Raw genomic sequence first — 51,107 nt, 5'->3', positions numbered from 1 at the left:
GCGTTAGGGAAACGCCCGGTTACATTCCGAACCCGGAAGCTAAGCCTTTCAGCGCCGATGGTACTGCAGGGGGGACCCTGTGGGAGAGTAGGACGCCGCCGAACAATCATTGTGGGAAAGCCCCGCACCAGCCCTTCAGGGTTCGGTGCGGGGCTTTTCTGCGTTCCGGATGCGTGTGTGGACTCCTGTAGGGTCAGGGAGCATCGTTCAACCTTTCTACCGTCACAGTGGAGGCCCCCGGGTGGAGGTCCAGGAGACTCGGGTTCAGACTGACCGAATTTTCACCATTCCGAACATCCTGAGCATGGCTCGCCTGGCCGGCGTGCCCGTGTTCCTGTGGCTGATCCTCGCGGAGTACGACGGGTGGGCCCTGGCCGTACTCATGCTCAGCGGGATCAGCGACTACCTCGACGGGAAGCTCGCGCGGCGCTGGAATCAGATCAGCAACCTCGGCAGGCTGCTGGATCCGGCCGCCGACCGGCTGTACATCCTCTCGACGCTCTTCGGTCTGACCTATCGCGAGATTCTTCCCCTGTGGCTGACCGTGGCGCTGCTGGCGCGCGATCTCATGCTGCTGGTCAACGTGTGGATCCTGCGCCGGCACGGCTATCCGCCGCCGCAGGTCAACTTCCTCGGGAAGGCCGCCACCTTCAACCTGATGTACGCGTTCCCCTTGTTGCTGCTCAGTGACGGGACGGGATGGTTGGCCTGGATGGGGTCAGTTTTCGGATGGGCGTTCGCGGGATGGGGTACAACCATCTATTGGTGGGCAGGAATCCTGTACGTGGTTCAAGTCCGCCGTCTCGTGAAGGCGGACGCCACCGCCGATTGAGCCCGCCCGACCGGAAGCCACGGTGGAGTCGGGGAGTCACCGTCCGAGACGGGTGAGGTCGGCACGACCGTCGTCTCCCAAGGAGGACTCTTCCGACATGAAGGCCGTCGTGATGGCCGGTGGTGAAGGCACTCGTCTTCGCCCCATGACCTCGAGCATGCCCAAGCCGCTCCTGCCGGTGGCGAACCGGCCGATCATGGAGCATGTGCTCAGGCTCCTCAAGCGGCATGGGCTCAGTGAAACCGTGGTCACCGTGCAGTTCCTGGCGTCGCTCGTCAAGAATTACTTCGGGGACGGCGAAGAGCTCGGCATGGAGCTCACCTATGCCCACGAGGAGAAGCCACTCGGCACCGCCGGCAGCGTCAAGAATGCCGAGGAGGCCTTGAAGGACGACGCGTTCCTCGTCATTTCCGGCGATGCGCTCACCGACTTCGACCTCACCGACCTGATCCGCTTCCACAAGGAGAAGGGCGCACTGGTCACGGTGTGCCTGACCCGGGTTCCGAATCCGCTGGAATTCGGCATCACGATCGTGGACGAAGAGGGCAAGGTCGAGCGGTTCCTGGAGAAGCCGACCTGGGGCCAGGTGTTCTCCGACACCGTGAACACCGGTATCTACGTGATGGAGCCGGAGGTCTTCAACTACGTCGACCCGGACGTCTCCGTCGACTGGTCCGGGGACGTCTTCCCGCAGCTGATGAAGGAAGGCCGGCCGATCTTCGGCTACGTGGCCGAGGGCTACTGGGAGGACGTGGGCACGCACGAGAGCTACGTCAAGGCGCAGGCCGACGTGCTCGAGGGCAAGGTCCAGGTCGAGATGGACGGCTTCGAGATCTCGCCCGGCGTGTGGATCGCCGAAGGGGCCGAGGTGAGCCCGGACGCGGTGCTGCGAGGGCCGCTGTACATCGGGGACTACGCGAAGGTCGAAGCCGGTGTGGAGATCCGCGAGCACACGGTCGTCGGGTCGAACGTCGTCGTGAAGAGCGGGGCCTTCCTGCACAAGGCCGTCGTCCACGACAACGTGTACATCGGGCCCCACAGCAACCTCCGCGGCTGCGTGATCGGCAAGAACACCGACATCATGCGTTCCGCGAGGATCGAGGACGGGGCGGTCATCGGCGACGAGTGCCTCGTCGGCGAGGAATCGATCGTCCAGGGGAACGTGCGCGTCTACCCCTTCAAGACGATCGAGGCCGGTGCCTTCGTCAACACCTCGGTGATCTGGGAGTCCCGCGGCCAGGCGCACCTGTTCGGTGCCCGGGGCGTCTCCGGGATCCTGAACGTGGAGATCACCCCCGAGGTGGTGGTCCGGCTCGCCGGCGCCTACGCGACCACCCTCAAGAAGGGGGCGATCGTCACCACGGCCCGAGACCACTCCCGAGGCGCCAGAGCGCTCAAGCGTGCGGTGATCTCGGCACTCCAGGCCAGCGCCATCGAGGTCCGCGACCTGGAGAACGTCCCCCTGCCGGTCGCCCGGCAGCAGACCGCCCGGGGCAGCGCCGGCGGGATTATGCTGAGGACCTCACCCGGTGTGCCGGATTCCGTGGACATCATGTTCCTGGACGAGCGCGGGGCGGACCTCTCGCAGGCGCAGCAGCGCAAGCTCGACCGGGTCTACGCGCGCCAGGAGTACCGGCGTGCGTTCCCGGGGGAGATCGGCGACCTGCACTTCCCGTCGAGCGTCTTCGACTCGTACACGGGTTCGCTGCTGAGGCAGGTGGACACCACCGGGATCGGCGACGCCGGGCTCAAGGTGGTCGTGGACGCATCGAACGGCAGCGCCGGCCTCGTCCTGCCCAGCCTGCTGGGACGGCTCGGGGTGGACGCCCTCACGATCAATCCGGGGCTCGACGAGTCCCGGCCGACCGAGACCGCCGAGTCCCGGCGGGCCGGGCTCGTGCGGCTGGGGGAGATCGTGGCCTCGGCACGGGCGGCCTTCGGGGTGCGGTTCGACCCGGTCGGCGAGCGGATCTCGCTGGTGGACGAGCGTGGGCGGATCATCGAGGACGACCGGGCGCTGCTGGTCCTGCTCGACCTGGTCGCCGCCGAGAAGCGGAGCGGCAAGGTCGCGCTGCCGGTGACCACGACGCGCGTCGCCGAGCAGGTGGCGGCGTACCACGGCACTCAGGTGGAGTGGACGACGACCTCGCCCGACGACCTGACCCGGGTGGGGCGGGCCGAGAACACCATCTTCGGCGGAGACGGCCGCGGCGGGTTCATCGTTCCCGAATTCAGCAGTGTCTTCGACGGGTCGGCCGCCTTCGTCCAGCTGCTGGGCCTGGTGGCGCGGACGCAGCTCACGCTGAGCCAGATCGACGCCCGGATCCCGCGTGCCCACGTCCTCAAGCGGGACGTGCCCACTCCGTGGGCGGTGAAGGGGCTCGTCATGCGGCGGGTCGTCGAGGCGGCCGGGGACCGGCAGGTGGACACCACCGACGGGGTGCGTGTGGTCGAGGCCGACGGCCGGTGGGTGCTGGTCCTGCCGGACCCGGCGGAGGCGGTCACGCACCTGTGGGCCGAGGGGCCCGACGACGCCTCGGCGCAGGCGCTGCTCGACGAGTGGGCGGCAGTGGTGGACGGGGCCGGGCACTGAGCGCCCGGCGCTGATCCGCGCAGGAGCTGAGTCCGCAGGCCCGGGCCGGGAGATCCCCCGGCCCGGGCCTGCGACGGGCGCATTGGGTGTGTACGGCGCCGACGTGCGACGATGTGCGGCATGTCGCAGCCGCCCCATAATCGGAGTTCGGCGTTCCCGGTGCCCCCGCGCCCGGACGCTTCCATGTCGCTGCTGACGCATGTGATGGACCACAGCCTCGACGAGGGCTACGCCGAGGCGTCCGCCCGTCGCGGGGCGGACGGTACGTCGGGCCTGCCCCGCACCCTCAAGGCCAAGCTGGGCCTCGCCGCGGGGCTGGTGCTCGCGGCGATGGTCGTCACGCTCGGGGCCGCCGAGGCACAGGTGGCCGCGCCGGTGCTGGCCAAGGAGCGTCAGGAGCTCATCGACCGGGTGGAGCGCGCGGACAACCGCGCGGACGGCCTGGAGCGGGACATCGAGCGGCTCCGGACCGACGTCGCCGACCGCCAGCGTGCGGCGCTCAAGCAGCCCGGTGGGGGACAGGGCGATCTCGTGGCGCTGCTGTCCGGTGCCACGGAGGTCCGGGGCCCCGGGATCAAGCTGGTCGTCGACGACGCGAAGGGCGCCTCCGACGGGGGCGGCGGCGGACCCCGCGAGAGCGCAGGCTTCTCGGACACCGGCCGGGTACGCGACCGCGACATGCAGAAGATCGTCAACGGGCTGTGGCAGTCCGGGGCGGAGGCCGTGTCCATCAACGGGCAGCGGCTGACGGCACTGTCGGCGATCAGGGCCGCGGGTGACGCGATACTGGTCGACAACAGGCCGCTGGTGCCGCCGTACGAGGTGCTGGCGGTGGGGGACAAGAAGCGGCTCGGCACGGCCTTCCAGGATTCGGCGGACGGCCAGTACCTGCACGTGCTGCAGGAGAGCTACGGGATCCGCTACACCCTGTCCGCGGCGGACGAGGTGCGGCTGCCGGCCGCGCCGAGCGTGACCGTACGTACAGCTACAGCAGCAGAGCAGCAGAAGGGTGCATCGTGATCGCGGTACTGGGCCTCTTGGTCGGAGTGGTGGCCGGACTTCTGGTCCGGCCCGAAGTGCCGGCCGTGGTGGAGCCTTATCTGCCGATCGCCGTGGTGGCGGCGCTGGACGCCGTGTTCGGGGGCCTGCGCGCGATGCTGGACGGCATCTTCGTGGACAAGGTCTTCGTGGTGTCGTTCCTGTCGAACGTGGTCGTTGCCGCCCTGATCGTCTTCCTCGGCGACAAGCTCGGAGTGGGGTCGCAGCTTTCCACGGGTGTGGTGGTCGTCCTCGGCATCCGCATCTTCTCCAACGCCGCGGCCATCCGCCGGCACGTGTTCCGGGCGTGAGGCCGATGAGTACGGACGACACCCCCGAGCAGCCGGGCGGCGCGGAACAGCCGCCGCAGAAGGCACCGCAGCCACCGCAGAACGGACCCGAGCCCGCCCGGACCGGACCGGAGCCGGCGAAGGAAGCACCGGAGCCGGCGAAGGACGCACCGGAGCCGGCGGCACAGACGGGCCGGCAGCGGCTCGCGGCCGGGCTGTGGCCGCCGCGGGTGAGCCGTGCCCAACTGATCGTCGCCCTGCTGCTGTTCGTCCTGGGCCTGGGCCTGGCCATCCAGGTGCGGTCGAACAGCGAGTCCAGCGCGCTGCGCGGGGCCCGCCAGGAGGACCTCGTACGGATCCTCGACGAGCTCGACGGGCGGACCAAGCGCCTGGAGGACGAGAAGCAGCGCCTGGAGGAGCAGCGCAAGGAGTTGGAGAGCAGCTCCAACCAGGCCGAGGAGGCGCGCAAGCAGACCGTGGAGAAGGAGCGGCAACTCGGCATCCTGGCCGGTACGGTGGCAGCTCAGGGGCCGGGCATCACGCTGAAGATCACCGATCCCACGGGCAAGGTGCGGTCCGACCAGCTGCTGGACGCGCTTCAGGAGCTGCGGGCGGCCGGGGCCGAGGCGATCCAGATCAACGGCGTGCGCGTCGTGGCAGGCTCGTACTTCTCCGATGAGAACGGTGGGGTCGCGATCGACGGTAAGAAGATCACACAGCCTTACGAGTTCAGGGTGATCGGCAAGGCCCAGGATCTGGAGCCCGCGCTCAACATCCCCGGCGGTGTCGTCCAGACGCTGGAGAAGGAGCAGGCCTCCGTCGCCGTCACACGGTCGGCGAAGATCGTCGTGGATGCCTTGCGGGCTGCGAAGCAGCCTGACTACGCTCGGTCGTCATCGTGATGATGCGGAGCGGAGAGTGGACCGGCTCACACGGGCTGATGCCTGCGGGGGGTCGGCGCACCGAAGTCGCGGTGTGTGGTGGAAACTGTCTGGTGGTTACGGACGTTGTGAGAATGTCCGGGTCGGCAGGTGTCTGCATTCGGAGTTCGTCCTGCCCCACGGGCGGGTCTGTTTCGGTCAAGGGGAATCGCCCGTGAAGTTGTTTGAGAAGTTGTTCGGCAAGAAGAACCGCGAGGAGAGCGGCTCGGCACGTCACCGTGCCGGGCAGGGCGACGGGGAAGGGCAGGGCGACCGGCCGCTCTTCCGTGACGAGGTCCCCGGCGCGGGTGACAATTCGGGCGCTTCCGGCGCGTCGACTGTTGACCCCGCTGGTACCGGACGCATAGGTTTCGGTGAACCATCAACCTCAACTGCGGGTGGAGGGTTCGCCCCCGACCCGTACGCCACCAACGCCTCCGCGGGGCAGCCGCGGCGCGAGGAGCCGTCCATGTCGGCCGAGCAGATTTGCAGCAGGTGCGGTCACCGCAGCGATGCGGCCAGCCGGTTCTGCTCCAACTGCGGGGCGCCGCTGCGGGCGGGTCTGACGCCGGAGCGGGCCTCGGAGACCACGTCCACCATCTCGATCTCGGGCCTGGAGGCCTACGAGGCCGAGGTGTCGGGACAGACGCACGTGTCGTCCTCGCTGTCCCCCGAGGCCCAGGCCGCGGTGGAGGCGCTGCCGCCCGGTTCCGCCCTGCTCATCGTGCGGCGCGGCCCCAACTCCGGTAGCCGCTTCCTGCTGGACGGCGAGCTGACCACGGCGGGCCGGCACCCGCAGAGCGACATCTTCCTGGACGACGTCACCGTCTCCCGGCGCCATGTCGACTTCCGCAGGGGCCAGGACGGCGGTTTCACCGTCTCCGACGTCGGCAGCCTCAACGGCACGTACGTCAACCGCGAACCGATCGACTCCGTCGCCCTGCACAACGGCGACGAGGTGCAGATCGGCAAGTACCGGCTGGTCTTCTACGCGAGCCTGCGGGGCGTCTGACCCCATCTGGGAAGGTCTCATGCTGCGTACCCCGACCGGCGGTGCCCCCGACAACGGCACCGCCGGAGCCGCCGGGCGGCTGGTGAGCATCGGCACCGTGCTCACCACGCTGCGTGACGAGTTCCCCGAAGTCACGATCTCGAAGATCCGCTTCCTGGAGGCGGAGGGGCTCGTCGAGCCACGGCGCACGCCTTCGGGGTACCGCAAGTTCAGCACCGACGACGTGGAGCGCCTCGCACGCATCCTGCGGCTGCAGCGCGATCACTACCTCCCGCTGAAGGTCATCCGGGAGCAGCTCGACGCGCTCGCCCGCGGCGAGCAGATCCGCATCCCGGCGCCCACCGACTCCGACGGTACGGCCGAGCCCGGCAGTCCCATGGCCGTCTACGGCGAGGTGGGCCGGGAACGGCCCACGGCGGCCCGCGTCGGCCGTGCGGAGCTGCTGGCGGCCGCCGAGGTGGACGAGGTGCAGCTGGTCGAATGGGAGTCGTACGGGCTGCTGGCGGAAGCTCCGGGCGGCGGATTCGACGCCGAGGCCGTCACGGTGGCCCGGCTCGTGGCCGATCTGGGGCGCTTCGGACTGGAGCCGCGGCACCTGCGCGCCATGAAGGCGGCCGCGGACCGTGAGGCGGGTCTGGTCGAGCAGGTCGTGGCACCGCTGCGCCGCCACCGCAACCCGCAGACCAGGGCGCACGCGGAGGCGACGATGAAAGAACTCGCGGGGCTGTCCGTGCGGCTCCACGAGGCCCTCGTGCAGACGGCTCTGGGGGTCCGGCTGAGGTGAGCCGGACGCCCGGAGTGGGGCCCCGACTACCCAAACCTGCCGAGCAGGTCCTAGGGTTGCTGTGTGAACGAGCTCGACGTTGTGGGTGTCCGAGTGGAAATGCCCTCCAACCAACCGATCGTGCTCCTGCGTGAAGTGGGAGGCGACCGGTACCTCCCCATCTGGATCGGACCGGGGGAGGCGACCGCGATCGCCTTCGCGCAGCAGGGCATGGCCCCTGCCCGGCCGCTGACGCACGACCTGTTCAAGGACGTGCTGGAAGCGATCGGCGAGGAGCTCTCCGAGGTCCGGATCACGGATCTGCGGGAGGGCGTGTTCTACGCGGAGCTCGTCTTCGCCAGTGGGGTCGAGGTGAGCGCGCGGCCCTCCGACGCCATAGCTCTGGCCCTGCGGACGGGAACGCCGATCTACGGCAGTGACGGCGTCCTCGACGACGCCGGAATCGCCATTCCGGACGAGCAGGAGGACGAGGTGGAGAAGTTCCGCGAGTTCCTCGACCAGATCTCGCCCGAGGACTTCGGCACCGGCCCGCAGTGAGCGCCGGCGGGGCCGCCCGAGGGGCGGGCCGCCGGGGACTTTCAGCCCATTCGAGTAGCCTTTCCCCGCAAGGGGATACGGGAAACCACTCTCAGGGTGATTATCACTCGGCGTGCCGAGTGTGGCGATCGTTGACGCACCCCTGGTGACTGCCTACCTTCGAGGTGGGCAGGTCAAGGACGGAGGGTCGGCGTGAGGATCACGGGCGACGGTACGACCGGGGGCACCCCCGCGCGGAGTGACGGGGGACCGTACCCGCTGCACGGCAGTGCGGTCGGTACCGCGCGTCGTCAGCCGGAGTCGACGCCGGTCGGGCCGGTGGGCGGCGACCAGGCGCCCGCGCAGATCGGATACCGGGGGCCGACGGCGTGCGCGGCGGCCGGCATCACCTACCGGCAGCTCGACTACTGGGCGCGGACCGGGCTGGTGGAGCCGAGCGTGCGGCCCGCGTACGGGTCGGGCACGCAGCGCCTCTACAGCTTCCGGGACGTGGTGGTCCTCAAGATCGTCAAACGCTTCCTGGACACCGGCGTGGCGCTGCAGAACATCCGCACGGCCGTGCAGCACCTGCGGGACCGCGGGTTCCACGACCTCGAGCGGATGACGCTGATGAGCGACGGCGCCACCGTGTACGAGTGCACCTCCCCGGACCAGGTCGTGAGCCTGCTCCAGGGCGGGCAGGGCGTCTTCGGCATCGCCGTGGGCGTGGTGTGGCGCGACGTCGAGAGCGCGCTGTCCCAGCTGCACGGGGAGCGCGTGGACACCGGCGAGACCCTGGTCGGGCACAACCCGGCGGACGAGCTCGCGGCGCGCCGCAACCGCGCCGTCTGAGCGTGGGGGCGGCCCGCCCCGCAAATGTGGCATGGGAATGTCAGAGGCGTAGGGCAGCATCGGGGCTGTGAGAGCCGCGCCGACCATCCTTCATCTGGACATGGACGCCTTCTACGCCTCCGTGGAGCAGGCGTCGAAGCCGAGCCTGCGCGGCAAGGCCGTCATCGTCGGCGGCCTCGGTCCGCGCGGGGTCGTGGCGACCGCCTCGTACGAGGCCAGGCGGTTCGGGGTGCACTCCGCGATGCCGACGGCGCAGGCGAGGCGGCTCTGCCCGAACGGCGCCTACCTCATCCCGCGCTTCAGCCTCTACCGCGAGGTCAGCGACCAGGTGATGGCGCTGCTGCGGGCACTGTCGCCGCTGGTGGAGCCGCTGAGCCTCGACGAGGCCTTCGTGGACCTGGAGGCGGGCGGGGTCGCCTTCGACTCGGCGAGCGCGCTGGCGACCGGGGAGCGGCTGCGGGCGGACATCCGGGCCCTGACGGGGCTGAGCGGGTCGGTGGGGCTGGCCGGGTCGAAGATGCTGGCCAAGGTGGCCTCCGAGGAGGCCAAGCCGAACGGGCTGCTGCTGATCGAGCCGGGTACGGAGCGCGAGCTCCTCGCGCCGATGTCGGTGCGGACCCTGCCGGGCGTGGGGCCGGCCACCGGGGAGCATCTGCGGCGGGCCGGGATCACCACCGTGGGGGAGCTCGCGGAGGCCGGTGAGGACGAGCTGGTGCGGATGGTCGGGCGCGCGCACGGCGTCGGGCTGTACCGGATGGCGCTGGGGCTGGACGACCGGCCGGTGGTCGCCGAGCGGGACGCGAAGTCCGTCTCGGTCGAGGACACCTTCGACGTGGACCTGCACGACCGGGTCCGGATCCGGGGCGAGGTGCAGCGGCTGGCGGACCGGTGCGTGCGCAGGCTGCGCGAATCGGGGCACTCGGGGCGCACGATCGTGCTCAAGGTGCGGCGGTACGACTTCTCGACGCTGACCCGCTCCGAGACGCTGCGGGGCCCGACGGACGACCCCGGAGTGGTACGGGAGGCCGCGGCGCGGCTCCTGGAGGGCGTGGACACCACGGGCGGGGTGCGGCTGCTGGGGGTGGGCGTGACGGGCCTGGCGGACTACACGCAGGAGGACCTCTTCGCGCAGGCCGCGGTGCTGGCGGAGGGCGAGGCGGAGGCCGCGGGGGCCGTGGGGGCGGCGGAGCCGGTCGAGGAGGCCGAGGCGTCCCCGGACCCGTGGTCCGCGGCGCGGGTGGCGGAGCCCGAGCCGGCCGTGGAACGGCGTTGGACGGCCGGGCTCGACGTACTCCATTCGGTGTACGGGCCGGGGTGGGTCCAGGGCAGCGGGGTCGGGCGGGTGACGGTGCGGTTCGAGCGGCCCGGATCCCCGCCGGGCCGCGTGCGGACCTTCCGGATGGACGACCCCGAACTGGAGCCGTCCGACCCCCTGCCCCTGGTGGGATCACCGGACACGGGCGCCGAGGACGCCTGACGGCCCGCGTACCAGTGCCCTGCGGGGCTCTGCGCAGCGGGGCAGCGGGTGGCCCCGGGGCGGCCCGGCACCGGGTCCGGCCGGCTGCACGGCCGGACCGGTCCGCGCCGCCTGGCGGGGCTCGGCCGGGGTTGGGGACCGCAGACCCGGGGGGACTGCGGTCGGTGCCACGCCCGGCCGCGTCCCTGGAGCCGGTACGGCGCGGCGCGCACGGCTGGGCGCGGGCCGCGCCCGACACAGGCGGAACGGCCCGTCTGCCAGTGTCCTGCGGGGCTCGGCAGCGGCTGGCCCGGAACGCGCTCGGGTGCCGCGCCTGGTGCGGCGCGACCGACGGCCGGACACGGGCCGCTGACGGTCGCAGGCGGTGCCTTGCGGGGCGAGGGGGCGGGTTCGGGGGGCCTGGTGCCGGGTCCGGTCGGCCCGGCGGCCCCGTCCCGTGGAGCCCGGTTGGCGCGTCCCGGGCACGGCCTGGCTCGGCAGCGCCGGACGCGGGCGGCTGAGGGTCCGGGCGCACGCGACCCGGGCACGGCCTGGCTCGGGCAGCGTCGGACGCGGGGCGGGTGAGGGTCCGGGGGCCGGTGCCCTGTGGGGGCTCGGCTGCGGCGGGGGCAGGCGGGCCTGCCCTCCTTGCTGCGTGCGGTCGGCCCGGGCCGTCTGGGCGGCGCTGGGCTGCGTGGGACGCGGGCGCTTGAGGCGCGTGTGCCCCGGCCCCGCCGGGCTTTGCGGCGGGGGCCCGGACCGCGCGGCGTGGCGCACACGGCCGCCGCCCACAGCGCGGGGCGGCGGCGCGGGGTGGGGTCAGTCGTCGTCGTTCGCCAGGTGGCCGAAGTCGTGGTGGAAGTCCGTCGGAAGCGTCACGTCCAGGCCGTAGTGGTGGTAGAGCTGGAGTTCCTGTTCGGGGGAGAGATGGCGGCCCACGCCGAAGTCGGGGGCGTCCTTGATCAGGGAGCGGTCGAACGGCACCCGCAGGGCGTCGTCCACCAGCTCGCTCGGTTCCAGCGGAACGAACGCGTCCCGGCTGAACAGGCCCGTACGGACGGCGGCCCATTCCGGGACGCCCGTGGCATCGTCGAGGTAGACCTCGTCCACGGTGCCGATCTTCGTGCCATTGCGGTCGAACGCCTTGCGGCCGATCAGGCTGCGCGGATCGATGTCGGTCTGCACGGTCCCTCCAAATGGTCGCAACTCCTCCGTAATGACTACAGAAGTGCATATCCCAAGAAGAGGCCACTCGGGGAGGGTCCGGATCCGCGCTGGTAGGCTGGGTATCGGCTGTCGACCCTGTGCGGGAGAGTCCTCCGAGTGAGAACGACGGAGGCGCCGAAGGAGCAAATCCTCCCCGGAATCTCTCAGGCATACGTACCGCACGGACGAGGCCACTCTGGAAAGCAGGGGCGGGTACCGGGCGCGCAGTGCCGGTTCCCCTCCTCACCGACGGTGAAAGCCGGTGGCTCGAGCGACCCTCCAGCGACCGGTGAAACTCTCAGGTTGAGATGACAGAGGGGGAGGCCGTCCGGGTGCCCGCGCCGTGGTGCCCCTCGCAGGTCGTACGACCAGGAGGCCTCCGTACATGACCGCCAACCGCATTCCGCTCTCCCAGCTGGAGCGAGGCATCCCCTTCGAGCAGCGCCACATCGGCCCGGACGCCGAGGCGCAGGCGAAGATGCTCGCTCAGGTGGGCTACGGCTCGCTGGACGAACTGACCGCCGCCGCGGTTCCGGATGTGATCAAGACCGCTGAGGCGCTGAACCTGCCCGAGGCGCGGACCGAGGCCGAGGTGCTGGCCGAGCTGCGTTCGCTCGCCGACCGCAACCAGGTCCTCTCCTCCATGATCGGTCTCGGCTACTACGGGACCTTCACCCCGCCGGTGATCCTCCGCAACGTCATGGAGAACCCGGCCTGGTACACGGCATACACGCCGTACCAGCCGGAGATCTCCCAGGGCCGCCTCGAAGCGCTCCTGAACTTCCAGACCCTCGTCGCGGACCTCACCGGCCTGCCGACCTCCGGCGCCTCGCTGCTCGACGAGGGCACCGCGGCCGCCGAGGCCATGTCGCTGTCCCGCCGCGTGGGCAAGGCCAAGGACGGCGTCTTCCTCATCGACGCCGACGCCCTGCCGCAGACCATCGCGGTGATCGAGACCCGCGCCGAGCCGACGGGCGTCGAGGTCGTCGTCGCGGACCTCTCGAACGGCATCCCCGCCGAGATCGCCGAGCGCGGCGTCTTCGGCGTGCTGCTCCAGTACCCGGGTGCCTCCGGCGCCGTACGGGAGATCAAGCCGGTCATCGACCAGGCGCACGAGCTCGGCGCGATCGTCACCGTCTCCGCCGACCTGCTCGCCCTGACCCTGCTGACCTCCCCGGGCGAGCTGGGCGCGGACATCGCCGTCGGCACCACGCAGCGCTTCGGCGTCCCCATGGGCTTCGGCGGACCGCACGCCGGCTACATGGCCGTCCAGGCCAAGCACGCCCGCTCCCTGCCGGGCCGCCTCGTCGGCGTCTCCGTGGACGCGGACGGCAACAAGGCGTACCGCCTGGCGCTGCAGACCCGCGAGCAGCACATCCGCCGCGAGAAGGCCACCAGCAACATCTGCACCGCGCAGGTGCTGCTCGCCGTCATGGCCGCCATGTACGCCGTCTACCACGGCCCCGACGGCCTGCGGACGATCGCCCGCCGCACCCACCGCTACGCGGCCCTGCTCGCCGCGGGTCTGACGGGCGGCGGCGTGGAGATCGTGCACGGCGCGTACTTCGACACGATCACCGCCCGCGTCCCGGGCCGGGCCGCCGAGGTCGCCGCCGCCGCCCGCGAGGGCGGGGTCAACCTGCACCAGGCCGACGCCGACCACGTCTCCGTCTCCTGCGACGAGACCACCCTGCGCGCCGACATCGAGGCCGTCTGGGCCGCCTTCGGCGTCAGCGCCGACATCGAGGCGCTCGACGCGACCACCGAGGACACCCTCCCCGAGGGCCTGCTGCGCTCGGACGCCTACCTGACGCACCCCGTCTTCCACCAGCACCGCTCCGAGACCGCGATGCTGCGCTACCTGCGCAAGCTCTCGGACAAGGACTACGCGCTGGACCGCGGCATGATCCCGCTGGGCTCCTGCACCATGAAGCTCAACGCGACCACCGAGATGGAACCGGTGACCTGGCCCGAGTTCGGCCAGCTGCACCCCTTCGCCCCGGTGGAGCAGGCCGAGGGCTACCTCACGCTCATCAACGAGCTGGAGGAACGTCTCTGCGAGGTCACCGGCTACGACAAGGTCTCCATCCAGCCGAACGCCGGCTCGCAGGGTGAGCTCGCCGGTCTCCTGGCCGTCCGCGCGTACCACCGCGCGAACGGCGACGAGCAGCGCACCGTCTGCCTGATCCCGTCCTCCGCGCACGGCACCAACGCCGCCAGCGCCGTGATGGCCGGCATGAAGGTCGTCGTCGTCAAGACCGCCGACGACGGCGAGGTGGACGCGGACGACCTGCGCGCCAAGATCGAGCAGTACCGCGACGAGCTCTCCGTGCTGATGATCACCTACCCGTCCACGCACGGTGTGTTCGAGGAGCACGTCGCGGACATCTGCGCCCAGGTGCACGAGGCGGGCGGCCAGGTCTACGTGGACGGCGCGAACCTCAACGCCCTGGTGGGCCTGGCCAAGCCGGGTCACTTCGGCGGCGACGTCTCGCACCTGAACCTGCACAAGACCTTCTGCATCCCGCACGGCGGCGGCGGCCCGGGCGTCGGCCCGGTCGGTGTCCGGGCGCACCTCGCCCCGTACCTGCCGAACCACCCGCTGCAGCCGACCGCCGGTCCGGAGACGGGCGTCGGCCCGATCTCGGCCGCGCCGTGGGGCTCCGCCGGCATCCTGCCGATCTCGTGGTCGTACGTGCGCCTCATGGGCGGCGAGGGCCTCAAGCGCGCCACCCAGGTCGCGGTGCTCGGCGCCAACTACATCGCCAAGCGCCTGGAGCCGCACTACCCGGTGCTCTACACGGGCCCCGGCGACCTGGTCGCGCACGAGTGCATCATCGACCTGCGTCCGCTGTCGAAGGAGACGGGCGTCAGCGTCGACGACATCGCCAAGCGTCTGATCGACTACGGCTTCCACGCGCCGACGATGTCCTTCCCGGTCGCCGGCACGCTGATGATCGAGCCGACCGAGTCCGAGGACCTCGCCGAGATCGACCGGTTCTGCGACGCGATGATCGCCATCCGCGGCGAGATCGAGAAGGTCGCTTCCGGCGAGTGGCCTCTGGAGGACAACCCGCTGGCCAACTCCCCGCACACCGCGGCGGCGCTGGGCGGCGAGTGGAACCACCCGTACACCCGTGACGAGGCCGTGTTCCCGGGCGGGGTCACGGCCGCCGAGAAGTACTGGCCGCCGGTGCGCCGCATCGACGGTGCGTTCGGTGACCGGAACCTGGTGTGCTCCTGCCCGCCGCTGGACGAGTACGACAACTGACCGATGACGAAGGGGCCGGTCCGGGAGGTTCTCCCGGGCCGGCCCCTTCGGCGTTCCCGACGCCTTCCCGATCCGTCCTATGCCACCGCGAGCGGGCGGTGCGGGGCGATGATCTGGCCGTCCGGGAGCAGCTCCCCGGTGTCCTCGAAGAGCAGGACGCCGTTGCACAGCAGGCTCCAGCCCTGCTCCGGGTGGTTGGCCACGGGGCGGGCCGCCTCCCGGTCGGCGGATTCGGCTGACGGGCAGGCTGGCTGGTGCTGGCACATGGATGCGTTCTTTCGCTGCGACGTGGTCTGTGTGCTACGGCTCGATGCGTGATTCATGGCCGTCCCCCTGGATCATCCCCGCACCCGCGGGGAGCGTGTCCTCAGTCTTCCCCCAGGACAGCTGCTTCGCAGGGATTTCCCGCCAGCTGTCCTCACAGATTGATGACGCATCACTCGTGCGGGCGGTTCAGGCCAACTCCCCTGTCATTTCGGATGGTTCGGCGGTGGCCCGGGCGGACTAACCCGAATGGGCCAATCGGGTCAGGCGGCCGGGGCGGCCAGCGAAGGCGGGACCGGCGGCGTCGCGGGGGTGAGCCGGTGCGTCATCACGGGCAGCAGCTCCGAGACCGGATGCGGCCGGTACGCGGCGATGCCGGGCGGGGCCGGAGCCAGGGGCACCAGCAGGTCCTCGCCCGCGGGCAGCCCGGCCGAGGCGTCGGCGCCCACCGCCCCGTGCAGCCACAGGGTCAGCATGTAGAGCTCCGGTACGGACAGGAGCCGCGGCTGGTACGCCTTGCCGAGCGACTCCGCCTGGCGCAGGGCGCGTTCGGTGGCCGCGACGTACGGGCCCTCGAAGAAGTGGGAGAAGGTCCACCCGTCCGGGGTCAGCCGGGTGTCGGCCGCGGCGACGAACCGGTCGCCGCTGCGAATGAGGAACCGCCATCCGGTGAGGCGGGTGCGCGGCGGCCTGCCGCCGGCCGCCAGGTTCGACATGCCGAGCCGGTCGAGGACGTGGACCGGCAGGGGGAGTTCGGCGGTCATCGGCCCTTGGAGCGCGCGCAGGGCGGGAGTGTGCGCCTCGTTGACGGCGGTGGGGGAACCGAGAGCCGCGAGGACACTGCGCAGGGCGGACGCGGGGGCCGGAGGGACGTGCAGCGGCATGGTGGGTCGCCTCTCACTTGGGAGACCTGTGGAAGGGGGAGGTGCGGACGGCGCTGTCGCATTCTGGGGCCAGAGGGGGGCTGAGGGGCAATGGCCGCGCGCCAACTCTCTGCCTCGTTTGCGGAGTTTATACGACATGTGTTCACGCAGTGTTTCGGCTAGCTGCCCCGCCTATTGCCGACAAGGCGCTTACCGGTCCCGCTGACATGGCATTCATGCCGCATGGACGCGAACATGTCGCGCTGACCTCGGAGGTTACCGGACGGGGGCCCGGCTGAAAAGCGCCGGTTATCCGGAACGGGCAAAGGCGAGGCGGAATTTGCACAAGTCGGCTTGCCAGGTGAATGTGCCGGAGCGCCCTTCGGCCAAACCGGCGCGCGCTCCGCGCAGTGCACGCCCCCCGGGCGTTATGGATCACGCTGCCGGGGCATCATCGACCGTACACGCGCGCCTGGGTGCCCAGCGCCAGGGCCAGTCGAGGAGGGACACTTCGATGGGGGAGAAGGTCGTGGCGGGCGGATTCGACCTGTCCGATCGGCAGAGGTATCGAAGGAAGCTCCACGAGTGTCTCGAGGGACTGGAGCGACTTCTGGCGGAGGGGAGGTTCGATCGCCCCAAGAACATGATGGGACTGGAGATCGAGCTGAATCTCGCCGGTGCCGACGGGTTGCCGAGAATGGTGAATGCGGAGGTGCTGGAGCGGATTGCGAGCACGGATTTCCAGACCGAGCTGGGAATGTTCAACCTGGAGGTGAACGTACTCCCGCACCGGCTCGGCGGACGTGTATTCGACCGGCTCGCCGAGGAACTCAGCGCTGGGCTGGGCTATGCCCACCGGCAGGCCGCGGAGATCGACGCCGGGGTGGTGATGATCGGAATTCTGCCCACGATCTCGCGCGGCGACCTGGTCGCCGCCAACCTGTCGGCGGTGGACCGGTACTCGCTGCTCAACGAGCAGATCCTGATGATGCGCGGCGAGGACTTCACCCTCGACATAGAGGGCGTCGAGAGGCTGACCTGGACCTCCGGCTCGATCGTGCCGGAGGCCGCCTGCACCTCCGTACAGCTGCACCTCCAGGTGACGCCGGCCCGGTTCTCGGACGTGTGGAACGCCGCGCAGGCGGTCACGGCCGTCCAGATCGCGGTGGGCGCGAACTCGCCCTTCCTGTTCGGGCGGGAGCTGTGGCGGGAGTCGCGGCCGCCGCTGTTCACGCAGGCCACCGACACCCGGCCGCCCGAGCTCCAGGCGCAGGGGGTGCGACCGCGCACCTGGTTCGGGGAGCGGTGGGTGGACTCGGCGTACGAGCTCTTCGCCGAGAACGTCCGCTACTACCCCTCCCTGCTGCCGATCTGCGACGAGGAGGAGCCGCTGCGGGTGCTGGACGAGGGCGGGGTGCCGCGGCTGCAGGAACTCGTCCTGCACAACGGAACGGTCTACCGCTGGAACCGGCCCGTGTACGGGGTCGCGGACGGGGTGCCGCACCTGCGCGTGGAGAACCGGGTGCTGCCGGCCGGGCCCACCGTCGCCGACGTCGTCGCCAACGCCGCCTTCTACTACGGACTCGTACGCACCCTCGCGGACGAACCGCGCCCGGTGTGGACCAGGCTGCCCTTCGCCGAGGCGGAGGCCAACTTCGACGCGGCCTGCCGGTACGGGATCGAGGCGCGCGTGCGGTGGCCCCGCCGGGGCCGGGCCGGGGGACTGGCGAGCGTACCGGCGGTGCGGCTGGTGCTGGACGAGTTGCTGCCGATGGCGGCGGCCGGACTGGACGCCTGGGGCATCGAACCCGCCGACCGGGACCACTACCTCGGCATCATCGAGGAGCGCTGCCGGCGGCGGGTGAACGGGGCGACCTGGCAGGTCGACACCTACCACCAGGCCCTCGCCGGCGGGCTGGAGCGGGACGAGGCACTGGCCGCGACCACCCGGCGCTACAGCGAGCTGATGCACAAGGGCGACCCCGTGCACACCTGGCCCGTGGGGTTGGGAGGCGCCGGTCCCGCCTGACCGGTCCCGCCTGACCGAACGCCCGACCGGCCGCGGCGCCCGCTGGGTCCCGTTGATCGCGTGATCCCGTTCCGCCGCCGAGGAGGCAGTATGGGGTGGTCGGAACAGGGCGGCAGGGCGGCAGGGACGGGAGTCGGGCGTGCGGGTGGAGCCGGAGCCGGTGGACGTGGAACTCAGCGGGGAGGGGCGGCGCGGCCTGCTGCGGACGGAGACACTGCTCGTCCTCGCGCTGTCCCTGGGCGCGAGCGCCTTCTCCTCGCTGATCAGCTTCATCGGCTCGCTCACCAAGCCGGGCGGGCTCAAGGACCAGGCGGCCACGCTCAACGCCTCGCACGCCCCGGGACGGCCCTGGCTGGACCTGGCCTGGCAGCTCTTCGGGATCGCGACCGCCCTGGTCCCCGTCCTGCTCGTGGCCCACTTCCTGACGCGCGAGGGCGCGCCCGGCCTGCGGGTGCTCGGCTTCGACCGGACCCGGCCCTGGTGGGACCTGGGCCGGGGCGCGCTCGTCGCGGCCGGGATCGGCGGCGCGGGGCTGGCCTTCTACCTGGCCGCCCGCGCGAGCGGGGCCAACCTCACGGTGGTGCCGGAGGCGCTGCCGGACGTGTGGTGGAAGTTCCCCGTGCTCATCCTCTCCGCGGTGCAGAACGCCGTGGTGGAGGAGGTCATCGTGCTGGCCTACCTGCTGCGCAGACTCGGCCAGCTGGGCTGGTCGCCGATGGCCGCGCTGCTCGCCAGCTCGGTGCTGCGCGGCTCGTACCACCTCTACCAGGGCATCGGCGGCTTCATCGGCAACATGGTCATGGGCGTCGTCTTCGTGCTCGCCTACCGCCGCTGGGGGCGGGTGGGCCCGCTCGTCGTCGCGCACGCGCTGCTCGACATCGTGGCCTTCGGCGGCTACGCGCTCCTCGCGGGCAAGGTGGGCTGGCTGCCGACGCCCTGACCCCCGGCCCGGTGCGGGCCACCCGATCGGCCCAGCCGGGCGGGGGCGGGCGCGGCAGCGGTGCGACGCTGGAGGGGGAGCGAGGAGGCGCGCGCGGTGGCTGTTCTGGACTCCCTGGTGCCGTTCGCGCCGTTCTTCGTGCCGGTGGTCACCGGCCTGGTGGGCGGGATCAGCCTCCTCATCCGCGACCGCCGTGAGGCGCGCAGCAGCGACCACCACTACCGCAGGCGGCTGGAGAAGGCCCAGCTGGAGATCCAGTTCCTCAACGGCTGGATCCAGGCCAAGGAGCTGGCGCCGACCGACGCCCCGGCGCCGGACCCGGAGCCGGGGCAGTGGCTCGACGAGTGCTACGCCTCGGTGCGGCGGGCCAAGGAGGACACGGGGGGCCGCCACCGGACGGGGCCGGTCTCGCTGCGGAGGCTCCTGCTGCTGGGGGAACTGAGCGGCCCGGCGAAAAGCATGAGGGTCGTCTACTGGATCTCCCTCCTCCTGTTCAACGGGGCGCTCGCGTGGTGGGTGAACGCGCTCGTCACCGGCGTGCCCGGCTTCGCACACCAGGAGGACGTCTCCGAGTCCGAGGAGATCGCCTCCTACCTGGGGGTGGCGGGCGTCTGCTTCGTCGTGTCCGCCATCCTGTGGGTCTGGACGGTGCACCTGGGCGCGGCGGAGCCGGCGCAGGTCTACCGCAAGCGGATCGACTCGGCCGCCTGGACGGCGTACGAGGACGAGCGGCGGAGAGCGGCGCGCGCGAAGGCGGAGGCGAAGGCGGCGGCTAAGGCGAAGGCGAAGGCACGCTCGAAGGACTGACCGGGGCGGGGTGGGGCCGGGGCGGGGTGGGGCCGGGCGGGGCCCGGCCCGTGTCGGAGCGCCCGTCGTCATTCCGCCGTGGGCGGGGCCGCCAGGAGCTCCCCGTCGAGGACGGTGACCGCGTGCCCGGTGAGCAGGGTGCGGTCTCCGGCCAGCGTGACCTTGACCAACCCCTGGCGGGCGCCGCCCTGGAGGCCGGTCAGCTCGTCCCGGCCCAGGCGCTGTGCCCAGAACGGGGCGAGCGCGGTGTGGGCGCTGCCAGTGACCGGGTCCTCGTCGATCCCGAAGGCGGGGAAGAAGCCCCGCGAGACGAAGTCGTACCCGCGGGAGGGGTCCTCGGCGGGTGCGGTGACGATCACCCCGCGCTTGGCGAAGGCCCGCAGGGCGGCGTGGTCGGGCTCCAGCTCGCGCACGGTCTGCTCGTCGGCGAGCTCGATCAGCAGGTCGCCGATGTGCGACGCGGTGTCGTGCACGGAGAGGATCGGCGCGCCGCCGAGCGCGTGGTCGACGGCGGTCGGCGCCGGGGCGGGGGTGAGGGAGGACGTCGGGAAGTCCAGGGTGATGGCGCCGTCCTCGGCGGCCTCGGCGGTGAGGATGCCGCAGCGGGCGGTGAAGCGGACCAGCCCCTTGGCGAGCCCGCTCGTGGCCAGTACGTGCGCCGTGGCGAGCGTGGCGTGCCCGCACATGTCGACCTCGGCGGCCGGGGTGAACCAGCGCAGCGCCCAGTCGGCGTCGCCGCCGGGCGGGAGGGGATGGGCGAAGGCGGTCTCGGAGAGGTTCACCTCGGAGGCCACCTGCTGGAGCCAGGCGTCCGGCGGGAACCCGCGGTCGCCGTCGAGGATCAGGACCCCGGCGGGGTTCCCGTGGAAGGGGCGGTCGGTGAAGGCGTCGACGATTCGGATGCGCATGCCCCGACGGTAGGACGGATCCTTGATCACCGACAAAGGCCAATACGGGGTGTCTGGCCTGGTGTCACCGCGGCCGGTGGCGGGGCGCCGTTCCTCCCCTCACCTCTTCTCCCTTCCCTCCACGTCCTGCGGCCTGCGTCCTGCGGCCAGTGGCCGAGGGTTGTGGTTCCGCGGCCGGCGGGCCGCAGTTCGTGGTCTGCCGGGGCGTGGCGCCTGGGCCGTGTCCCGGGGCGGCGCCTCCAGCCTGCGGTCCGCGGGGCGCGCAGGCTGCGGTCTGCGGGGACGGTGCCGGCGTGGTCGGCCTGTGCCGGCTTCCTCCGGCCCTGCGAGCAGGCGCCGCCTTGGCGCGGGCGGCGCAGGGCCTCCCGGGCGTGCCGGAGCGGCGGGCGCGATCGGTGGGGGACGTCATCCGGTCCGCTTGCGCGGGACCGCCACCTGACCGGCGTCCGGGTCGCCCATGAGTGCGAACGGTTCGGGGTGTTCGGCCGTGCCCACCACCCGCCGGTTCAGCTCCGCCGCCTCGCAGCCGGGGATGGCGAGGGTGACGCCCGCACGGTCGTGCTGCGACGCATCCTCGGGCTGCCACGTCCCGCGGCCCGAGCAATGGTTCACGACGTCGAACCCGTCGTGGACCGGCAGGCCGTACGCCACCGCCTCGCCATGCGGGCCGAGTTCGAGACGGACGTGGTCGCCCGCCCACTCCCCGGTGCAGTCGGCGCGTGCGAGCACGGGGGGTTCGTACGAGGGGACGTCCGCTCCGATGCACAGGGTGGCGAGCACCGCGACCGCGATCGGCGCCCCCGCCCGGCTCCGCACCCGGCGCCCCGGCACCCGCCGCCTCCGCGCCGGCACCGCCACCGTCAGGCCGCGATCCAGCCGAGCGTGGCCGCGTACGAGTTGCCGGCCGGCAGTGAGAGCGGTACGGCGTATCCGGCCGCGAGCAGGAGGGCTATCGGCGCCGCCCAGTACGGGGCGGGGACGCGGGTGCGGAGGCCCGCGCGGTCCGAGGCCGTCATGGCCGGCGCGGTGGCCGGCGCGGTGAACAGCGGGCGGTGCAGGAAGCCCAGGCCCAGCGCGATGAGCGTATTGATGAGCAGCGCGACGGCGCCGCCGTACCACCGGCCGTACGGCTCACCTCGGCGTCCGGTGCGATTCCGCTCCAGGTGCCGGTTCTCCGAAGTGTTTCCGATATATCGTTGACGCATCGCGATCGGTCATCGATAGTGGAGACATCGGGGAACCGATGAACCGGAACGAACCACTACGAAGTGACGGAAGGAGCGCAGTCATGCGTTCACGTGGACAGCACGAACACGGGCACGGACACGAGCACGGACGGGGCCACGGCCACTGCGGGCCCGATCGTCGGGAGGAGTTCAGGGGGCTGCGCGCCGCCTTCGGCCCGTTCGGGCCTCCCTTCGGCGGCGGACCCTTCGGCGGACGCGGCGGTCGCGGCGGGCCGCGCGGCAGGGCTCGGCGCGGAGACGTGCGCGCCTCGATCCTGGCGCTGCTCGCCGACCGGCCGATGCACGGCTACGAGATGATCCAGGAGATCGGCGAGCGCAGCGGCGGGGCGTGGAAGCCCAGCCCCGGCTCGGTCTACCCGACCCTGCAGCTGCTGGAGGACGAGGGCCTGATCGTCAGTGAGAGCGAGGGCGGCAAGAAGCTGTTCACGCTCACCGACGCCGGCCGTACCGAGGCCGAGGCCGGCCCCGACGCCCCCTGGGCGGACGCCGGCCGGGGCTTCGACTTCGAGGCGATGCAGGAGATCCGGACGGCCGGATTCGGCCTGATGGAGGCCTTCGGGCAGGTCTTCAAGACCGGCTCGCCCGAACAGCGGGAGAAGGCCCTCGCCGTCATCAACGACGCCCGCAAGAAGCTCTACCTGATCCTGGCCGACGAACACTGATCCGGCCGGGCCCCGGCCCGGGTCCGGCCCCGGCCCGGCGCACGAACGGAGCGCCCCGCGAGTCCTCTCGCGGGGCGCTCCGTCGTCCGGGCGGCGGTCAGACGACCAGGCCGGCCAGCTTGCGCAGGGATTCGTTCAGCGCGGCGGTCGCCGAGTCCTTGAGCTTGCCGGCCATCAGGGACACCGCGGCGCCCGTGAACTCGCCGTCGATGCGGACGGTGGTGGCCCCGCCGTCCGGGGTCAGCGTGTACCGGGTGAGCACGGCCACGCCCATCGGCCCCTTGCCGGTGATGGCGAAGACCCGCTCGTCCTCCAGCTCGGAGACGGTCCAGACGACCTCGGCCGGGAAGCCCATCATCTTCATGTTCTCGGCGAAGGTGGATCCGACCGCGAGGGTCTCGGGCCCGCCCTTCGGGAAGTTCGTGTGGGTCATGCTCCACTGGCCGTACGCGTCCCAGTCCGTCAGCTGGGACCAGACCTTCGCGGCGGACGCCTCGATGCGTGATTCCGCGGTGACTTCAGCCATGCGACCACCCCTTCTCGTCGGGTACGTGCGGCGGAACGTAGCCCCGGCGGGCGGAACATTCAATACTGACGACCTGTCAGAAATCGGCGGAGCGGGAGGCCGGAACAGGGGCCGGGGTGTCGACTGCGTCTCAACAGGTGTCATGCTCGTGACGGTCCTGACCGGCCCTGTCATGATGGCCCGATGCAAGCGTCAGGGAAGAACGCCGGACTGGGCCTCGCCCTCGTCTCGGCGGTTGCGTTCGGTGGTTCCGGAGTGGCGGCGAAGCCGCTGATCGAAGCGGGTCTGGACCCTCTCCAGATGGTCTGGCTCAGGGTGGCCGGGGCGGCGCTGGTGCTGTCCCCGCTGGCCTGGCGCCACCGCGGTCTCGTCCGGCGCGAGCCCGCGCTGCTCGCGGGCTTCGGGCTGGTCGCCGTCGCGGGCGTACAGGCCTTCTACTTCGCCTCGCTCTCCCGTATCCCGGTCGGCGTGGCCCTGCTGCTCGAGTACCTGGGCCCGGCGCTGCTGCTCGGCTACATACGTTTCGTCCAGCGCAAGCCCGTGACGCGGGGTGCCGCCGCCGGGGCGGCCGTGGCCGTCGTGGGGCTGGCCTGTGTCGTGGAGATCTGGGCCGGGCTGCGGCTCGACCTGCTCGGCGTGGTCTTCGGCCTCTGCGCGGCACTGTGCCAGGCCTCCTACTTCGTCTTCGCCGACCAGGGTTCCGACGGGGAGGACGCCCCGGACCCGCTCGGCGTGACCGCGTACGGCCTGGTCGTCGGCGCCCTCGTCATGACCGTGATCGCCCGGCCGTGGGAGATCGACTGGCATGTGCTCGGCGGCGAGGCGGCCCTCGGCGACGTCATGGTGCCCGCAGGGGTGCTGCTCGGCTGGGTGGTGCTGATCGCGACCGTCTTCGCGTACCTGACCGGCGTCGTCTCGGTGCGCAGGCTCTCGCCGCAGATCGCGGGCGTCGTGGCCTTCCTGGAGGCCGTCGTCGCCACCGTGCTGGCCTGGATCCTGCTCGGCGAGCACCTGTCCACCTGGCAGATCGTCGGCGGCGGGCTGGTACTGGGCGGTGCGTTCATCGCGCAGTCCTCCCGGCCGGCGCCGCCGGAGGTGCCGGCCGAGCCCGATGTGGTGCTGCTGGACCGCGAGACCACGACGGCCTAGGGTGAGGCGCATGTATTCGACCGTGCTGTCGCCGCCCGCCGCCTAGGCGCGGGCCGCACCTCCACGAATCCGAGCGCCCGGGGTCCCCGGGCCTGTGAGCGCTGCCCGCGAAGAGATGACCTGCCTTCCTCATCCTTCACGCATGCGCGGAGAACCACGTGTCGAACCATTCGCCCGCCGCCGGGCGCAGTCTGCTGTACCTCGTCATCGCCGGAGCCGCCTGGGGCACCGCCGGGGCGGCCGCCTCCCTCCTCTTCCTGGCCAGTGACCTCGGCCCGCTCGCCCTGTCCTTCTGGCGGTGCGCGGGCGGGCTCGTGGTGCTGCTCGGGGTGCTCGCCGTACGCGGGCGCCGCCGGGCGGACGACGGGCGGGCGCGGCCGTCGAAGGCCTCGCTGATCGGGACCGGCCTGCTGTTCACGCTCTTCCAGGCAGCCTATTTCGCCGCGGTCCGCGAGACCGGCCTCGCGGTCGGCACCGTCGTCACCCTCGGCGCCGGACCCGTACTCATCGCGATCGGTGCCCGGTACTGGATGGGCGAGCGCCTCGGCCGCGGCGGGCCGGCGGCCGTCGGCGGGGCGCTGGCCGGGCTGGCCGTCCTGGTGCTCGGCAGCGGGGGCGGCGAGGTGCGGCCCCTCGGCGTCGGCTGGGCGCTGCTGTCCGCCGCCGGTTACGCGGCCATGACCCTGCGGGCCCGGCGGCTCGGGCAGCGCGGGGCGGGCGGGGATCCCCTGGTGACCACCGCCTGGTCGGTCGCGGTGGGCGCGGTCGCCCTGCTGCCGCTCGCCTGGGCGGAGGGGCTGCTGCCGCACACCGCCGAACCGGGGCGGGTGCTCGGGCTGCTGGTGTACGTCGCCCTCGTGCCGACGGCGCTCGCGTACGTCCTCTACTTCACCGGCGCCGCCGCGGTCCGGGCCGCCACCGTGTCCGTGATCATGCTGATCGAGCCGGTGAGCGCGGCGGCCATCGCCGTCCTGGTGCTGGGGGAGCGGCTGACCGGCGCCGTGGTGCTGGGGACCGTACTGCTCCTGACGGCGGTGGGGGCGCTGATCGTGGCCGAGACGCGCCGGCTGGCGGCCGGGCAGGGTCCGGCGGCCGCCGGGTCCGCAGCCGTGCGGGAGCGTCCTCAGAGCGCCGTGATGTAGTCCGGGACGGCGATGCCGGGGGCCAGGTCCGCGGCGGGAACGGGGACTCCGTACGCCGGTGCGACGGGGACCGTGCCCGCCCAGTGGGGCAGGTCCAGGTCCTCGGCGTCGTCGTTCGGGCCGCTGTCGCGGACCTTCGCGGACACCTCGTCGAGCTCCAGGCGGATCACCGCCGTGGCGGCGAGCTCCTTCGGGCTGCCGGGCCGCGAGTCGGCGGCGCGGCCCGGCACGACCTGGTCGACGAGGGCGTCCAGGGCGAGGCGGCGTTCCGCCTCGTCGGTGACCTGGTAGGCGATGCCGTGGGCCACGACCGAGCGGTAGTTGAGCGAGTGGTGCATGGCCGCGCGGGCCAGCACCAGGCCGTCCACGTGGGTCACGGTCACGCAGACGGCGAGACCCGGGTCGGGCTTGCCGGCCGCGAGCAGCGGGCGCGAGCCGGTGGAGCCGTGCATGTACAGGACCTCGCCGACGCGGGCGAAGAGCGTCGGCAGCACGACGGGGGCGCCGTCGCGGACGAACCCGAGGTGGCAGAGGTAGGCCTGGTCGAGTATCGCGTGCACCGTCTCGCGGTCGTAGCGCGCGCGGTCCCGGTAACGGGTGGGGGTGGTGCGGCCGGTGGGCCCGTACCCCGCCTCCGGCTCCGCCCTGGTCTCCGACTTCGTCGCGGGGGTCGCGGTCATCGTGCGCCCTCCTTCGTACTAGTGCATAATTGGCTTTGTGCTAGGAGATTATCGGATCGAAGGGCGCCGCGCATCGGATATCGCGGCCAGTGTCGAAGCGGGCGTGGGCTCGGGGGCGCTCCCGCCCGGATCGCTGTTGCCGCCGATGCGGGAGCTGGCGGGTGAGCTGGGGGTGAACCCGAACACCGTCGCGGCCGCGTACCGCACGCTGCGCGAGCGCGGGGTCATCGAGACCGACGGGCGGCGCGGCAGCCGCGTACGGGCCCGCCCCTCCAGCGCGCCCCGCGACGCCGCCCCTATGGCGGTGCCGCCGGGCGTACGGGACCTCGCCTCGGGCAACCCGGACCTGTCGCTGCTCCCCACCCTGGACGGGGCCCTGGCCGCCGCAGCCCGGCGGTACGCGCAGGAGCCGACCCTCTACGGGGACGACCCGCTGGTGCCGGAACTCGCGCGGCTCGCCCGCGCGGACCTCGACGCGGACGGGGTTCCCGCGGGGCCGGTGGCGGTGACCTCGGGCGCGCTGGACGGGATCGAGCGGGTCCTGGCCGCGCATCTGCGGCCGGGGGACGCGGTGGCGGTCGAGGACCCCGGGTGGGGGAGCATGCTCGACCTGGTCGCGGCGCTCGGGCTGCGGGTGCTGCCGGTGGCCCTGGACGACGACGGCCCCCGGGTCGACGCGGTGGCACGGGCGCTGGCGGGCGGGGCGCGGGCCCTGGTGGTCACCCCGCGGGCGCAGAACCCGACCGGGGCTGCGCTGAGCGCGGCGCGCGCGGAGGAGCTGCGGGCGCTGCTGGCGGGGTACCCGCAGGTGCTGGCGATCGACGACGACCACGGCCACGGGATCGCGGACCTGCCGCTCCATTCGCTGGGCGGGGTGACCCGGCACTGGGCGCTGACCCGGTCCGCGGCCAAGGCGTACGGGCCGGACCTGCGGCTGGCGGTGCTCACCGGGGACGCGGTGACGCTGGACCGGGTGCGCGGCCGGCAGCGGCTGGGCCCGGGCTGGGTGAGCCGGCTGCTCCAGTACGCGGTGGTGGACCTGTGGACCTCGGGGGCGGTGGACCGCGCGGCGGTGTCCCGCGCCTACGGCGAGCGGCGGAACGCGGTGATCGCGGCGCTGCGGGAGCGGGGGGTGCGGGCCCACGGGCCGAGCGGGCTGAACGTGTGGGTGCCGCTGGCCGGGGTCGGCGAGACGGCGGTGGTGGTGGGGCTGCTGGCCGCGGGGTGGGCGGTGGCGCCGGGCTCCCGGTACCGGGTGGAGTCGGGTCCGGGGATCCGCCTGACGGTCTCGACGCTCGTGCCGGCCGAGATCCCGGCCCTGGCCGACGCCGTCGCCGCCGCGGTACACCCGCCGGGCGGCGGCCGCTCGGTCTGACCCCCGCCGGGCTGAGTGATGATCGCCGGACGGTACCAGCAAGCGTCAGGCGGGCCGGCGGGGGCCGGGGCGGGTCTGGGTGAGGGCGGCGCCCGCCAGGATGACGGCGGCGCCCACCGGGGTGTTCCAGTGGAGCTGTTCGCCGAGTACCAGGACGCCCGCCGCGGTCGCCACGACAGGGATGAAGTACGTGACCATCTGTGCGGTGGTCGGGCCGACCTCCGTCACCAGGCCGTACTGCATCTGCAGGGCCATACCGGTCCCGAGGGCACCCAGGGCGATCACCGACAGGGTCGGCCAGAGCGGGAAGGACGCCGGGGCGCTGGTGAACAGGGAGCTGACCAGGGCGAGCTGGAGGGTGGACAGCAGCAGCTGGCCGCCCGTCATGGCGACCGGGGAGCCCGGGGTGCCGGCCAGGGTGCGGCGGACGTAGATCCAGCCGATGGGGTAGCAGAGCGAGGCCAGCAGGGCGAACGTGGTGCCCCTGGCGTCGACGCCCGCGAAGCCCTGCCAGGCGCCGAGGACCGTGAGCACGCCCAGGAAGCCCAGGCCGAGCCCCGCGAATCGGCGCCGGGTCGGGCGGTCCTCCGACAGCGCGACCAGCGACAGGGCCATGCCCCACAGCGGGGAGGTGGCGTTGCAGATGCCGGCCAGGCTCGACGGGATGCTCAGTTCCGAGTACGCGAACAGCGAGAACGGGGCCGTGTTGAGCAGGAGCGCCGCCACGGCGAGGTGACCCCAGGTGCGCAGCCCGCGGGGGAGCGGCTCGCGGCGTACCAGCAGCACCGCCAGGAGGGCGAGCGCCCCGAACAGGACCCGGCCCAGTGCCACCTGGAAGGGGGCGTAGGCCTCCGTGCCCACCTTGATCAGGAGGAAGCTGAATCCCCAGATGACCGACAGGATCGCGAAGCGGACCCGCCAGTCGAGCAGCCGGACCCGGCGGGCGGCGGTGGTGGCCGTGGCGGAGGCGTGGGCGGTGGCGGTGGCGGTGGCGGAGGGGAGGGCTGACCGCGGTGCTGTGGGTGCGCTCATGCCCCTTACTGTGCGCGCCTCAACTTCGTAGGACAAGCGAGACTTCGTGGGGGCGACGGCGTAGCATCGCTTACATGTTGAACCTGGAGCGCCTGCGCACCCTCGACGCCCTCGCCCGCCACGGCTCGGTCAGCGGCGCGGCCGACGGGCTCCATGTCACCACCTCCGCCGTCTCCCAGCAGATGGCCAAGCTGGAGCGCGAGATCGGCCAGCCGCTGCTGGCCAGGAACGGCCGCGGGGTCCGGCTCACCGACGCCGGGCGGCTGCTCGCCGACCACGCGGCGCGGATCATCTCCCAGGTGGAGCTCGCCCAGGCCGATGTCGAGGCCCAGCGGGGCTGCGCGGTCGGCGAGTTGCGGATCGGCGCCTTCCCGACCGCCATGCGCGGTCTGCTGCCCCAGGCACTGTCCGCCCTGCGCGCGGACCATCCGGAGCTGCGGGTCCGGGTGCGCGAACAGGAGCCGGAGGAGAGCATGGCCGCGGTCGTGCGCGGGGACCTCGACCTGGCCCTCGCCATCGACTGGCACAACAAGCGCATGCCGGTGCCCGCCGAGCTGACCCGGGCCCACCTGCTCGACGACTCGGTCGACATCGCCGTCCCGGTGGGGCACCGGCTCGCCGGCCGGGACAAGATCTCCCTGGCCGAATTCGCCGAGGACGACTGGATCTCCTGGAACGAGGGCCAGTTCTGCCACGAGTGGCTCGTCTTCACCCTGCGCGGTACCGGGATCGAGCCGCGCATCGCGCACATCGCCGAGGAACACCACACCCAGCTCGCCTTCGTCGAGGCCGGACTCGGCGTGTGCGTCGCGCCCAGGCTGGGCCGCGGTCCGGTGCCGCCGGGGGTCCGGCTGCTGCCGGTCTGCGACTCCGTCCGCCGCCACGTCTACGCGGTCTGGCGTGCGGACGCCGACCGGCGGCCCTCCATCCGGGCCGCGGTGGAGGCCCTGGGAGAGGTGGCCGCCGGGATCCGGTAGCAGCGCCGGAGGCCTACAGTTTGCGGAAGTCCCAGGAGACGACCGACTCCGGGGTGAGCCGTATCCAGGCGTGCCGGCCGTCGTGCGGCATCTCGTCGAGGCCGAAGTTCTTGGCCGGAAAGATCCGCTCGGCCTCCGCCAGTTCCGGGCAGGGTTCGCCGGTGCGCGGGGCCTCGCCCACGAAGACGGCGGTGCCGGACAGCTCCACCCCCCGCAGTTCGTCGTACGCCTCTCCCGCGTCCACGACCACCGAGATCCGCGGGTCCTTGCGCAGGTCGGACCAGCGCCGGCTGCGCGTGATCGAGTACAGCCACAGCGACGTGCCGTCCCAGGCGAACCACAGGGCGCCCACGTGCGGGCGGCCGTCCGGGGAGACGGTGGCCACCCGGCAGGTGCGCTGCTCGCGCAGGAAGGCGTCCACCTCCGCGTCGCTCATCATGATGCGGCGCCCCCGCCGCTGTGCCGTTGCCGCGCGTGCCTCGTCCATCCGTCCCGCACCCCTTCACATCTGACTACGTGTCAGGAATCATGCGGGCTGTCGGGCCGTCACGCCAGGGGGAGCCATGCAGGAACTCGATCCCGCCACCACCGCGCTGCTCACCGTCGAATGCCAGAACGGGGTGGTCGGTGAGGAGAGCGCGCTGCCCGAACTCGCCAAGGCGGCCAGGGACTCCGGGATGCTGGAGCGGGTGGCCGCACTGGCCGACGCCGCGCGCGCGGCCGGCGCGCAGGTGCTGCACGCCGTGGCGGAGCGGCGGCCGGACGGGCGCGGGGCGAACACCAACGCCCGCCTGTTCCGGGCGGCCGGGAAGCTGCCCGTCCGTCAGCTGACGGGGAGCGCGGCCGTGGACGTCGCGGCCCCCATCACCGTGGCCGATCAGGACCTGGTGGTCCGACGGCTCCACGGACTCTCCCCGATGGCCGGAACCGACCTCGACGCACTGCTGCGCAACCTCGGCGTCCGCACCCTCGTCGTCACCGGGGTCTCCTCCAACATCGCCATTCCCAACACCGTCTTCGACGCCGTGAACCTCGGCTACCGGGTGGTCGTCCCGTCCGACGCGATCGCCGGGGTGCCCGCCTGCTGCACGGAGGAGGTGATCCGCAACTCCCTGGCGCTCGTGGCGGTCATCACCACGACCGAAGCCCTCCTCGCCCAGTGGGCCGAGCCGACCTCGTAGGCGTCGGCCCCGGGCTCAGGCGCCGGGCTCGGCTGAGGCGATGGCCGCGAGGGCGGACGCCGGATCCCGCTCGACCTCGAGGTCGCCCAGCGTGACCACGCCGACGAGCTCACCGTCCTCGGTCTGTACGGGCAGACGCCTCAGGGCGTGCCGTCGCATGAGGCGGAGCGCCTCGCCGACGTCCTCGCCGGGAAGGACGGTGACCGGGTCGGCGCTGCAGATGGCGTGCACCGTCGTGTCGGCGGGGTCGCGGTTCTCGGCCACCGCGCGTATCACGAGGTCCCGGTCGGTCACGATGCCGCACAGCCGGCCCTCGTCGACGACCAGCACGTCGCCGATGTCCGCGTCCCGCATCACCCGGGCCGCCTCCGCCAGCGAGGTCAGCTTCTCGACGGTCACCGGCTTCCGGGTCATCACCTCGTGGACTCGTCGGGTCATGGTTCCTCCCACTGCGGGCAGCGTCCGGCCCGGGTCAGGCGCGCGAGGCCGGGGAGGGCCGGGCGTCGGCGAACTCCCTCACGAAGGCCGCGCAGAAGGCGTCCAGGTCTCCCGGCTTGCGGCTGGTGACCAGCGTCGCGGGGGCCGCGTGGCAGACCTGGACCTCTTCGTCCACCCAGGTGCCGCCCGCGTTGCGGATGTCGGTCGCCAGGCTCGGCCACGAGGTCAGCGTCCGGCCCCGTACGACATCGGCTTCCACGAGGGTCCAGGGCGCGTGGCAGATCGCCGCGACCGGCTTGCCCGCCTCGAAGAAGCTGCGCGTGAATCCGACCGCCCGTTCGTTCATCCGCAGGGCGTCGGGGTTGGCGACTCCACCGGGCAGCACGAGCGCATCGAAGGCGTCCGAGGTGTCACCGGCCAGCACGTGGTCGACGGGATGGGTGCCGCCCTTGTCGAAGTGGCGGAACGCCTGCACCCGGCCGGGCTCCGTCGAGACCAGCTGGGCGACCCAGCCCTTGTCCTCGACCGCCTTCCAGGGTGCCGTCAGTTCGATCTCCTCCACGCCCTCGGGCGCGGTCAGGAACGCGATGCGCACGTCGCTCACTTCCTCCACCGGATCGGTTTCGCGGACACTCCGTGGCCTACCCGGGCTGGGCGCCGGCATGCGGGCGGGTGCGTCCGCGGCAGGCCCCGTGTGATCACTCCAGCACGGTGGCGGCCACGGAGAGGTCCGCCACCAGCCCCGAGAAGGCGGCCTCCCGGTCGTCCGCCCGAAGGACCGCCGAGGGATGGACCGTCGCCAGCAACTGCCCCGCGGCCCGGCCCTCGGGCCCGCCGTCGTCCAAGGCGGGCATCGGCAGCAGGACGCCGCGCCGCTCGCCCACCCGGAACGAGGACCCGAGCAGCGCCCGTCCCGCGGTACCGCCCAGCAGCACCAGCAGCTCGGGGTCGACGAGCCGGAGTTCCTCCACCAGCCAGGGCCGGCAGGCGGTCATCTCCCGCAGGCTCGGGGCCTTGTGGATGCGGCGCTTGCCGCGCGGGGCGGGAGTGAACTTGAAGTGCTTGACCACATTGGTCAGGTACACGTCCTCGCCCCCGAGTCCGGCCTCGTCGAGCGCCCTGCGCAGCAGCTGCCCCGCCGGGCCGACGAACGGTTCCCCCCGCACGTCCTCCTGGTCCCCGGGCTGCTCCCCGACCAGCATCAGCCGCGCGCGGGCGGGGCCCGCGCCGAAGACCGTCTGCGTCGCGTCCCGGAACAGCGGGCACCCCCGGCACCCGGCCGCCGCCCGCCGCAGACCGGCCAGGCCTCCCCGTGACGGCAGATAGGGCCGGGCGTCGTACCCCTGCCCGTCGGCCGCGGCGGTGCCCGGGTCCGCCTTCGTCACCATCGCCCCACCACCTCCGTACGCGGACCGGCTGCCAGGACGGCAGGCGCCTTCCCCGCGATCCCCGCCCGAAACGGCCCGCCGGGCCCACGCCCGGTCCGCCCCCGCAATTGCGGTGGGGCGTGACGATCACGCCGCCTACCCTGGGGTGATGCTTACCGAAGTGACAGCGACCCGCTACGTCACGCCACTGCGTGAGGGCGGCTCGCTCCCGGGAATCGTCGAGGCCGACGACCTCGGTACCTACGTCATGAAGTTCACCGGCGCCGGCCAGGGCCGCAAGACCCTGGTGGCCGAGGTCATCTGCGGGCGGCTCGCCCAGCGGCTGGGCCTGCGGGTGCCGCGGCTGGTGCAGATGCAGCTCGACCCCGTCATCGGGCTCGGCGAGCCCGACCAGGAGGTCCAGGAACTGCTCAAGGCCAGCGGCGGCCTCAACCTCGGCATGGACTACCTGCCCGGATCGATCGGCTTCGACCCGCTCGCGTACCAGGTCGACCCGGTCGAGGCGGGGCGCGTGGTCTGGTTCGACGCCCTGATCAACAACGTAGACCGGTCCTGGCGCAACCCCAACATGCTGGTGTGGCACGGAGACCTGTGGCTCATCGACCACGGCGCCACCATGATCTGGCAGCACAACTGGCCCACCGCCGCGGCCGCGGCCGCCAAGCCGTACAACGCCTCCGACCACGTCCTCGCCCCCGTGGGCCCGGACATCACCGGCGCCGCCGCCGTCCTCGCTCCGCTGGTCACCGAGGAGCTGCTCACCGAGGTCGCGGCCGACGTCCCCGACGAATGGCTCGTCGACGAGCCCGGCTTCGGCTCCACGGACGACCTGCGCCGCGCCTATGTGGAGGCGTTGCTGCCGCGTGCGGCCACGATCCACGAGAGGATCTCGATGGAGGCGGAGGTCAGGCAGCGGTCCGGTCCGCCCGGCTGGCTCGCCGAGCGCCTCCCTCCCCAGTCGGACAAGAACAAGCAGAAGAGCGGCGACGAGTGACCAAGAGGGACGTGTTCGAGTACGCGCTGGTGCGTGTGGTGCCCCGGATGGAACGGGGTGAGTGTTTCAACGCCGGCGTGATCGTCTACTGCCGGGCGCACGGATTCGTCGCCGCGCGCACCCACCTCGACGAGGCGAAGCTGCTCGCGCTGGACCCCGGAGCCGATGTGGCCGGGGTGCGGGCAGCGCTGCGCGGGGTGGAGGGGGTGTGCGCGGGCGGCACCGCGGCGGGGCAGGCCGCCGGTGACGACGCCGGGCGGCGGTTCCGGTGGCTGATCGCGCCGCGGAGCACCGTCGTGCAGCCGGGGCCCGTGCACACCGGCCTGACGGCCGATCCCGCGGCCGAGGTGGAGCGGCTGCTGGACCTGCTGGTCCGCTGACCTGGGCCCCGTCGGCTGTTCGGGTGCGGCGCCGCTGGGGGGGCTCGGCCCCCGGACCCCCGCGCCCCGAACGCCGGCGGGGGCTGGACGCGCCCCCGGCGGGCTGCCGTTGACACCGGGTGCCAGGGATCCTAGCGTCTCCTCAGCTGAAGCTACTAAGCGGTTGCTCACCTCTGGGCGGCCGTCTCTCAAGGGCGAGGAGATCCAGTATGTCCACCACCGAGCAGCGCGTCGCGATCGTGACCGGGGCGGCCCGGGGCATCGGCGCCGCCACCGCCGTGCGCCTGGCCGCCGAGGGCCGGGCGGTCGCCGTACTCGACCTCGACGAGGCCGCCTGCAAGGACACCGTCGAGGCCATCACGGCGGCCGGCGGCAAGGCCCTCGCCGTCGGCTGCGACGTCTCGGACGGCGCGCAGGTGGAGGCGGCCGTCGAGCGCGTCGCGAGCACGCTCGGCGCTCCGACCGTCCTGGTCAACAACGCGGGTGTGCTGCGCGACAACCTGCTGTTCAAGATGGCCGAGTCCGACTGGGACACGGTCATGAACGTGCACCTGCGCGGTGCGTTCCTGATGGCGAAGGCCTGTCAGAAGTACATGGTCGACGCCAAGTTCGGCCGCATCGTCAACCTCTCCAGCAGCTCGGCCCTCGGCAACCGCGGCCAGGCCAACTACTCGGCGGCCAAGGCGGGTCTGCAGGGCTTCACCAAGACCCTGGCCATCGAGCTCGGCAAGTTCGGCGTCACCGCCAACGCCGTCGCCCCCGGTTTCATCGCCACCGAGATGACCGCGCAGACCGCTGCCCGCGTCGGCATGGGCTTCGAGGACTTCAAGGCCGCGGCCGCCACCCAGATCCCCGTCCAGCGCGTCGGCACCCCCGACGACATCGCCAACGCCATCGCCTTCTTCACCGGCGAGGCGGCCGGCTTCGTGTCCGGCCAGGTCCTGTACGTGGCCGGCGGCCCGCTCAACTGACCGGTCCACGAGAGGCAGGGGTGAACGACATGACGAACGAGGCAACGGACAGCGGCAAGGTCGCGCTGATCACCGGCGCGAGCCGGGGCATCGGCTACGGCGTCGCCGAGGCGCTGGTCGCCCGCGGGGACCGGCTGTGCATCACCGGGCGCAACGAGGACGCCCTCAAGGAGGCCGTCGAGCGGCTCGGCGCCGACCGGGTCATCGGGGTCGCGGGCAAGGCGCACGACGAGGAGCACCAGGCCCTCGCCGTCGAACGCACGATGGAGGCGTTCGGCCGGGTCGACTTCCTGATCAACAACGCCGGCACCAACCCGGTCTTCGGTCCGATCGCGGACCTGGACCTCGGGGTCGCGCGCAAGGTCTTCGAGACCAACGTGATCTCGGCGCTCGGCTTCGCCCAGCGGACCTGGCACGCCTGGCAGAAGGACAACGGCGGGGCGATCGTGAACATCGCCTCCATCGCGGGCGTCTCCGCCTCGCCCTTCATCGGGGCGTACGGGATGAGCAAGGCGGCGATGATCAACCTGACCCTCCAGCTCGCCCACGAGATGGCCCCCGGGGTCCGGGTCAACGCGATCGCGCCCGCGGTGGTCAGGACCAAGTTCGCGCAGGCGCTCTACGAGGGCCGCGAGCAGGAGGCCGCGGCCGCCTATCCGCTGGGCCGGCTCGGGGTTCCGGAGGACATCGGAGGGGCCGCGGCCTTTCTCACATCTGCACAAGCGGAATGGATCACAGGACAAACTCTGGTCGTAGACGGGGGAATGTTCCTGAATGCCGGAGTGCACTGATCGATAATCGGACACATTCCCCTCCTGAAGGGAGGTGAATGTGCCACGAATATGCACGGAACCGGTCATGTGCCCCACGAAACCTGTCCATTGGAATCGTGGGGCACTGCGGTAGGGTCTGCCGCACCCCTGGCTGATCGAGGAGCGTGCACGTGTTCATCCGGACCAGATGTCTGCAGATCACTGCGGCCCTTGCGTCCATATCCCTGCTCGCCGGATGCGGCCTGCTCTCGGACGACAAGGGCGACGACGCCAAGCGCATCGTCGTCGGCACTACGAGCGCCCCGAGCACGCTCGACCCGGCCGCGGCGTGGGACGGCTCCTGGGAGCTCTACCGGAACGTCTACCAGACCCTGGTGGCCTTCCCGACGGGCTCCACCAAGCCCCAGCCGGACGCGGCCCAGAGCTGCGAGTTCACGGACGCGGCGAACCAGGCGTACCGGTGCACCCTGCGCAAGGGCCTGAAGTTCTCCGACGGAGAGCCGCTCGACGCCAAGGCCGTCAAGCACTCCCTGGACCGGATCAGGACCATCGGCTCCAAGGTCGGTCCCAAGGACCTCTTCGGCACGCTCGACAAGATCGAGACCCCGGACCCGCTGACGGTCGTGTTCCACCTGAACACCTCGGACGCCACGTTCCCGTTCGTCCTCGGCTCGCCCGCCGCCTCGCTGGTCGCGCCCAAGGAGTACCCCGCGGACAAGGTCCGCGACGACGGCAAGATCGTCGGCTCGGGCCCGTACGTGCTGGAGTCGTACAAGGAGGCCGGTGAGGCCGTCCTCAACCGCAACGAGAGCTACAACGGCTTCGCCAACCCCAAGAACAACGGCGTGACCATCCGCTACTTCGCGGACTCCCCGAAGATGATCTCCGCCCTGAAGGGCAAGGAGATCGACGCGATCTACCGAGGCCTGTCGGCCCCCGAGATCCTGGACCTCCAGAGCCCCGCCTCGCACGGCCAGGGCGTCCAGGTCGTCGAGAACGTCGGCTCCGAGATCCGCTACCTGGTCTTCAACCCCAAGGACCCGGCGGTCGCCAAGCTCCCGGTCCGCCAGGCCATCGCCCAGGTGATCGACCGCGGCGCGCTCGTCTCGAAGGTCTACCAAGGCACCGCCGAGCCGCTGTACTCGATGGTCCCCAAGGGCGTCGTGGGCCACAAGACGCCCTTCTACGACAAGTACGGCCCGGCGGACGTGCCCAAGGCCAAGAAGATCCTCCGGGACGCCGGCATCACCCAGCCCGTCGAGCTGACCTTCTGGTACACCACCGACCGCTACGGCGCCTCCACCGCGGACGAGTTCACCGAGCTCAAGCGCCAGCTGGACGAGAGCCAGCTCTTCAAGATCACCCTGCGCAGCGCGCCCTGGAAGACCTTCCAGGAGGGCTACAAGGGCCAGGAGTACCCGGTCTTCGGCCGTGGCTGGTTCCCCGACTTCCCGGACCCGGACAACTTCATCGCGCCGTTCGTCGGCAAGGAGAACGCGGTCGGCACCCCGTACGAGCCCGCCGAGATCCTGACCGACCTGCTGCCCAAGTCCCGCCGCGAGGGGGACCGCTCGGCCGGCGTCCAGCAGTTCGAGAAGGCACAGCAGGTCTTCGCCGAGGACGTCCGGCTGCTGCCCCTGTGGCAGGGCAAGCTGTACGTCGCCGCCCGGGAGGACATCGCGGGCGCCGAGCGGGCCCTGGACCCGCAGACCGTCATGCAGATGTGGGAGTTCTACCGCAAGACCAGCTGGTAGCAGGGCCGCACGCGTCGGCCGCCGGGAGGCGGCCGACGCGTTGTCAGTGGCTCCCGGTAGGTTCTTGATCAGTCGCAAGAACTTTGTACCGGAGGTTGTGCCGTGACCCAGATGCTGCCCGAGTCCTGGCTGCCCGTCCTCGGCGGGGAGCTGGACAAGCCCTACTTCAAAGAGCTCACCGAGTTCGTCGAGAAGGAGCGGGCGAACGGGCCGGTCTACCCGCCCCGCGAGCAGGTGCTCGCGGCCCTGGAGGCCACTCCCTTCGACCAGGTGAAGGTGCTGGTCCTCGGCCAGGACCCGTACCACGGCGCAGGCCAGGGCCACGGCCTGTGCTTCTCCGTGCAGCCCGGCGTGAAGACCCCGCCCTCGCTGCGCAACATCTACAAGGAGATGAAGGAGGAGCTCGGCCTCCCCGTCCCCGACAACGGGTACCTGATGCCGTGGGCCGCGCAGGGCGTCCTGCTGCTCAACGCGGTGCTCACGGTCCGCGAGGCCGAGCCCAATTCGCACAAGGGCAAGGGCTGGGAGAAGTTCACCGACGCGGTGATCCGCGCGGTGTCCGACCGCCCGGACCCGGCCGTCTTCGTGCTGTGGGGCGCCTACGCCCAGAAGAAGATCCCGCTCATCGACGAGGAGCGCCACGTGATCGTCAAGGGCGCCCACCCGTCCCCGCTGTCGGCGAAGAAGTTCTTCGGCTCCCGCCCCTTCACGCAGATCAACGAGGCCGTCGCCGCCCAGGGCCATGAGCCGATCGACTGGCGGATCCCGGACCTCGGCTGACGCCACACCGCGCCTCGGCGCCATTGCCGGTGCCTCCGGCTAGCTTCTTGATGATCAGACCGGAGCAGGTCTGGCGGAGCGAGCCGGAGGCCGCGGTGACGGAGCAGCAGGAGGCGTCGGAGGACGCCGTCATGACCCGGATCGGCCAGGCGGTCATCCTGCTGCACGCCGGGGACCGCGAGGAGGCGCGCAACCGGCTCGCCGACATCTGGACCGAGCTCGGGGTCGAGGGCGACTCACTTCACCGGTGCACCCTCGCGCACTACATGGCCGACGCCCAGGACGATCCCTCGGACCAGCTGGCCTGGGACCTCAGGGCGCTGTCCGCAGCCGAGGCGCTGGGGGACGGGCCGCTGATGCCCCGGGGGTTCTACCCCTCCCTACACCTGAGCCTCGCCGACGACTACGTGAAGCTGGGGCGGCCCGAGGCGGCCAGGGCGCACCTGGCCCGGGCCCGTGCGGCGGCCGCCGCTCTGCCAGACGACGGCTACGGCAACGGCGTACGGGGCGCCATCCTCCGGCTGGAGCGGCGCCTGGCCGCGGAGCCGGGAGCCGGGCGCCGGCCGTTCCCCGAGCAGTCCCCGTAGAGCAGCGCCCCGGGGAGGTCCGCCGCGGGGCCGGTCCGCGGAACGGCCCCCCACGGCCCTCAGCCGCCGTGGACGCCCGCGCAGATACGGGCCTCCGGGCTGTCCGGACGCCAGTGACCGTGCCGGCGGCCCAGCGCGCACACGTCGGCCGGGCGCACCGGCAGTTCCCGCATCAGCTCCCGCTCCGCCTTCGCGTCGGGCCGTGCGGCCCCCGTGTTCCCGCCCTCCCCGTGGGCCCGGGCCGCCTCGGCGGGCCTGCGGGGCTCGGGGATGTCCGGGACCGGCGGCGGAGCCTGCGCGCTCCGCTGCGGGGCGGCCGGGGCCGTGGCGGGCGCGGAGGCCGCAGGCGGCGCGGCGGGCCGGGGGGCCGCCCCGAGCGCCTCCAGCGCGGGTGCCTGGACGACCACCGGGGAGGCTCCGGGCCCGCCGCGCGGCTCGTGGTGCGGCGCCGGTCCCGCCGAGGGGCCGACGGCCGGCGTCACCGGCGCGGGGTTCACCTTCACACAGCCGGAGACGGCCGAGACGGCACAGGCGACTCCGAGCAGCAGCGTTGTCGTGGTTCGGGTTGGATGCACTCGCGCAACTCTGCTCCGACGGGCACCGCGTTGGGAAACCCGGAGGCCATATTCACTCCGCACGGGTGACGGGGCGCGGGCCAACCGAACCCCGTCCGCCGGCCGGCGGCCACCCGCCCGGCCCCGTGTCCTCCCCGGCCCGCCGCCCTCGGGCCCGGTCCGCCGGGCAGGCCCTAAGCTGCAGGCATCCCACGAGGAACACACCAGGAGGCGCCCGGTGAAGGTCGGCTGCATCGGACTCGGCGACATCGCGCAGAAGGCGTACCTGCCCGTGCTCACCACCCGGCCGGGAGTCGAGCTGCACCTGCAGACGCGCACCCGGGCCACCTTGGAGCGGGTCGGCGAGATCCACCACGTCCCGGCGGCACACCGGCACACCGACCTCGACGCGCTGCTCGCCGAGGGCCTCGACGCGGCGTTCGTGCACGCGCCGACCAGCGCGCACCCCGAGATCGTCGAGCGCCTCCTGGAGGCGGGCGTGCCGACCTACGTGGACAAGCCGCTCGCCTACGAACTCGCGGATTCGGCGAGGCTCGTGGAACTGGCCGAGGAGCGCGGGGTGTCACTCGCCGTCGGATTCAACCGCCGTCACGCACCCGGGTACGCACAGTGCGCCGAGCACGCCCGCGATCTGATCGTCATGCAGAAGAACCGCGTCGGGCTGCCCGAGGACCCGCGCACGATGGTGCTGGACGACTTCATCCACGTCGTCGACACCCTGCGCTTCCTGCTGCCCGGCGAGGCCGACCGGATCGACGTCCGGGCCGTGGTGCGCGAGGGGCTGATGAGCCAGGTGGTGCTCCAGATGTCCGGCGCCGGTTTCACCGCGCTCGGGATCATGAACCGGCTCTCCGGTTCCGCCGAGGAGATCCTGGAGGTGTCCGGGCAGGACACCAAGCGCCAGGTCCTCAACCTCGCGGAGGTCATCGACCACAAGGGCCAGCCGACCGTCCGGCGCCGCGGGGACTGGGTGTCCGTCGCCCGCCAGCGCGGCATCGAACAGGTCGTGGACCACTTCCTGGAGGCCGTGGCCGCCGGCAGGACGCTCAGCGCGCGCGATGCGCTGCTCACCCACGAGCTGTGCGAGCGGGTCGTGGAGTCGGCGCTGGAGCAGGCCTCCTGAGCGCCTGCGCGGCCTGCGCCGCGCCGTACACGGCGAGTGCGGCGACGGCCGTGTAGACCGCCCAGTCCCCGAAGCGGGCGTACAGGGTCGTGCCCGTCGCCAGCGGGACCTCGTACAGGCGCGCCGTACTCGCCGAAGTGGGCAGGGCCGAGCCGATCCGCTCGCCCGAGGGGCCGTGCACCACGCTGGTGCCGGTGAGGGTGGCGTGCACCATCGGGCGGCCGTCCTCCGCGGCCCGCAGCGCGGTGAGCGAGGCGTGCTGCGCCGGGGCCCAGCTGTTCTGGAAGGTGGAGGTCGACGACTGGGCGACGAGCAGGGACGCCCCGTCCAGGGTGAGGCGCCGGCTCATGTCGGGGAAGGCGGATTCGAAGCAGACCAGCGGTCCGACGCGGACACCCCCGGGAAGGTCCATGACCACCGGCGACCGGCCGCGCATCCGGTCCTCACCGGCCGCCCTGCCCACGGAGGTGGCCCAGCCGAGCAGGGAGCGGGCGGGCACGTACTCCCCGAAGGGGACCAGCCGCATCTTGTCGTACCGGGCGCCCGTCGGACCCTCGGGGCCCACGAGCACCGAGGACTTGTAGATGCCGGGCCGGTCCGGCCCGCGCGCGTCGACGTTGACCAGCAGCGGAGCCCCGACCTGCGCCGACAGGGCGGCGAGCCGCCGGGCCAGGTCGGGCCGGGCCGCCAGGTCCGCGCCGACGCTGCTCTCGCCCCACACCACCAGGTCGGGCCGCTGCCCCTCCAGCGTCCGCGTGAGCCGCTCCCCGGCCGCGAACCGCCGTTCGGAGCTGTCGGGCCCGTCCGGGATCAGACCGGGCTGTACGACGGCCACGCGCAGCCGTCCCGACACCGCGGGCCGCTCGGCCCACAGCCACACCGCCCCGGTCAGCACCGCGCACCCCGCCACCCCGGCCACCGCCGGGATCCGCGCCCCCGGTACCGCGACCAGCAGCACCAGCGCGCAGTTCACCGCCACCACCAGCAGGCTCACCAGCCACACCCCGCCCACCGAGGCCAGCCGCAGCGCGGGCGGCACCTGCCACTGGCTCGCCCCCAGAAGCCCCCACGGCCCGCCCAGCCCCTGCCAGGACCGGGCCAGCTCCGACAGCAGCCACCCCGCCGGCACGAGGACCAGTCCGGCGGCCGCGCGCCCCGCCGTGGGCTGCCCGCCGAGCAGGTCCCGCACCAGGAGTGCCCACGGGATCCACAGCACGCCCAGCAGCGCCGCGATCAGTACCAGGAAGACGTGCAGGCTGGGCAGCAGCCAGTGGTGCACGGCCACGATGAACCCGGCGCCGCCGACCCAGCCCTCCAGCGCCGCTCGCCGACCGGAGGGGGCCGACCTCAGCAACAGCATCCAGGGCACGAGGGCGACGTACGCGAACCACCAGAGCGCGGGGGCGGGGAACGCGAGGGCGGGCAGCGCACCGGCGCCGGCCGCGCCCGCGACGCGCCACCCCGAGGGCCACCGCGGCAACGACCGGGAGAGCGACCGGGGGGACCACCCGCTCCGTATCGAGATCATGGGGCGCCTCCGCTTCCAGTGTGGAGTCAGGCGGAAACGTGCCGCCACTTCTCGTGCACGGTCACCCGGGTCAGCCGCCAGCCGTCGTAGGTGCGGGCGAGCGCGAAGGTGTAGCGCCCGGCGGCGACGAAATTCGGCGCGGTGACCGTCCCGTCGAACTCGTCCCCGGCGAGCCTCATCGGATTGAGGAAATCGGCACGGACCTCGGCGCTGTCGCCGGGCGCGCCGCCCGCGTCCTCCAGCCGGATCAGCCGGTTCACGATGAGGTGCTGGCGCACGGGGAAGAGCTTCATCGTCTCCGCGAGCCAGTCGGCCACCTCCCCGGCGGGCCCCTCCACCCCGCCCGCCGAGCTGTAGTCCGCCCGCCCGGCCGGGGCGAACAGGGCCCGGTACCCCTCCCAGTCGCCGTCGTCCACGGCCACCGCGTACCCCGAGACCACCTCGTCGATCGCCAGCCGGTCCATCACCGTCGCGAGGTCCACACGCTGCGTCATCGGGACAGTGTGGGGGCGACGGGCGGCAACGCCAAGGGGCGTGCGCCGACGGGATCTCCCGCCCGGGCCGTCAGTGACCTGAATGCGCCTCCCGCTGGCGGACCACGACGAGGAACGCATCACTGTCCAGATCCATCACCACCTCGGCCGGCACCCCCTCCCGCAGGCGCTGCGCCGCGTACTCCTCCGCGGGCCAGCTCCCCCGCGGACTTCCGGCCGGAAACCGCTCCAGCACCACTCGACCCATGGGACACCCCCTGTTGTTCGCCTTCTACCCTCTCCGGGCACAACGACGCGCGGGCCGCCCGGGAACGTTCCCGAGCGGCTCGCGGTTCACGCGAAGCGGTGAGGCGGGGCGCGCAGCGCCACCCCTGCCGGTACGACTATCCGGCGGACTCGCCGGCGTGCGGGCTCAGCACACCGGCCCACACGAGGACGAACAGGGCGATGCCGAGCAGGACCCGGTAGACGACGAACGGCATGAAGCTCTTGTTCGAGATGAACTTCATGAACCAGGCGATGACCGCGTAGCCGACGAAGAAGGCGATGACCGTCGCGAAGATCGTCGGACCCCACGTGATGTGGCCCGGGCTCTCGATCACGTCCTTGATCTCGAACAGGCCCGATGCCAGGACGGCCGGGATGGCGAGGAGGAAGGAGTAGCGGGCCGCCGCCTCGCGGGTGAAGCCCAGGAACAGACCGCCGGAGAGGGTGGCGCCCGAGCGGGAGACGCCCGGGATCAGGGCCATCGCCTGGCAGAGACCGAAGATCAGGCCGTCCTTGACGCCCAGCTCCCGCAGCGTCTTGCGCTCGCGGATGGCGCGGTGCCGGCCGCCCTCCTCGTCACGCGCGGCCAGGCGGTCCGCGACGCCGAGGACGATGCCCATCACGATCAGGGTGGTGGCCGTCAGACGCAGATCGCGGAACGGCCCCTCGATCTGGTCCTTGAAGGCGAGGCCGAGGACACCGATCGGGATCGAGCCGACGATCACCAGCCAGCCCATCTTGGCGTCCTGCTCGGAGCGCAGCGACTTGGTCCAGAGCGAGCGGAACCAGGTGGAGACGATCCGCGCGATGTCCTTGCGGAAGTAGATCAGCACGGCGGCCTCGGTGCCGATCTGCGTGATGGCGGTGAAAGCCGCCCCTGGGTCCTGCCAGCCGGCGAACGCCGCGGTCAGCCGCAGGTGGGCGCTGGAGGAGATCGGGAGAAACTCCGTAAGCCCCTGGACGAGACCGAGGATTAGGGATTCGAACCAGCTCATGTCGGGGTGCGCTCGTCCTTGTGATCGTCGGGCAGTTCGCCCCCGATGCTAGGGCCCGTGCGGAGTGGCAGTGACCACTGGGGGGTGCTGGGGCGTCAGCTCGTACGCGGGACCCTCGTTCCGCGGCGGTGCCAGACGGTGCCGCTTGCGCCAGGCGACCGCTCCGGCGGCCACCACCGAGACCACGATGAAGCCGAACGAGACCAGGAAGGCGGGCGATCCGGGGGAGGAGGCGCTGGCCCCCGCGATCACGTACGCCGCGGTGTTGGGGACGACCCCGAGCGTGGTCGCGAGCAGGAACGGGGTCCAGCCGCAGCGGGAGACGGCCGCGCAGTAGTTGGCCACCACGAAGGGCACCCCGGGGAAGAGCCGGACGGCGAGCATCGAGCGGAAGCCGTGCCGGCTGAGCTGGCCGTCGGCCGCCTGGAGCCACCGGCCGCGCAGCAGCGGACGCAGCGCCTCCTGACCCAGCACCCGGCCGAGGCCGAAGGCGATGCCGGCCCCGAGGACCGTGCCGGCGACGGCCGCGACCAGGCCCGCCTGGGTGCCGAAGACGGCTCCGGCCGCGAGGTTGAGCAGGGGACGCGGGACGAAGGCGGCCGCGCACACCCCGTACGCGCCCGCGAACAGCGCCACCGCCGCGGCCACCGGGAGACCCGGCCGCCAGCCCTCCGAGAGCAGGCGCTGGGGCTCGTACAGCAGCACGCACACGCCGGCGGCCACGAGCAGCACGACGAGCAGCGACAGCCGCGCCCACGGCGTGAGGAGGAGGGACATTCCGGGAGACTAACCGACCACCCGGGCGCCGCGCCGTAATCTGTGCCTCATGCTGTCGAACGGCCGGCGAACCCCGCGGGTTCCCCGCAGCACCCTCGCGGACACCCTCCTGGAACGGCTGACCGGGGCCTACGCGCCGGCCGCCGACCCCGTGCGGGCCGAGGCCATGGCGGCGTACATGAAGGACGTCGCGCCCTTCCTCGGCATCCCCACCCCGCTGCGCCGCGAACTGTCGAAGGCGGTGACCAGGGGCACGGCCGAGCCGGCGGAGTCCGACTGCGCGGCGCTCGCCCTCGGCTGCTGGCGCCTCCCGGAGCGGGAGTACCACTACTTCGCCGTCGACTACCTGCGCCGCCACGTCGCCCGCTGCTCCTCCGGCTTCCTTCCCGTCGTCCGGCACCTCCTCGTCACCGTCCCCTGGTGGGACACCGTCGACCTGCTGGCCGCGCACACCGTCGGGCCGCTGGTGACCGCCGACCCGTCGCTCGCGGCCGTCATGGACGAGTGGATCGAGGACGAGGACATCTGGCTCGCCCGCACCGCCCTCCTGCACCAGCTCCGCTACAAGGACGCCACCGACTCCGAACGGCTCTTCGCCTACTGCCGCCGCCGGGCCGGGCACCCCGACTTCTTCCTGCGCAAGGCGATCGGCTGGGCCCTGCGCGAGTACGCGAAGACCGACCCCGCCGCCGTACGCGCCTTCGTCGAGGCCGAACGCGGCCGCCTGGCACCGCTGTCCGTGCGCGAGGCGCTGAAGAACCTCTGAGCGCACGGCACTTCGCCGAAGATCCGGCCGTTAATCCGTTCGACGGGCGGCGTTCCGTACGGCAGGATCTGGGGCATGTCCCGGTACGCCTTCCCCGCCGCACCGTCCGCAGTCGCGGACGCGCCGAAGGCTGCCGTTCCCGCAGAGGCATTTCCCTTCGCCGCATTCGACGGCGCACGAAGCTGACCCTTCCCGGATCGTCCGGCGGACCCCGCAGGGGGAGGGTCGGCTCGGTTCAGGGGTCCCGTTCCAGCTTCGATAGCACGGGAAGATCATCATGGCCAAGACGGCTTTCGTGCGGACCAAGCCGCACCTCAACATCGGCACCATGGGTCACGTCGACCACGGCAAGACCACCCTCACCGCCGCCATCACCAAGGTCCTCGCCGAGCGCGGGGGCGCGTCCTTCGTGCCCTTCGACCGCATCGACCGGGCCCCGGAGGAGGCCCGGCGCGGCATCACCATCAACCTCACGCACGTCGAGTACGAGACCGACACCCGCCACTACGCCCACGTCGACATGCCCGGGCACGCCGACTACATCAAGAACATGGTGACGGGCGCCGCCCAGCTCGACGGGGCGATCCTCGTCGTCTCCGCGCTCGACGGGGTCATGCCGCAGACCGCCGAGCACGTGCTCCTGGCCCGGCAGGTCGGCGTCGACCACATCGTGGTGGCCCTCAACAAGGCCGACGCGGGGGACCCCGAGCTGACCGACCTGGTCGAGCTGGAGGTCCGCGAGCTGCTCACCGCGCACGGCTACGGCGGCGACGGCACCCCGGTCGTACGGGTCTCCGGGCTCGGGGCGCTGGAGGGCGACCCGCACTGGACCGGGGCGATCGAGGCGCTGCTGGACGCGGTGGACACGTACGTGCCGACACCGGTGCGGTACACGGAGGCCCCGTTCCTGCTCCCGGTGGAGAACGTGCTGACGATCACCGGCCGCGGCACCGTCGTGACCGGCGCCGTCGAGCGGGGGACCGTACGGACCGGCGACCGCGTGAGCGTGCTCGGCGGCGACGGCGAGCCCGTGGAGACGGTGGTCACGGGCCTGGAGACCTTCGGCAAGCCGATGGAGTCCGCCGAGGCCGGGGACAACGTCGCGCTGCTGCTGCGCGGGGTGCACCGCGACGGGGTGCGCCGCGGGCACGTGGTGGCCGCCCCCGGCAGCGTGACGCCGAAGCGCCGCTTCACGGCGCGGGTGTACGTGCTCTCCGGGCGCGAGGGCGGCCGTACGACGCCGGTCGCCACCGGTTACCGGCCGCAGTTCTACATCCGCACCGCCGACGTGGTGGGGAACGTGGACCTCGGCGAGGCCGGCCTGGCCCGGCCGGGGGAGACGGTCACGATGACCGTCGAGCTCGGGCGGGACGTCCCGCTGGAGTCCGGACTCGGCTTCGCGATCCGCGAGGGCGGGCGGACGGTCGGCGCGGGCACCGTGACGGCCGTACTCGGGTGACCGGCCCGGGCCGGGCGGCCCAGGCCGCCCGGCCCGCCCGGTCCGGACCCTTCTGTGGTGACGGCGGACCCGCTGCGTCAGACTGCCGTCACCACAGACACGACCGGAGGGACGGACGGCGATGGGCGGCGACACGGCACTGGTGCTGGGCGGCGGCGGACTGACCGGCATCGGCTGGGAGTGCGGGATCCTCTACGGGCTCGCCCGCGCGGGGGTCGACCTCACCACCGCCGACCTCGTCGTGGGCACCTCGGCGGGCTCGGTGGTCGGCGCCCAGCTCACCTCCGGACTCCTCTCGGCGCAGGAACTGTACGAGCGCCAGCTCGGCGACCCCGCCGGGGAGAAGGCCGCGAAGCTGGGGGCGGGCGTCCTCGCGCGCTACGCCCTGGCGATGGTGCGCTCGCGGGACGGGGCGGCCTACCGGCAGCGGGTCGGCGCGATGGCCCTGGCCGCTGCCACCGAGGCCGAGGCCGAGCGGCGCCAGGTGCTCGCGTCCCGGCTGGTCTCCCACGAGTGGCCCGAGCGGCGGTTCGTGGTCACCGCCGTGGACGCGCACACCGGAGAGCCGGCCGACTTCGACCGGGAGAGCGGCGCCGGGCTCGTCGACGCCGTCTCGGCGAGCTGCGCCGTGCCCGGGGTGTGGCCGCCGGTGACGGTCGGCGGACGCCGGTTCATCGACGGCGGCGTCCGCTCCGCCACCAACGCCGACCTGGCGGCCGGCTACGAGCGCGTGGTGATCGTCGCCCCGATCGCACTCGGCTCGGGGCTCGTCCCCTCGCCCGCCGCGCAGGCCGGGCGGCTGCGGAAGGCGGGGGCACGGGTGCTGCTGATCACCCCGTCGACGGCGGCCCGCAAGGCCTTCGGGCGCAACGTACTGGACCCGGCCCGGCGGGACCCGGCGGCCCGCGCGGGGCTGGCGCAGGCCGCTGAGCACGTCTCCGAGGCCGCGGCGGTCTGGTCGCGCTGAACCCGGCCCGACAATGGTGGGGTGAGCGACGAACAGATCCCGGTGATACGGGAAGTGGGTCAGGGCACCGCCAAGCTGATGCCGGACGTGGACCGGGAGCGGGCCTGGCTGCTGACCGTCGACGGGGCCCCGCAGTCCTACGTCGACCTCGACGACCCGCTGCACCTGGAATTCGAGTACGTACGCCGCCTCGCCCACGTCCTGGACTGCGCGGCGGAGCCGGGCCGCGGGCTGGACCTCCTGCACCTCGGCGGCGGCGCGATGACCCTGCCGCGCTACGCGGCGGCCACCCGGCCGGGCTCCCGCCAGACGGTCGTCGAGTTCGACGGGGCCCTGGTGGACCTGGTCGCGGAGCATCTGCCGCTGCCGGAGGGGGCCGGGATCACGGTGCACGCCGCCGACGCCCGGGGCTGGCTGGAGGCCGCGCCGGCACGGAGCGCGGACGTGGTGGTGGCCGACGTGTTCGGCGGCTCGCGGGTGCCGGCGCAGGTGACGTCCGTGGAGTACGCACGGGAGGCGGCGCGGGTGCTGAGGCCCGGGGGCCTGTACGTGGCGAACCTGGCGGACGGGGCGCCGTTCGGCTTCCTGCGGGCCCAGCTGGCCAACTTCGCGGAGGCCTTCGCACACCTGGCGCTGATCGCGGAGCCGGCGGTGCTGCGGGGGCGGCGGTTCGGGAACGCGGTGCTGCTGGCTTCGGACGGGGACCTGCCGGTCGCCCCGGTGGCCCGTCGGTGCGCGGGCGACGCGTTTCCCGCCAGGGTGGAATTCGGTGACGGGCTGGCCCGCCTGCTGCGCGGGGCGGTTCCCGTGACCGACGCGGACGCGGTGGCCTCGCCGCCGCCGCCGGAGGGCGCGTTCAGCCTGGGGTGACGTTCAGCCTGGGGTGAGGGGGGCGGCCGCCGCGCCGCTGCCGGGGGTGCCGCCCCCCCCCGGACCCCCGCGCCTCAAACGCCGGCGGGGCTGGACGTGTCTGCGGCGGGGCTGGGTTCGGCCGACGCGGCCGTGGACATGACGGGCGGGGCCGCGCGGCGCGTCAGCCGTCGCACGTCCGGGATCAGCAGGACCAGGCCGGTGGCCAGGACCACCAGGGCCGCGCAGCCCCACAGGGCCTGGGTGCGGCCGAAGGCCGATTCGGCCGGGCCGGCGAGGGCGGTGGCCAGCGGCAGCATCGACACCGAGCCGAACCAGTCGTAGGCGGAGACCCGGGAGAACTTCTCCTCCGGGATCTCCTGGTGCAGGGTCGTCATCCAGTTCACGCCGAACACCTCGATGGCCGTGCCGCTCACGAACATCACCGCGCACAGACCCCACACCGGCAGCGGCACCGCCAGCCCGGCCGACGGCAGCGCCAGCGGGAACACGCACAGGGTGCCGGTCAGCAGCAGCCTGCGCGGCTTCCACGCCATCATCAGGACCGCGCCGCCGATGGTTCCCACCCCGAAGCAGGCCAGCGCCAGACCCCACGGAGCCGCCCCGCCGAGCCGGTCCCGGGCGACCAGGGGGCCGTAGACCGCCTCCGCCGCGCCCACGACGGCGACGACCACGGAGAACTGGAGCACGATGCTCCACAGCCAGGGGCGGGTGCGGACCTCCACCCAGCCCTCGCGCAGATCGGCCAGCATGCCCCCGCCGGCGGCCCGCTCGCGCGTGGGGCCGACGTCGAGGAAGGCGCGCAGCGCGCCCGCGACGGCGAAGGCGGCCGCGTCCACGGCCAGGACCCAGCCCGGTCCCAGCGCGGCGATCATCGCTCCGCCGAGGGCCGCGCCGCCGATGCCCGCGCCGTTCATGGCCATGCGGAACAGCGCGAAGGCGCGGTTGGCGTGCTCACCGGAGACGGTGGACAGCAGCATTCCCTCGGCCGCCGGGTTGAAGAAGGCGGTGCCCGTGCCGCACAGGGCCGTCAGCAGCATCATCTGCCACAGCCGGGGTTCCCCGGTGAGGACGAGGAAGGCGAAGACGGCCTGCGAGACGCCGTTCAGGGCGTTGGCCGCGACCATCACGCGGTGGCGGGGCATCCGGTCGGCGATCGCGCCGCCGATCAGCAGGAAGAGGACGAGCGGCAGCGTACGGGCGGCGGCGACCAGGCCGACGTCCCCGGTGCTGCCGCCGGCTTCCATGACCGCGTACGCGGCCGCGATGAGAGCTCCGTGGCTGCCGAGGTTCGTGACCACCGCCGCGCTCGTCAGCAGCGTGTAGTTGCGGCCGGCCCACTCGGGCCGTCGGCGGCGTGCGGGCGTACGGGAGGAAGCGGTGCGGGAAGGGCTCACCACGGGACTATGTCCGCCCCGGGCCGGGAATCCAAACGGATTCCCGGCCCGGGGCCGTGGCGGGGGCCTCCGGGGTGCGCCCGGGCGGTGTGCGGGCGCCGGGGGAGGGACGGAGGAGGCTCAGCTCGCGGTCAGGCGGACCGTGCTGAGGATCTTCTCCATCGTCTCCTGCTTGACCTCGTCCGGGACGCCCGCGGCGCTGTAGAGGATCCAGGAGGAGAAGTCACCGTTGGCGGTCTTGAAGCTGAAGGCGATGGACTTGCCGTCGGAGGAGCACTTGTTCTCCTTCGGCAGGCCGGTCACGCTCGCCGTCGCCATGTGGCCCTTGAGCCCCGAGGCGGTGGTGTACTCCTTCGGCTCGGAGACCTTGGTGGTGCCCTTCGGGGCCTTCTGCGCGTATCCGGCCCAGGCCCAGTTCCCGGCCTCGTTGCGCACGGCCTCCGCGGTGTCCTTGGCGCCCTGACCGCCCTTGGTGCCGGTGCCGGCCAGCGCGGTGGTCTCCTCGCTGCCGTTCTTGTCCGCGTCGACCTTGCACCAGTCTTCCTTGAGGTACGCGGGACCGGACATCATGACGGCCGCGGAACCGTCCTTCTTCGCCTCGTCCAGGAAACCGATGGAGGTGCCGGCGCCCAGTACGTTGAACTCCGGCGGGACGTCGAAGGCGGTGCCGTACTTGGGGTTGGTGACGACCTTCCAGCCCGGGACGGTCGGCTTCAGGTCGCCGCCCGCCCGCGGGTTCGCGCTGCTGCCGGCCGGCGCGGGCTCGCTGGAGGCGGGCGCCGAGGAGGCCGCGGGGGGCTTGCCGTCGGCCTCGTCCGTCTTCTTGTCGTCCCGGGTCAGGACGAACGCGCCGGTCGCGGCCGCCGCCACGACGACCGCGGCCGCCGCGACGATGGCGACGGTCTTGGTCTGGTAGCGGCTCCCGCCGCCGCCCGGACCCTGCGGCGCCTGCGGGGGCTGCTGCGGCTGGCCCCACTGCTGGCCGGGAACGACGGTCGGGGGCTGGGGGAAGCCCGGCTGCTGCTGCGGATATCCGTAACCGGGCTGCTGCTGGTAGGGGTTCGGCTGCCCCGGCTGCTGGGCGTACGGGTTCTGTTGTGCGCCGTAGGGGTTCTGTTCGCCCCCGGGCGGCTGCTGCTGCTGTCCTGGCCACATGGCCGGTAACGATAGTGGGAGCGGCTTCCACGGGCCACGGCCGCCCCCTGTGCAGGTCTGGCCAATCCTGTCTACTGGTGGGTAACATAGCCTTTCATGAGCGCAGACCAGATGAAC

The 51,107-nt window shown here is 72.5% G+C and carries 54 protein-coding genes, 1 rRNA gene and 1 riboswitch (1 of these 56 cut by a window edge); of the genes, 34 read left to right on the top strand and 21 right to left on the bottom strand.

Annotated features, from left to right (window positions below; all coding sequences use genetic code 11):
* The 11 genes from rrf to ACZ6Y1_RS22730 form a co-directional block, all read left to right on the top strand.
* A 5S ribosomal RNA gene (gene rrf / locus ACZ6Y1_RS22780) occupies positions 1-104 on the top strand; the annotation flags it as partial.
* A 137-nt stretch (positions 105-241) separates the two neighbouring features.
* Positions 242-832 (top strand): CDP-alcohol phosphatidyltransferase family protein, encoded by a 591-nt coding sequence (locus ACZ6Y1_RS22775; RefSeq protein ID WP_469632613.1) that lies wholly within the window; start codon positions 242-244, stop codon positions 830-832.
* 97 nt (positions 833-929) lie between these two features.
* Complete coding sequence (locus ACZ6Y1_RS22770; protein WP_469632610.1) at positions 930-3,425, top strand: sugar phosphate nucleotidyltransferase; 2,496 nt, start codon at positions 930-932, stop codon at positions 3,423-3,425.
* A gap of 111 nt (positions 3,426-3,536) precedes the next feature.
* On the top strand, positions 3,537-4,445 hold the full coding sequence (locus ACZ6Y1_RS22765) for a DUF881 domain-containing protein (RefSeq protein WP_469632608.1): 909 nt from the start codon (positions 3,537-3,539) through the stop codon (positions 4,443-4,445).
* On the top strand, positions 4,442-4,774 hold the full coding sequence (locus ACZ6Y1_RS22760; protein WP_373040019.1) for a small basic family protein: 333 nt from the start codon (positions 4,442-4,444) through the stop codon (positions 4,772-4,774). The genes ACZ6Y1_RS22765 and ACZ6Y1_RS22760 overlap by 4 nt, the downstream gene beginning before the upstream one ends.
* Before the next feature lie 5 nt (positions 4,775-4,779).
* Positions 4,780-5,655 (top strand): DUF881 domain-containing protein, encoded by an 876-nt coding sequence (locus tag ACZ6Y1_RS22755; RefSeq protein ID WP_469632603.1) that lies wholly within the window; start codon positions 4,780-4,782, stop codon positions 5,653-5,655.
* Positions 5,656-5,728: 73 nt separating this feature from the next.
* The gene (locus tag ACZ6Y1_RS22750) at positions 5,729-6,685 is read left to right on the top strand and encodes an FHA domain-containing protein (protein ID WP_469632601.1); all 957 of its coding nucleotides are present in this window, start codon (positions 5,729-5,731) and stop codon (positions 6,683-6,685) included.
* Between the two features lie 19 nt (positions 6,686-6,704).
* Complete coding sequence (ftsR, locus tag ACZ6Y1_RS22745) at positions 6,705-7,469, top strand: transcriptional regulator FtsR (protein WP_469632598.1); 765 nt, start codon at positions 6,705-6,707, stop codon at positions 7,467-7,469.
* A 63-nt stretch (positions 7,470-7,532) separates the two neighbouring features.
* Positions 7,533-8,006 (top strand): bifunctional nuclease family protein, encoded by a 474-nt coding sequence (locus tag ACZ6Y1_RS22740; RefSeq protein WP_384592450.1) that lies wholly within the window; start codon positions 7,533-7,535, stop codon positions 8,004-8,006.
* Positions 8,007-8,198: 192 nt separating this feature from the next.
* Positions 8,199-8,837 (top strand): MerR family transcriptional regulator, encoded by a 639-nt coding sequence (locus tag ACZ6Y1_RS22735; protein WP_469632594.1) that lies wholly within the window; start codon positions 8,199-8,201, stop codon positions 8,835-8,837.
* Positions 8,838-8,904: 67 nt separating this feature from the next.
* Positions 8,905-10,314: a DNA polymerase IV gene (locus ACZ6Y1_RS22730; protein WP_469632591.1), complete on the top strand. Its 1,410-nt coding sequence runs from the start codon at positions 8,905-8,907 to the stop codon at positions 10,312-10,314.
* Between the two features lie 798 nt (positions 10,315-11,112).
* On the opposite strand, the gene ACZ6Y1_RS22725 is transcribed toward ACZ6Y1_RS22730, so the two are convergent.
* The gene (locus tag ACZ6Y1_RS22725) at positions 11,113-11,478 is read right to left on the bottom strand and encodes a PRC-barrel domain-containing protein (protein WP_469632588.1); all 366 of its coding nucleotides are present in this window, start codon (positions 11,476-11,478) and stop codon (positions 11,113-11,115) included.
* A 112-nt stretch (positions 11,479-11,590) separates the two neighbouring features.
* Positions 11,591-11,689, top strand: a riboswitch (glycine riboswitch).
* A 195-nt stretch (positions 11,690-11,884) separates the two neighbouring features.
* On the opposite strand from ACZ6Y1_RS22725, the gene gcvP reads away from it, so the two are divergent.
* A complete protein-coding gene (gene gcvP, locus ACZ6Y1_RS22720; RefSeq protein ID WP_469632584.1) occupies positions 11,885-14,770 on the top strand; it encodes an aminomethyl-transferring glycine dehydrogenase in 2,886 nt (961 codons plus the stop codon).
* Positions 14,771-14,847: 77 nt separating this feature from the next.
* On the opposite strand, the gene ACZ6Y1_RS22715 is transcribed toward gcvP, so the two are convergent.
* Together ACZ6Y1_RS22715 and ACZ6Y1_RS22710 are read right to left on the bottom strand one after the other, a co-directional pair.
* Positions 14,848-15,036, bottom strand: coding sequence for a DUF5999 family protein (locus tag ACZ6Y1_RS22715; protein ID WP_329388107.1), 189 nt, complete (start codon positions 15,034-15,036; stop codon positions 14,848-14,850).
* A 261-nt stretch (positions 15,037-15,297) separates the two neighbouring features.
* Positions 15,298-15,918 (bottom strand): hypothetical protein, encoded by a 621-nt coding sequence (locus ACZ6Y1_RS22710; protein WP_385128360.1) that lies wholly within the window; start codon positions 15,916-15,918, stop codon positions 15,298-15,300.
* Positions 15,919-16,411: 493 nt separating this feature from the next.
* Here ACZ6Y1_RS22710 and ACZ6Y1_RS22705 point away from each other — a divergent pair, with 493 nt between their 5' ends.
* The 3 genes from ACZ6Y1_RS22705 to ACZ6Y1_RS22695 all read left to right on the top strand — a co-directional run bounded on the left by ACZ6Y1_RS22705 (position 16,412) and on the right by ACZ6Y1_RS22695 (position 19,673).
* Positions 16,412-17,926, top strand: a complete 1,515-nt coding sequence (locus ACZ6Y1_RS22705) for a glutamate-cysteine ligase family protein (RefSeq protein ID WP_469632581.1) — start codon at positions 16,412-16,414, stop codon at positions 17,924-17,926.
* Between the two features lie 139 nt (positions 17,927-18,065).
* Positions 18,066-18,866 carry a CPBP family intramembrane glutamic endopeptidase gene (locus tag ACZ6Y1_RS22700; protein ID WP_469632577.1) on the top strand — a complete coding sequence of 267 codons (801 nt, stop codon included), beginning with the start codon at positions 18,066-18,068 and terminating at the stop codon, positions 18,864-18,866.
* A gap of 96 nt (positions 18,867-18,962) precedes the next feature.
* Positions 18,963-19,673, top strand: coding sequence for a hypothetical protein (locus tag ACZ6Y1_RS22695; protein ID WP_469632574.1), 711 nt, complete (start codon positions 18,963-18,965; stop codon positions 19,671-19,673).
* Between the two features lie 68 nt (positions 19,674-19,741).
* Here the strand turns inward: ACZ6Y1_RS22695 and ACZ6Y1_RS22690 are convergent, their stop codons facing one another.
* The 3 genes from ACZ6Y1_RS22690 to ACZ6Y1_RS22680 all read right to left on the bottom strand — a co-directional run bounded on the left by ACZ6Y1_RS22690 (position 19,742) and on the right by ACZ6Y1_RS22680 (position 21,786).
* Positions 19,742-20,581: a PhzF family phenazine biosynthesis protein gene (locus tag ACZ6Y1_RS22690; RefSeq protein WP_469632571.1), complete on the bottom strand. Its 840-nt coding sequence runs from the start codon at positions 20,579-20,581 to the stop codon at positions 19,742-19,744.
* A gap of 405 nt (positions 20,582-20,986) precedes the next feature.
* On the bottom strand, positions 20,987-21,412 hold the full coding sequence (locus tag ACZ6Y1_RS22685) for a hypothetical protein (RefSeq protein WP_469632568.1): 426 nt from the start codon (positions 21,410-21,412) through the stop codon (positions 20,987-20,989).
* Between the two features lie 29 nt (positions 21,413-21,441).
* A complete protein-coding gene (locus ACZ6Y1_RS22680) occupies positions 21,442-21,786 on the bottom strand; it encodes a hypothetical protein (RefSeq protein ID WP_469632565.1) in 345 nt (114 codons plus the stop codon).
* Positions 21,787-21,869: 83 nt separating this feature from the next.
* Between ACZ6Y1_RS22680 and ACZ6Y1_RS22675 the strand changes: the two genes are divergently transcribed.
* Entirely contained in the window at positions 21,870-22,490 is a 621-nt protein-coding gene (locus ACZ6Y1_RS22675) for a PadR family transcriptional regulator (RefSeq protein WP_384581930.1), read from the top strand.
* 97 nt (positions 22,491-22,587) lie between these two features.
* On the opposite strand, the gene ACZ6Y1_RS22670 is transcribed toward ACZ6Y1_RS22675, so the two are convergent.
* Positions 22,588-23,016, bottom strand: coding sequence for a type II toxin-antitoxin system Rv0910 family toxin (locus tag ACZ6Y1_RS22670; RefSeq protein WP_376658176.1), 429 nt, complete (start codon positions 23,014-23,016; stop codon positions 22,588-22,590).
* Positions 23,017-23,199: 183 nt separating this feature from the next.
* On the opposite strand from ACZ6Y1_RS22670, the gene ACZ6Y1_RS22665 reads away from it, so the two are divergent.
* Both ACZ6Y1_RS22665 and ACZ6Y1_RS22660 read left to right on the top strand, forming a co-directional pair.
* The gene (locus ACZ6Y1_RS22665) at positions 23,200-24,165 is read left to right on the top strand and encodes an EamA family transporter (RefSeq protein WP_469632561.1); all 966 of its coding nucleotides are present in this window, start codon (positions 23,200-23,202) and stop codon (positions 24,163-24,165) included.
* A 158-nt stretch (positions 24,166-24,323) separates the two neighbouring features.
* Positions 24,324-25,307, top strand: coding sequence for a DMT family transporter (locus tag ACZ6Y1_RS22660; protein WP_469632558.1), 984 nt, complete (start codon positions 24,324-24,326; stop codon positions 25,305-25,307).
* On the opposite strand, the gene ACZ6Y1_RS22655 is transcribed toward ACZ6Y1_RS22660, so the two are convergent.
* Entirely contained in the window at positions 25,289-25,987 is a 699-nt protein-coding gene (locus ACZ6Y1_RS22655) for a pyridoxamine 5'-phosphate oxidase family protein (RefSeq protein WP_469632556.1), read from the bottom strand. The genes ACZ6Y1_RS22660 and ACZ6Y1_RS22655 overlap by 19 nt on opposite strands.
* A 37-nt stretch (positions 25,988-26,024) precedes the next feature.
* Between ACZ6Y1_RS22655 and ACZ6Y1_RS22650 the strand changes: the two genes are divergently transcribed.
* The gene (locus tag ACZ6Y1_RS22650) at positions 26,025-27,362 is read left to right on the top strand and encodes an aminotransferase class I/II-fold pyridoxal phosphate-dependent enzyme (RefSeq protein WP_469632553.1); all 1,338 of its coding nucleotides are present in this window, start codon (positions 26,025-26,027) and stop codon (positions 27,360-27,362) included.
* A 45-nt stretch (positions 27,363-27,407) separates the two neighbouring features.
* Here the strand turns inward: ACZ6Y1_RS22650 and ACZ6Y1_RS22645 are convergent, their stop codons facing one another.
* Positions 27,408-28,394, bottom strand: a complete 987-nt coding sequence (locus tag ACZ6Y1_RS22645; RefSeq protein WP_469632550.1) for a DMT family transporter — start codon at positions 28,392-28,394, stop codon at positions 27,408-27,410.
* 74 nt (positions 28,395-28,468) lie between these two features.
* Here ACZ6Y1_RS22645 and ACZ6Y1_RS22640 point away from each other — a divergent pair, with 74 nt between their 5' ends.
* Entirely contained in the window at positions 28,469-29,371 is a 903-nt protein-coding gene (locus ACZ6Y1_RS22640) for a LysR substrate-binding domain-containing protein (RefSeq protein WP_469632546.1), read from the top strand.
* Positions 29,372-29,384: 13 nt separating this feature from the next.
* Here ACZ6Y1_RS22640 and ACZ6Y1_RS22635 read toward each other — a convergent pair whose 3' ends face one another.
* Positions 29,385-29,858 carry a pyridoxamine 5'-phosphate oxidase family protein gene (locus tag ACZ6Y1_RS22635; RefSeq protein WP_469632543.1) on the bottom strand — a complete coding sequence of 158 codons (474 nt, stop codon included), beginning with the start codon at positions 29,856-29,858 and terminating at the stop codon, positions 29,385-29,387.
* Between the two features lie 76 nt (positions 29,859-29,934).
* Here ACZ6Y1_RS22635 and ACZ6Y1_RS22630 point away from each other — a divergent pair, with 76 nt between their 5' ends.
* Positions 29,935-30,552, top strand: a complete 618-nt coding sequence (locus ACZ6Y1_RS22630) for a cysteine hydrolase family protein (RefSeq protein WP_469632540.1) — start codon at positions 29,935-29,937, stop codon at positions 30,550-30,552.
* 15 nt (positions 30,553-30,567) lie between these two features.
* On the opposite strand, the gene ACZ6Y1_RS22625 is transcribed toward ACZ6Y1_RS22630, so the two are convergent.
* From ACZ6Y1_RS22625 to ACZ6Y1_RS22615, 3 genes are all read right to left on the bottom strand, one after another.
* Positions 30,568-30,990, bottom strand: coding sequence for a CBS domain-containing protein (locus tag ACZ6Y1_RS22625; RefSeq protein ID WP_469632537.1), 423 nt, complete (start codon positions 30,988-30,990; stop codon positions 30,568-30,570).
* Between the two features lie 34 nt (positions 30,991-31,024).
* A complete protein-coding gene (locus ACZ6Y1_RS22620) occupies positions 31,025-31,585 on the bottom strand; it encodes a type 1 glutamine amidotransferase domain-containing protein (RefSeq protein WP_469632632.1) in 561 nt (186 codons plus the stop codon).
* A 103-nt stretch (positions 31,586-31,688) separates the two neighbouring features.
* Positions 31,689-32,378: a UdgX family uracil-DNA binding protein gene (locus tag ACZ6Y1_RS22615; protein WP_469632535.1), complete on the bottom strand. Its 690-nt coding sequence runs from the start codon at positions 32,376-32,378 to the stop codon at positions 31,689-31,691.
* Positions 32,379-32,526: 148 nt separating this feature from the next.
* Between ACZ6Y1_RS22615 and ACZ6Y1_RS22610 the strand changes: the two genes are divergently transcribed.
* The 7 genes from ACZ6Y1_RS22610 (at position 32,527) to ACZ6Y1_RS22580 (ending at position 38,617) form a co-directional block, all read left to right on the top strand.
* Positions 32,527-33,372 (top strand): HipA family kinase, encoded by an 846-nt coding sequence (locus ACZ6Y1_RS22610; RefSeq protein ID WP_469632532.1) that lies wholly within the window; start codon positions 32,527-32,529, stop codon positions 33,370-33,372.
* The gene (locus ACZ6Y1_RS22605; protein WP_469632529.1) at positions 33,369-33,752 is read left to right on the top strand and encodes a DUF3037 domain-containing protein; all 384 of its coding nucleotides are present in this window, start codon (positions 33,369-33,371) and stop codon (positions 33,750-33,752) included. Before ACZ6Y1_RS22610 ends, ACZ6Y1_RS22605 begins: the two co-directional genes overlap by 4 nt.
* Positions 33,753-33,961: 209 nt before the next feature.
* Positions 33,962-34,723 (top strand): 3-oxoacyl-ACP reductase FabG, encoded by a 762-nt coding sequence (gene fabG / locus ACZ6Y1_RS22600; protein WP_469632527.1) that lies wholly within the window; start codon positions 33,962-33,964, stop codon positions 34,721-34,723.
* 29 nt (positions 34,724-34,752) lie between these two features.
* Positions 34,753-35,514 (top strand): SDR family oxidoreductase, encoded by a 762-nt coding sequence (locus tag ACZ6Y1_RS22595; protein WP_469632524.1) that lies wholly within the window; start codon positions 34,753-34,755, stop codon positions 35,512-35,514.
* Between the two features lie 152 nt (positions 35,515-35,666).
* On the top strand, positions 35,667-37,250 hold the full coding sequence (locus tag ACZ6Y1_RS22590; RefSeq protein ID WP_469632521.1) for an ABC transporter substrate-binding protein: 1,584 nt from the start codon (positions 35,667-35,669) through the stop codon (positions 37,248-37,250).
* Positions 37,251-37,361: 111 nt separating this feature from the next.
* The gene (locus tag ACZ6Y1_RS22585) at positions 37,362-38,030 is read left to right on the top strand and encodes a uracil-DNA glycosylase (RefSeq protein WP_469632630.1); all 669 of its coding nucleotides are present in this window, start codon (positions 37,362-37,364) and stop codon (positions 38,028-38,030) included.
* A 95-nt stretch (positions 38,031-38,125) separates the two neighbouring features.
* Positions 38,126-38,617 (top strand): hypothetical protein, encoded by a 492-nt coding sequence (locus ACZ6Y1_RS22580; RefSeq protein ID WP_469632627.1) that lies wholly within the window; start codon positions 38,126-38,128, stop codon positions 38,615-38,617.
* Positions 38,618-38,676: 59 nt separating this feature from the next.
* Here the strand turns inward: ACZ6Y1_RS22580 and ACZ6Y1_RS22575 are convergent, their stop codons facing one another.
* The gene (locus ACZ6Y1_RS22575) at positions 38,677-39,192 is read right to left on the bottom strand and encodes a hypothetical protein (protein ID WP_469632518.1); all 516 of its coding nucleotides are present in this window, start codon (positions 39,190-39,192) and stop codon (positions 38,677-38,679) included.
* A 217-nt stretch (positions 39,193-39,409) separates the two neighbouring features.
* On the opposite strand from ACZ6Y1_RS22575, the gene ACZ6Y1_RS22570 reads away from it, so the two are divergent.
* Positions 39,410-40,315, top strand: a complete 906-nt coding sequence (locus tag ACZ6Y1_RS22570; protein WP_469632515.1) for a Gfo/Idh/MocA family protein — start codon at positions 39,410-39,412, stop codon at positions 40,313-40,315.
* On the opposite strand, the gene lnt is transcribed toward ACZ6Y1_RS22570, so the two are convergent.
* The 5 genes from lnt to ACZ6Y1_RS22545 all read right to left on the bottom strand — a co-directional run bounded on the left by lnt (position 40,260) and on the right by ACZ6Y1_RS22545 (position 44,376).
* Positions 40,260-41,843, bottom strand: a complete 1,584-nt coding sequence (gene lnt, locus ACZ6Y1_RS22565; RefSeq protein ID WP_469632512.1) for an apolipoprotein N-acyltransferase — start codon at positions 41,841-41,843, stop codon at positions 40,260-40,262. The two genes, ACZ6Y1_RS22570 and lnt, sit on opposite strands and share 56 nt — an antisense overlap.
* Before the next feature lie 26 nt (positions 41,844-41,869).
* Complete coding sequence (locus ACZ6Y1_RS22560; protein ID WP_469632509.1) at positions 41,870-42,337, bottom strand: nuclear transport factor 2 family protein; 468 nt, start codon at positions 42,335-42,337, stop codon at positions 41,870-41,872.
* A gap of 70 nt (positions 42,338-42,407) precedes the next feature.
* The gene (locus ACZ6Y1_RS22555; protein WP_329388158.1) at positions 42,408-42,584 is read right to left on the bottom strand and encodes a hypothetical protein; all 177 of its coding nucleotides are present in this window, start codon (positions 42,582-42,584) and stop codon (positions 42,408-42,410) included.
* A gap of 136 nt (positions 42,585-42,720) precedes the next feature.
* On the bottom strand, positions 42,721-43,599 hold the full coding sequence (locus tag ACZ6Y1_RS22550) for an undecaprenyl-diphosphate phosphatase (RefSeq protein WP_469632505.1): 879 nt from the start codon (positions 43,597-43,599) through the stop codon (positions 42,721-42,723).
* A 48-nt stretch (positions 43,600-43,647) separates the two neighbouring features.
* Positions 43,648-44,376 (bottom strand): TVP38/TMEM64 family protein, encoded by a 729-nt coding sequence (locus tag ACZ6Y1_RS22545; RefSeq protein ID WP_469632502.1) that lies wholly within the window; start codon positions 44,374-44,376, stop codon positions 43,648-43,650.
* Between the two features lie 49 nt (positions 44,377-44,425).
* On the opposite strand from ACZ6Y1_RS22545, the gene ACZ6Y1_RS22540 reads away from it, so the two are divergent.
* From ACZ6Y1_RS22540 to ACZ6Y1_RS22525, 4 genes are all read left to right on the top strand, one after another.
* The gene (locus tag ACZ6Y1_RS22540) at positions 44,426-45,142 is read left to right on the top strand and encodes a DNA alkylation repair protein (RefSeq protein ID WP_469632499.1); all 717 of its coding nucleotides are present in this window, start codon (positions 44,426-44,428) and stop codon (positions 45,140-45,142) included.
* Between the two features lie 277 nt (positions 45,143-45,419).
* Complete coding sequence (tuf, locus tag ACZ6Y1_RS22535) at positions 45,420-46,601, top strand: elongation factor Tu (RefSeq protein ID WP_469632496.1); 1,182 nt, start codon at positions 45,420-45,422, stop codon at positions 46,599-46,601.
* Positions 46,602-46,722: 121 nt separating this feature from the next.
* Positions 46,723-47,568, top strand: coding sequence for a patatin-like phospholipase family protein (locus ACZ6Y1_RS22530; RefSeq protein WP_469632492.1), 846 nt, complete (start codon positions 46,723-46,725; stop codon positions 47,566-47,568).
* A 78-nt stretch (positions 47,569-47,646) separates the two neighbouring features.
* Positions 47,647-48,438, top strand: coding sequence for a spermidine synthase (locus ACZ6Y1_RS22525; protein ID WP_469632624.1), 792 nt, complete (start codon positions 47,647-47,649; stop codon positions 48,436-48,438).
* 74 nt (positions 48,439-48,512) lie between these two features.
* Here the strand turns inward: ACZ6Y1_RS22525 and ACZ6Y1_RS22520 are convergent, their stop codons facing one another.
* A complete protein-coding gene (locus ACZ6Y1_RS22520) occupies positions 48,513-49,835 on the bottom strand; it encodes an MFS transporter (protein ID WP_469632489.1) in 1,323 nt (440 codons plus the stop codon).
* Positions 49,836-49,955: 120 nt separating this feature from the next.
* Positions 49,956-50,990: a DUF8017 domain-containing protein gene (locus ACZ6Y1_RS22515; RefSeq protein ID WP_469632486.1), complete on the bottom strand. Its 1,035-nt coding sequence runs from the start codon at positions 50,988-50,990 to the stop codon at positions 49,956-49,958.
* A 96-nt stretch (positions 50,991-51,086) separates the two neighbouring features.
* Here ACZ6Y1_RS22515 and ACZ6Y1_RS22510 point away from each other — a divergent pair, with 96 nt between their 5' ends.
* A protein-coding gene (locus tag ACZ6Y1_RS22510; RefSeq protein ID WP_376658205.1) for a DUF4442 domain-containing protein crosses the window boundary here: on the top strand, positions 51,087-51,107 show its start. 438 nt of this gene lie beyond the right edge of the window; 21 of the gene's 459 nt are visible here — the first part of the coding sequence; its start codon is at positions 51,087-51,089; its stop codon lies beyond the right edge, outside the window.

The sequence above is a fragment of the Streptomyces sp. NPDC053432 genome, assembly GCF_055585365.1.
The sequence above is the reverse complement of the archived record's forward strand: the minus strand, read 5'-3'. Positions and strand labels throughout refer to the sequence as shown.

Coding starts and splice junctions, on each gene's coding strand:
- ACZ6Y1_RS22770 (WP_469632610.1), top strand. CDS start 930: ATGAAGGCCGTCGTGATGGCCGGTGGTGAAGGCACTCGTCTTCGCCCC.
- ACZ6Y1_RS22765 (WP_469632608.1), top strand. CDS start 3,537: ATGTGCGGCATGTCGCAGCCGCCCCATAATCGGAGTTCGGCGTTCCCG.
- ACZ6Y1_RS22755 (WP_469632603.1), top strand. CDS start 4,780: ATGAGTACGGACGACACCCCCGAGCAGCCGGGCGGCGCGGAACAGCCG.
- ftsR (WP_469632598.1), top strand. CDS start 6,705: ATGCTGCGTACCCCGACCGGCGGTGCCCCCGACAACGGCACCGCCGGA.
- gcvP (WP_469632584.1), top strand. CDS start 11,885: ATGACCGCCAACCGCATTCCGCTCTCCCAGCTGGAGCGAGGCATCCCC.
- ACZ6Y1_RS22715 (WP_329388107.1), bottom strand. CDS start 15,036: ATGTGCCAGCACCAGCCAGCCTGCCCGTCAGCCGAATCCGCCGACCGG.
- ACZ6Y1_RS22710 (WP_385128360.1), bottom strand. CDS start 15,918: ATGCCGCTGCACGTCCCTCCGGCCCCCGCGTCCGCCCTGCGCAGTGTC.
- ACZ6Y1_RS22705 (WP_469632581.1), top strand. CDS start 16,412: ATGGGGGAGAAGGTCGTGGCGGGCGGATTCGACCTGTCCGATCGGCAG.
- ACZ6Y1_RS22690 (WP_469632571.1), bottom strand. CDS start 20,581: ATGCGCATCCGAATCGTCGACGCCTTCACCGACCGCCCCTTCCACGGG.
- ACZ6Y1_RS22680 (WP_469632565.1), bottom strand. CDS start 21,786: ATGCGTCAACGATATATCGGAAACACTTCGGAGAACCGGCACCTGGAG.
- ACZ6Y1_RS22675 (WP_384581930.1), top strand. CDS start 21,870: ATGCGTTCACGTGGACAGCACGAACACGGGCACGGACACGAGCACGGA.
- ACZ6Y1_RS22670 (WP_376658176.1), bottom strand. CDS start 23,016: ATGGCTGAAGTCACCGCGGAATCACGCATCGAGGCGTCCGCCGCGAAG.
- ACZ6Y1_RS22665 (WP_469632561.1), top strand. CDS start 23,200: ATGCAAGCGTCAGGGAAGAACGCCGGACTGGGCCTCGCCCTCGTCTCG.
- ACZ6Y1_RS22655 (WP_469632556.1), bottom strand. CDS start 25,987: ATGACCGCGACCCCCGCGACGAAGTCGGAGACCAGGGCGGAGCCGGAG.
- ACZ6Y1_RS22645 (WP_469632550.1), bottom strand. CDS start 28,394: ATGAGCGCACCCACAGCACCGCGGTCAGCCCTCCCCTCCGCCACCGCC.
- ACZ6Y1_RS22640 (WP_469632546.1), top strand. CDS start 28,469: ATGTTGAACCTGGAGCGCCTGCGCACCCTCGACGCCCTCGCCCGCCAC.
- ACZ6Y1_RS22635 (WP_469632543.1), bottom strand. CDS start 29,858: ATGGACGAGGCACGCGCGGCAACGGCACAGCGGCGGGGGCGCCGCATC.
- ACZ6Y1_RS22630 (WP_469632540.1), top strand. CDS start 29,935: ATGCAGGAACTCGATCCCGCCACCACCGCGCTGCTCACCGTCGAATGC.
- ACZ6Y1_RS22625 (WP_469632537.1), bottom strand. CDS start 30,990: ATGACCCGACGAGTCCACGAGGTGATGACCCGGAAGCCGGTGACCGTC.
- ACZ6Y1_RS22615 (WP_469632535.1), bottom strand. CDS start 32,378: ATGGTGACGAAGGCGGACCCGGGCACCGCCGCGGCCGACGGGCAGGGG.
- ACZ6Y1_RS22610 (WP_469632532.1), top strand. CDS start 32,527: ATGCTTACCGAAGTGACAGCGACCCGCTACGTCACGCCACTGCGTGAG.
- fabG (WP_469632527.1), top strand. CDS start 33,962: ATGTCCACCACCGAGCAGCGCGTCGCGATCGTGACCGGGGCGGCCCGG.
- ACZ6Y1_RS22595 (WP_469632524.1), top strand. CDS start 34,753: ATGACGAACGAGGCAACGGACAGCGGCAAGGTCGCGCTGATCACCGGC.
- ACZ6Y1_RS22585 (WP_469632630.1), top strand. CDS start 37,362: ATGCTGCCCGAGTCCTGGCTGCCCGTCCTCGGCGGGGAGCTGGACAAG.
- lnt (WP_469632512.1), bottom strand. CDS start 41,843: ATGATCTCGATACGGAGCGGGTGGTCCCCCCGGTCGCTCTCCCGGTCG.
- ACZ6Y1_RS22560 (WP_469632509.1), bottom strand. CDS start 42,337: ATGACGCAGCGTGTGGACCTCGCGACGGTGATGGACCGGCTGGCGATC.
- ACZ6Y1_RS22555 (WP_329388158.1), bottom strand. CDS start 42,584: ATGGGTCGAGTGGTGCTGGAGCGGTTTCCGGCCGGAAGTCCGCGGGGG.
- ACZ6Y1_RS22550 (WP_469632505.1), bottom strand. CDS start 43,599: ATGAGCTGGTTCGAATCCCTAATCCTCGGTCTCGTCCAGGGGCTTACG.
- ACZ6Y1_RS22545 (WP_469632502.1), bottom strand. CDS start 44,376: ATGTCCCTCCTCCTCACGCCGTGGGCGCGGCTGTCGCTGCTCGTCGTG.
- ACZ6Y1_RS22540 (WP_469632499.1), top strand. CDS start 44,426: ATGCTGTCGAACGGCCGGCGAACCCCGCGGGTTCCCCGCAGCACCCTC.
- tuf (WP_469632496.1), top strand. CDS start 45,420: ATGGCCAAGACGGCTTTCGTGCGGACCAAGCCGCACCTCAACATCGGC.
- ACZ6Y1_RS22530 (WP_469632492.1), top strand. CDS start 46,723: ATGGGCGGCGACACGGCACTGGTGCTGGGCGGCGGCGGACTGACCGGC.
- ACZ6Y1_RS22525 (WP_469632624.1), top strand. CDS start 47,647: ATGCCGGACGTGGACCGGGAGCGGGCCTGGCTGCTGACCGTCGACGGG.
- ACZ6Y1_RS22515 (WP_469632486.1), bottom strand. CDS start 50,990: ATGTGGCCAGGACAGCAGCAGCAGCCGCCCGGGGGCGAACAGAACCCC.